This is a genomic window from Virgibacillus sp. M23 (genome assembly GCF_034190895.1).
Taxonomy (GTDB): domain Bacteria; phylum Bacillota; class Bacilli; order Bacillales; family Amphibacillaceae; genus Virgibacillus; species Virgibacillus salarius.
On sequence record NZ_JAWDHA010000006.1, the window covers coordinates 1 to 57671 of the forward strand.

Below are 57671 nucleotides of genomic sequence, written 5' to 3' on the forward strand. Positions count from 1 at the left end.
AAACCCCACGGAAAGGGAAGTGGGCAGCCGGAGTGGTGGTCAAGCAAGCAGTAGCTATTATTCCATAATAGCTACTAGAGGAAGCGTAAATCTGAGCATTTAGTGATAAGGACTGAGCGAATTTTGCCCGGTTTTTCTTATCTAGGAAATGATAAAATTAGCTCAAGTGGATAAATAGGGGCGTGTTCAGCTCCAGCGCCTAGAAACTAGGGGACTTCACGAATCGAATAACTGTAAGATATGAAAGTAAAAAAGGCCGACGCGCAAGTTTTTTAACGTATGGGCCAAATACCTGTTTTAACATAATCTTATAGAATATAAAAAATGCTAGCAACAGTTATAAATGATATGAGAAGCGAAGCAAACACATAACAAATCGCTAATTTGTATTCTTTGTTTTGGAGTAGCTTCATTGTTTCATTACCAAATGTTGAAAAGGTGGTATATGCTCCGCAGAATCCTACTCCAAATAGTAGCCACCAGAATTCAGAGATAAACTGGGTTATGTAAAAATGCCATAGTACGGCTAATAACATTGATCCTGTTATATTGGCTATCCATGTACCTATTAAACGTCTCGTAGTAAATAATGAAATCTGGTAACGTGCAATACTTCCTATAAATCCTCCTAGGGCAACTAATAGAAAATTCATACATTTCCCCTCTTTCTTCCAGTCAATGAGCTTTTAAACCCTAGGAAACAAAAGAAAAGACCACCAAGAACACTAATTATACAATAAAGAACAGCTAATAGCTGACTTTTATTCCATAGCTCTATGGTTTCCACTGAAAATGTAGAAAACGTCGTAAAGGAGCCTATTAAACCAACGCTTAATGACGCAAACATTGGAGGAGATAGAATTTTTTTCACTTTATCATTATGTAAGATATAGCTTAATATAAAGCATCCCATTAAATTTACACATAAAGTAGCAAAGGGAAACCCCTCTGCTATTATAATTAATGATATTAAGTAGCGAAACAAAGATCCCACTACGCCACCTAATCCAATTGCTAGGGAGTTCTTTACGTTAACGCTAGCTTGCATCCTGGACACCTTCCATAAATTTCAAACTTATGTCCTTCGATTGCATAGTCGGCTAAAGCTTGTTCCACTTCATCCATTGGACAAACTTTGATTTCCTTTGTTTTACCACAATCTTTACAAATAAAATGATGGTGGTGATGATGTGTGCAATTTATACGAAAATGTTTTTCACCATTTAATTCCGTCGTTTCTAGTATACCTATTTCATTATATAAATGGAGATTTCGATAAACTGTATCAAAGCTAATACCGTCATAGCTTGATTCTAAATACTGAATTAGATCTTTTGCTGTACGGTAGCCGTCTGCATCAGCGAAAAAGGATAGTATTTCTTTTCGTTTACCGGTTGTTTTATATCCTTTTTCCTTTAAAAGTTCGATAGCTTCATTAATATCCATTCAGCATCCCTCACTTTTTTATTGTATGTTTGAATCGCTTTATAAATATAGAAAGTAATAAAATAATAATGGAGACCATTACAATGGTTCCACCTGGAGGTATACTTAAATAATATCCAGATATTAATCCTATAATAACAGCTAGTTCACCAAATACAATAGATAAAAGTAACATTTGCTTAAATCCTTTTGCTAAACGCATACTTGCTGCTACTGGTAACGTCATTAGTGCAGAGACGAGTAAAACACCAACAATGCGGATGGATGCTGCAATGACAAGTGCTGTTAAAACAATAAAGAGCAGATGAATAGATTTAGCATGTAGACCTGATATTGTTGCGTGTTCTTCATCAAATGATAGGGTAAACAACTCTTTAAAAAACAAAGCAATTACAATCATTATAAACGCGGATATTCCAGCAATGGTATATAAATCATTTTTACTCACAGCAGAAACAGAACCAAATAAATAATTAAACAACTCGGTGTTAAAGCCGTCAGCAAGAGAAATGAAAATAACACTTAGACCAACACCACCGGAGAGAATAATTGGAATTGCTATTTCTTGATAGGCTTTATAAACACCTCTAAGCTTTTCTATAAAGATTGATCCAAAAACAGAGAAAGCCATCCCACTATACAAAGGACTTAGCATGATAGCAAATTTCTTTTCTAATAAAAGACCAAATGCTATCCCTGCTAGTGTAACATGAGATAATGCATCAGCTATTAAAGAAAGTCGTCTTACTACAATAAAAGTACCTAGTAATGGGGCAATAATGCCTATTAGTAGTCCTGTTAAAAATGTATGTCGTAAAAAATCAAATTCTAAAAAGTCGGCAATCATACTTCTTCCTCCAAAGGTTAATGATCGTGTGTAATGATATTTACATGATGGCCATGTAGACGAGATAAATCTGTATCTGTTAAAGCTTGATATTCTTCTGGATTCCCATGGAAATGCAGGGTTTTATTCAAACATACTATTTCAGTGGCATGCTTAGTCATGGTTCCTGTATCATGTGTAACCATTAACATGGTAATCTTTTTCTGACTATTTAATTGATATAATAATTCGTAAAATCGCTGCACATTTTCTTTATCGACGCCAACAGTTGGTTCATCAAGAATTAATAATTCAGGATCATTTACGAGTGCTCTAGCGATAAAAATACGTTGCTGTTGGCCACCGGACAGGTTGCCAATATTTTCATGTGTGTATGCTCCCATGCCAACCTGTGCAATCGCATCGATTATTTTTGCTTTATGCTTTCTAGTAAAGAATTTAAAATACCCGACTTTTGCAGTCAAGCCCATAGATACTACTTCAAACACCGTAGCAGGAAAACCTTTATTAAAGGAATTGGCTTTTTGTGAAACAAAGCCAATTTTATTCCAATCTGAAAAGTGTTCTAGTGATTGACCAAAAAGCTCAACGGAACCTGTATCTGGTTTTTGCAGGCCAAGAATGATCTTGATTAACGTTGTTTTCCCCCCACCATTAGGTCCGATTAGGCCCATAAACGAACCACGCGGAATAGCAAAATTGATATGATCGAGTACTTTTTTATTCTCATATGAAAAGTCAATGTCTTTCATTGTAACAATAGTCTCTGCCATATATTTACTCCTTTCCGAAATTCAACGAATGAGGCGCATGCTAAAAACGGCTCATTTCGTTACTGTATCTAGTGTTTGTAAATTTTGTCTCATTAATGACAGATAATCCTCTTTATTCGCTACATCCTCTTCCGTTAACACAGCTAAGTTATGAATGGTTACCGCTTCTGCTCCGATATGTTCTTGTATAATTTTAGATACTCGGTTGGAGGTATTTTGTTCAAAAATTAAATAATCAAGTTGATACTCATTTGCTTGTTCAATAATTTTTGTTAACTCCTTTTGGGATGGCTCACTGCTCGATGACAAACCATTAATGGAAATTTGTTCAAGGCCATAACGATCCTCCCAATACCCATACGCTGCATGAGAAACTAATATATGCTTATTCTCTTTATTAGTTAGTACCTGTTTAAACGCATTGTCCAATTCATATAGCTGAGATTCGAGGTTTGCAAAGTTCGTTTCATACAATTTTTGTTTATCTGGATTTAATGTAATGAGTTCATCTTTAATTAATTCGGCTAATTGCACCATTCGTAAAGGGTCTAACCAAATGTGAGGATCATGATCACCGTGATCGTGTCCGTCATGTGAGTGATCAGCATGTTTTTCATTATGGCTACTGTGCTCACCATCCACTTCAGTATGAAATAATGATTCCTGTTCTCCTAGTTCAATAAGGGCTACGTCTTCTGCAGAGAGCGCATCGGCTGCACTTTCAGCAAAACCCTCCATACCAGCGCCAAGGTAAATAAATGCGTTACTCTTTGCAATTTCCGTAATATCCTTGGAGGTGGGCTCATACGTGTGGGCATCTACTCCAGCAGGATAAACGGATTGAATATCAGCCGTATCTCCAGCTATTTGTTCAACAGCAAATTGAATGGGGTAGATTGAAGTATAGATGGTCAAATCCCCATTCTTCTTCGTAGATGCTTTATTAGAGGAACATCCAGTAAAGATGATTCCTACTATAATAATAGAAATAAGAACGATGTAAGACTTTTTCACGTTTTTGTTCCTCCCTGTTCAAATGTCTTCCATTATATTACCGTAATCATTACGAAATGTAAATAGGAATGATTACGATTGATTTAGCTGATTAGTAGTCCTTTCGAAATAATTTCGATATGAATGAATTATAGTAGGAAAAAATCATTTAAAAATGCTAAAATAACTTTATAATAAATGAGTAGAAAGAAAAATTAAATTTTTTAAAATATAGGGGGCGTGTAAGTGGAACAGCTAATGCGCAGCTTCTTCTTATTCTTATCAAAAAATAAATCGTTAACGAAATTAGCCAAAAGGTATGGTTTTAAATTTGGAGCTGGAAGATTTGTAGCTGGTGAAACCATTGAGCAGGCATCTCGAAAAATAAAGGGAATGAATGCAGCTGGATTTGTAGTAACGGTGGATCATTTAGGTGAATTTATTGATAATGAACAAGAAGCTAGAGAGTCTGCTAAGGAATGTGTCCACGCCATAACAGTGTTAGCTAAGGAAGAATTAAATGCTGAACTATCACTGAAGCTTACTTCAATTGGATTAGATATATCCAGAGAACTTGTCATGCAGAACATGCGAATGATTTTAGATGTGGCTAAACAGCATCAAGTTAACGTTACTATTGATATGGAGGATTTTGAACGGACTGAACAAACGTTACATATATTTAAAGAGCTTCGAAATGAATATAGTAATATTGGAACTGTACTACAGGCTTATTTATATCGAGTAGAAGCGGATATTGAAGAGTTAAACGCCTTTGATCCATACTTACGACTTGTGAAAGGAGCATATAAGGAGTCACATGAAGTAGCATTTCCAGAGAAAAAAGATGTTGACGAAAATTATAGGAAGATTATTAAATTAAACTTGCTTCAAGGCAATTATACTGCAATAGCAACCCATGACGAAGCTATTATTAACTATGTAAAACAATTAGAGCTAGAGTATCGTATTCCAAAAGAGCGCTTCGAATTCCAAATGCTTTATGGAATTCGGATTGATTTGCAAAAGGAGCTTTTAAACGAAGGATATACGATGCGTGTCTATGTCCCTTATGGAAGGGATTGGTATGGTTATAACATGCGACGACTTGCTGAACGTCCAGCGAATGTGATGTTTGTATTGAAAGGAATCGTAAATAAGAAATAGGATGGATATTGTCTTCATAATATTTACCTAGCATCATTAATTTACTTATATTAAAGCAGTACGGATACAGTTGATAAGTTCCAAACAAGTGAACATAACACTTGCTTTATCGATGCATATAACTGGTAGGAAGTACGTATAGTAGCTAAAGGCTTCCATTTAAGAAACCAAATAAGGAAATGATGAGGAGAGTAGCAACAACCGTGGTACGTGATAAAAATTTTTATAAATGGATTGCGAAAAATCTGTAAATACTTTATAGTTATAGATAAGTAGATAGGAAACTATCTTTTATTTTTCGAAGTAAAATGAATGAGTATTCATTCAAAAGGAGATTGGGGGATAAAGTATGAAGCAATCAATCAGGCGTGCAGCTGTTTTAGGGTCTGGTGTTATGGGATCTGGAATTGCTGCTCACTTGGCTAATGTTGGAATTCCTACATTAATGCTTGATATTGCACCAAAACAATTAACGAAAGATGAAGAACAAAAAGGTCTTACCTTGGATGATCGTGTTGTTCGGAATAGAATTGCAGCACAAAGTAAGCAAGCACTTCTAAAGCAGAAGCCATCACCACTTACTACGAGGCAGAGCCTCGACTTAATTGAAATTGGGAATATGGATGATGATATGGAGAGGCTTGCAGAGGTAGACTGGATTATTGAAGTTGTAGTTGAAAATCTGGACGTTAAGAAGAAAGTATTTGCAAATGTAGATAAATATCGAAAACAAGGTACGATTGTTACTTCGAACACTTCGGGTATATCCATTGAAGCAATGGCAAGTGATTGTTCAGTAGATTTTCGAAAGCGCTTTTTAGGAACACATTTTTTTAATCCACCACGCTATTTAAAGTTATTAGAAGTAATACCTACGAAGGATACCGATCCAGAAGTATTAGCATTTATGAAAGCGTTTGGAGAGAATGTGTTAGGTAAAGGAGTAGTGGAAGCAAAGGATACGCCTAATTTTATCGCTAACCGTATTGGCACCTATGGGTTGTTAGTAACGGTTCGTGAAATGCTAAGAGGAGGCTATAGTGTAGGAGAAGTGGATTCTGTTACAGGGCCAATGATTGGGCGACCGAAAAGTGCAACATTTCGAACCCTTGATGTCGTGGGGCTGGATACCTTCATTCATGTAGCGAAAAATGTGTATGACCAAGTTGAAGGTGAAGAGAAAGAAATATTTGATATACCTAACTTTGTCATGGAAATGAAGGAAAAAGGCTGGCTAGGTGCTAAGTCTGGTCAAGGATTCTTCTTTAAGAAAAAAGATAAAAGTGGCAGTACAATTTATGAATTAAATCCAGAAACACTAGAATATGAGAATCGCAAAAAACTTAAAACAGCTGCTACTGAAATGGCGAAGCAGGAAAAAGGGTCTCGTCGGAAATTGAAAACGCTTATATCGAATAAAGGAGATCGTGCAGGTGATCTCGTATGGTCCATTCTGAAGCCGGTTTTCATTTATTCTGCAGAGCTTACTGGAGAGATTGCAGATGATATTGTAGCAGTCGATGAGGCTATGAGATGGGGATTCGGATGGGAAATAGGACCATTTGAAACATGGGATGCAATTGGTTTGCGAAAATCAGTGGAGCGAATGCAAGCTGAAGGCGAACGTATTCCTGAATGGGTATTACAATTATTAGCAGATGGAAATGAAACATTCTATAAAACAGATAATGGCAATGTTTATTATTATGACGAAGGTACGTATAAACAACAGAAGTTTAATAAAAAGGAAATTAATCTAAAGCGATTTAAAGATGTGAATGGCATCATAAAAAAGAATGTCGGAGCTAGTTTCATAGATCTTGGAGATGGAGTAGCGGGATTAGAGTTCCATTCACAAAGTAATGCTATAGGCCTTGATATTATCCAAATGGTTAATTATGCACTGGAAGAGGTTAGTAAGAATTATGAAGGACTAGTTATTGGGAATCAAGGGAAAAATTTCTGTGTTGGAGCTAACTTAGGAATGATGCTGATGGAAGCACAAGACGATAATTTCTTTGAACTGGATATGGTTATTCGTCAATTTCAAAATATGGCAATGGCCATCAAGTATGCTGATAAACCAGTAGTAACTGCTCCGTTTAATATGACACTTGGTGGCGGTGCAGAAGTATCTCTACCAGCTGCATCCATACAAGCATCAGCTGAAACCTATATGGGGTTAGTTGAGTTTGGAGTTGGGTTAATACCAGGTGGCGGAGGAACAAAGGAGCTATATCTGAAGCAACTTCGAAATATGCCAAAAGGGATTCATTTCGACTTAACAAAAGTGGCAAATGACGTATTTGAAAAAGTTGCTATGGCTAAAGTATCAACTTCGGCTGCCGAAGCTCGTGATAATGGCTACTTGGATCAAAGAGACAAAATTAGTGTTAATCCTGATCATCTTTTATATGATGCGAAGGAAAATGTGTTAGCTCTTGCGAAGTCTGGTTACCGAGCACCAATACGTGAAAAGATTCCGGTTGTAGGTGATCCTGGCTATGCAGCAATGCTTTTGGGAGTTAAGTCATTACAGCTCAGTGGGTATGCATCAGAACATGATGTTAAGATTGCAGAAAAGCTAGCATATGTTTTATCTGGTGGAAGGATCAAAGAAGGAACAAAGATTGATGAGCAGGTCATGCTTGATCTAGAAAGAGAAGCATTTTTAAGTTTAATCGGAGAGCCCAAAACACAACAACGGATGCAGCACATGCTAGTAAAAGGGAAACCATTACGTAATTAATGAAAAAGGGGGAAACATTGTGAAGGAAGCAGTCATTGTTGCAGGTGCAAGGACCCCTGTAGGAAAAGCAAAAAAAGGATCGCTTGCCAATTCTAGACCGGATGATTTGGCAGCGATAACAATAAAGGAAACCTTAAAACGAGCAGGGGATTACGATGGAAATATCGATGATGTCATAATTGGCTGTGCAATGCCTGAAGCAGAACAGGGAATGAATATGGCGCGTAATATCGCTGGGCTTGCAGGCCTGAAGCATGACGTACCAGGGATTACAATTAATCGCTACTGTTCCTCGGGATTACAAAGTATAGCGTATGCAGCTGAACGAATTATGGTAGGTGCTAGTGACACGATAATAGCTGGTGGAGCAGAATCAATGAGTCTAATCCCGATGGCTGGCCATGTCATTAAGCCTAATACAAAGCTTGTTCAGGATGCACCGGGTTACTATATGGGAATGGGCCATACAGCCGAAGAAGTAGCAAATCGTTTCAACATCTCCAGAGAAGATCAGGATGCGCTTGCTGTTCGTAGTCATGAGCATGCAGGGAAAGCGCTAAAAGAAGGAAAGTTTAAGGATGAAATTGTTCCAGTAGAAGTTATTCACCGTTTTATTAACGCCAAGCATAAGCCAGAAGAAAAGCAAATAACGTTTTCGATGGATGAAGGTGTGCGTGAAGGAACTTCAATGGATATTCTAAATAAATTGAAGCCAGCTTTTCATGTGCAGGGAACCGTTACAGCAGGCAATTCATCACAAATGAGTGATGGTGCAGCATCAGTACTTGTAATGGACCGTGAGAAAGCGGAAGCAGAAGGATTAAAACCCATTGTTAAATTTCGATCATTTGCAGTAGCTGGAGTAGAGCCGGAAATTATGGGGGTAGGTCCAGTAAAAGCCATTCCTAAAGCATTAAAAATTGCTGGACTTGAATTATCTGATATTGGTTTATTTGAATTAAATGAAGCATTTGCTTCACAGTCAGTTCGAGTAATTGAAGCATTGGGTTTAGATATCGATAAAGTGAATGTAAACGGTGGAGCGATTGCTTTAGGGCATCCACTAGGAATGACTGGTACAAAGCTAACGTTAAGTTTAATGCATGAAATGAAGAGACAGCAAATACAATATGGAGTTGTAACGATGTGTATAGGTGGCGGAATGGGAGCCGCTGGAGTATTTGAACTAATTTGAACTACTCGATGACTAGGAAACGATTAATTTAAGATAATCACATCGGTATTTCAGAAAAAATAAAGAAGGGATAGATGAAAATGAGTGAAACGAAGGAGAAGGTGTTTAAAGGTGGCGGTTTTTTAGTAGAAGATTTATCGAGTGATGATGTAATAACACCGGAAGATTTTACAGAAGAACATAAGATGATTGCAAAAACGACAGAAGAATTCGTATCCGGTGAAGTCCTTCCGAAATTAGAGAATTTGGAGAATCATGAGTTTGAACATTCCGTAGATTTATTAAAGAAAGCAGGAGAATTAGGATTACTTGGAGCCGATGTTCCGGAAGAGTATGGCGGGTTAGGATTAGATAAAATTAGTTCGTCGCTAATTACAGAGAAATTTTCACGCGCTGGTGGTTTTTCTGTAACACATGGTGCCCATGTCGGCATCGGTTCTTTACCAATTGTTTTCTTTGGAAACGAACAACAAAAACAAACCTATTTACCTAAACTGGCAACTGGAGAATTGTTAGCTGCATATGCATTGACAGAGCCTAGCTCTGGTTCCGATGCGCTCGGTGCAAAAACAACAGCAAAATTAAATGAAGCCGGAACACACTATATACTAAATGGTGAAAAGCAATGGATCACCAATTCAGCCTTTGCAGATGTATTTGTTGTATACGCAAAAATTGATGGTGAGCACTTTTCAGCGTTTATTGTGGAAAGGGACTTTCCAGGTGTATCTACCGGACCGGAAGAAAAGAAAATGGGGATAAAGAGTTCCTCTACGCGTACATTAATCTTGGAAGATGCTGAAGTTCCAGTAGAAAATTTATTAGGAGAAAAGGGACGTGGCCATATTATAGCGTTCAATATTTTAAATGTAGGGCGTTATAAGCTAGCTATTGGCGGAGTTGGTGGTTCAAAGAGAGCGCTGGAATTAGCTGTAAAATATGTGAATGAGCGTAAGCAATTTAATACACCAATCTCCAGCTTCTCTTTAACACAAGAAAAACTAGCTACGATTGCTGCAGAGACGTATGCGAATGAAAGCTCTGTTTACCGAACCGTCGGATTGTTCGAACAGCGTATGGGAGCTTTAACACAAGAACAATTAAATGATGGTAGAGAAGTGGCACGAGCTATAGCAGAGTATCAGATTGAATGTTCCATGAATAAATATACGTGTACGGAATTACTAGATTATGCGGCAGATGAAGCAGTTCAAATGCATGGTGGATATGGATTTATGCAAGAATATGAAGTGGAACGTATCTATCGTGACTCGCGAATAAATCGTATTTTTGAGGGAACTAACGAAATTAATCGTTTACTCGTTCCAGGCACGCTATTGAAAAAGGCGATGAAAGGCGAGCTACCACTTCTTCAAAAAGCACAGGCACTCCAAGAAGAGCTGATGATGCTTATGCCGGAAGAGGTAGGTACTGAAACACTTGAGCAAGAAAAGCATCTACTGAAAAATGCGAAGAAAATTGTCTTACTTGGTGCAGGGCTTGCAGCTCAAAAATATATGCAAAAAATAGAAAAAGAACAAGAAATATTAGTGAATTTAGCAGATATGGTAGCTGAGGTTTACAATATGGAAGCTGCTATTCTACGTACTGAAAAGGCAATTAAAAAAGATGGAGAAGCAAAGCATAAACAAAAGCTACTCTATACGCAAGTATTCGTACAAGAAGCATTTAATCGTATAGAAGCTGATGCAAAAGAAACATTAATTGCTGTAGAAGAAGGAGATACACTAAGAATGATGTTATCTTCATTACGGAAGCTAACTCGCCATACGCCTACAAATGTAATTGCCAAGAAACGAGAAATAGCAAAGCAAATTATTAAAGAAGAAAAATATGTGTTGTAATATATCATGCTGAGACAACAGCCCATTAAATGAACGAAACATCGACACTAAGACAAAAGAATGAAGAAACAATTAAAAACGAACGATGTGGTACCACCCCCCCTGAAGTTAGAGTGAAAAACTAATTTCAGGGGGGTTTTGTGGCTAAATATAGTGAAGAATATAAAGTGAAGGTTGTGAACTACTAAGGCTAGAGAATGCCTACTTAAAAAAGCTAAAAGCTTTTCGGGAGAATCCGAATGCCTTCTACGAAAAGCACAGGCAAAGGTGGCATTCGAACTCAAAGAAGAAGGATTCCGATTAAAAGATATTTTTCTTGTTGTGGGTATTCCTGAAGCTACCTATCACTATCATGTAAAAAACATGTAAGAAGGCACATATACTTCAGAAATCTTCCGGCATTATCTTCTTCAATCGTTGTACAAAACCTGATTCTCGAGCAACATTGCGAAGTTCAGAAATAGATAAAATATCGAGCACACGCTTTACAAACGAGTCAAAATGATATTGCTTAGCCATACGTAATCCCTCCAAATTATTCCATTTATAATGTCAGAATAACGAATAACTTTTTAGGTTTTAAAATATCCTGCTTAACTTGACGGCTATGTGCTATGCCCGCGGAAAGAGCGTATAGTTTCACGGTGCGGCGATGATATCTCTATTGATAACATGATTATTCGCATTTTGAGTAAAGAAGTTGTGTTTTGTCCTTGCCTCAGTGTTTCGTTTGGTTTGTATTAATTTGAAATTCCGCCTTCACCCACTTTATTTTGCATAAGTTAAAGAGTTCGATATCATCTCTAATTTAGTTATAACTTTATCGTAGATCCCTCATAAACAATCAGTTCATTTTTGTTTTTGGTTGGTGAATTACAATATGATGAAAGGGGCGATGTTCTAGTGTCTAATTGCAGAGAGGATGGCGGAGACGCCTGTGGGAATAGCATGAGCGAAAGATCTCGCAGGTAGTAAACATAAGATACGGAAAAAGTTGACTCTGGGACCATGGCAAGCCTTCGACAGGAACCAATTTTTCAATGTTAACCAGAGACATGACTTTCGAATCAGACCATCACTTTTTATAGGTCAACATTTTAGTCGAATTTACATCTGCTATTTTGCTATAATAAATCTATACTAGATTACAAAGGAGTGTCTACATGGCAGTCACCGTTTATTGGTATCCAAATTGTGGTACATGCAAAAAAGCAAAGAAATGGTTGGATGATCATCAGGTTAAATATCAGTTAATTCATATTGTTGAATCTCCACCGAAAAAAGAAGAATTATTAGATCTGTTTGATAAAAGTGAGCTTCCTGCCAAAAAGTTTTTTAATACAAGCGGAAAAAAATATCGAGAACTAAATATCAAGGATAAAATAAAAGATGCATCTGATGAAGAGATGGCAACAATATTAGCCACCGATGGCATGCTAATTAAGCGTCCAATTGTCGCAGATGACTCAAAAGTAACAGTCGGTTTTAAAGAGGAGATGTTTGAAAATACGTGGCTTTAATTTCTCTTTGAACAGAGCATGTTTAGGATAGACTTACGTAAAATAACAGACATAAAGAAACGTCCAAAATAAGACATGTATTTATGGACTTTTGGAAAAAACCGTATGAACAAATAATATGAAAAGTTAAAAAGAAATACTGGATAATTGCGCGTATACCTTGTATAGTAAAAGTGAATTACATATTGGAGGGGATAGTTTGAGCGTACCTAAAGAATTATTATACTCAAAAGAACATGAATGGGTAAAAAAAGAAGATGGAAAAGTTCGTATTGGGATTACTGATTTTGCTCAGGATGAATTAGGAGATATTGTGTTCGTAGAGCTCCCTGAACCTGGTGATGAATTAGAAGTAAATGAACCATTTGGTAGTGTAGAATCAGTGAAAACAGTTTCTGAATTATATGCTCCAATTAGCGGTAAGGTTATTGAAGTGAATGAAGAGCTAGAGGATAGCCCTGAATTCGTAAATGAATCTCCTTACGAGAAAGCTTGGATGGTCGTGATTGAACCATCTGAAGAGACAGAGCTTGATGATTTATTATCTGCTGATGCATATGATGAGATCGTAAATCAAGACTAATTGCATATCAGAAAAATAAATGGCTGATAAACAACCTTTGGTTGGAATCAGCCATGTTTTTACAGCTATACTAATTGCTCAACATTACGAATTGGACGTATCACTAAATAACTACATTTCATCATATAATAAAGGAAACTCACATTTCGAAAAGACAACTACTGATAACATAGTAGAAGTGAGCGATATTAAAACCTTCCGCTTGATTTACTGAGGAGTGCTATGTGATGATAACTGACGAATTAGAAAAAATTATTATCGTAGAAGGCTTAACAGATAAAAAGCAAATTAGAAAGGTTATTACTGACGATGTAACGATTATATGTACGAATGGAACATTAGGTGTTGAACGATTCGATCAAATGTTAGAGGATTACGCATTAGATGATAAAGACGTCTACATTTTAGTAGATGAGGATGAATCAGGCCAAAAACTGCGAAAGCAATTGGCAAGAGAACTACCACATGCAGAACACATCTATGTTAGTAGTGAATATCGAGAAGTGGCAACAACTCCTGAAAATATTTTAGCTCAAGTATTAGTGAGTAAACGAATCGCTGTTAATCCGATTTTCTTAATCTAAACAAGGTGTAAAAGTAATGGGTAGGACTTAGCAAGCACTATGAATTAGTTTAAATAAGGTGATATGTTTGCAACAAATTACAGCCGAACTTTTGAAAAGAGACCACTACCTTCTTTATATATTTACTCCTTTTTGTGGTACGTGCAATTTAGCAAGGTCCATGCTAAAGAAAATTGAGTCTGTACATCAAGAAGACATTTTTTATGAGATGAATGCATCCTTGTATCCAGAATTTATGCAGGATAATCAAATAGAAAGTGTACCGTGTCTTGTTGTTAAGAAGGATAATCGAATTGTAGAAAAAGTGTACGCATTTCATTCCATACCTAATATTTATCGATATTTATTAGATTATAAGCCGGAAATGTTTAAGAATAGTTAGCTGAAAATCGTTGACATTGTTTATACAGCATGCTAATATATCTTTTATCGTAATTAAATAGTTGAAAAACTCTTATCTTGAGCGGTGGAGGGACTGGCCCTATGAAACCGCGGCAACCTTCAAGCTATCATGCTTGAAAGGTGCTAATTCCTGCAAAGCCTAGGCTTTGATAGATGAGGGGACGAAAAGGCAAACAAACGTCTTTCTGTTCTCTTACAGAAAGGCGTTTTTAATTGTATTTAAGGACATAATACAAATGTATGTAAATAAAAGGAGGATTACGTGTGATATCGATACAGGGTTTGAGTAAGGTCTTTACTTCAAACAAAAGCAATACAGCAGCTGTAGATAATTTGACCCTTTCGATTGATCAAGGAGACATCTTTGGTGTTATTGGTTATAGCGGAGCGGGTAAAAGTACGTTCGTTCGATTATTAAATCGCCTTGAAGAACCAACCAGTGGTCGAATTACAATGAATGACAAGGAAATTACGACATTAAATAAACGAGAACTTCGATTAGTAAGGCAAGATATTGGGATGGTATTCCAGCATTTTAATTTGCTCTGGTCGCGAACTGTTGCCGATAATATTGCTTTTCCTTTGGAAATAGCTGGGATTCCTAAAGCGGAAAGGGATAATCGTGTAAAAACATTGATTGAGCTAGTTGGGTTAACGGGAAAAGAAACATCCTACCCCGCCCAGCTAAGTGGTGGTCAGAAGCAGCGAGTCGGTATTGCACGTGCCTTGGCAAATAAGCCAAAGGTTTTATTATGTGATGAAGCAACTTCGGCACTTGACCCAGAAACGACGAACGCAATATTAGATTTACTTGTTAATATTAATAAAAATTTAGGGTTAACTATTATTCTTATTACACATGAAATGCAAGTGATTCGAAAAATATGTAATCAAGTTGCTGTTATGGAAAATGGAAAGATTGTAGAACAAGGGAATGTACTCGATGTGTTTCTACATCCAAAGCAAACTGTTACTAAAAAGTTCGTCAAACAAATTATGGGGTCTGACGAGGAAGATAGTGATATATCACATGTTATGAACCGTTATCAAAATGGAAAGCTAATCAGACTTCATTTTGTTGGAGAAACAACGAACCACGCATTAATTAGTCAAATTATAAAAAAATATGGTGTGGACATTAGCATTTTACAAGGGAAAATAACGCAAACACAGGCTGGTGCCTATGGAACCTTATTTATTCAAATGGACGGTAATGAAAAAGATATGAACAAAGCTATTTCATTTGTTCGTGAAGAAACCTCCGTAGAATTGGAGGTTATCCACGATGCTAACTAATTTATTACCAAATATTAAAGTAGAAGATTTTATAGAAGCAACTTATGAGACTTTTTATATGACGATCATTGCTTTAGTTGGAACGTTTATTATTGGGTTATTGTTAGGATTGCTTCTATTCCTTACACAAAAAGGAGGAATTTGGCAGAATAGGTTATTAAATCTTGTTATAGCGACGGTAGTGAATGTATTTCGAGCTATTCCATTTATTATATTGATTTTATTGCTTTTCCCGTTTACTAACTTTTTAATTGGAACCATCCGTGGTCCAAACGCGGCGTTACCAGCATTAATTATTGGTGCAGCTCCATTTTATGGAAGGCTTGTAGAAATAGCACTGAGAGAGGTTGATAAAGGTGTCGTTGAGGCTGCAAAGGCAATGGGAGCAAAGACCAGTACGATTATTTTTAAAGTATTGTTACCTGAATCAATGCCAGCATTGATCTCAGGTATTACGGTAACAGCTATTGCATTAATTGGTTATACAGCGATGGCAGGTGCAATTGGTGCAGGTGGATTAGGCAGCTACGCCTACTACTCTGGCTTTCAACGTAGGGACTTTGATGTTGTACTTATATGTTCCATCATTATTGTATGCATTGTTTTTCTATTTCAATTTATTGGCGATTATGTATCAAGAAAGTTAGACAAAAGATAAGAACGATATAAAATGAACAAGTTAAGAGGAGCGAATAAAATGAAAAAATTGTGGTTATCCGTGTTAATTATTATAAGTTTAGGATTTGTGTTAGCTGCATGCGGCGGAGATGATGAAGCTTCCTCCGATGCAAATACGATTAAAGTAGGCGCTTCTAGCACACCTCACGCTGAAATTCTTGAAGAGGCTAAGCCATTATTAAAAGAAGAAGGCATTACATTGGAAATAACTGAATATGAGGATTACGTATTACCGAATGATGACTTAGCTAATGGAGAAATAGACGCTAATTATTTTCAACATATTCCGTATTTAGAGCAAACAATAAGTGATACTGGATATAAGTTGGATTATATCGATGGAATTCATATTGAACCCATTGGTGTCTATTCCAAAGGCATTTCGAGTATAGAGGAGATTCCAGAAGGAACAGAAGTAGTCTTAAGTAATTCTGTGTCTGATCGTGGTCGTGTACTAGGTTTATTTGAAAAGAATGGGATAATAAAATTGGCAGATGGAGTAAAGACATCAGAAGCAACGCTTGATGATATTACTGAAAACCCTAAGAATTTAACGTTTTCACCAGATTATGACCCAGCACTTTTACCAGAAATTTATGAAACAGATGAAGAATCATTAGTAGTCATAAACACAAATTATGCTATTGGTGCAGGGTTAATCCCAACTGACGATGCATTATTCATAGAAGATGAGGATTCACCATATGTTAATGTTATCGCAGTAAGAGCAGAGGATAAGGACAATAAAGCATTAAATAAGCTTGTAGACGTACTACATTCTGAAAAAATTCAGAAGTTTATTGAAGAAGAATACGAAGGTGCAGTCGTACCTGTTGGCGACAAAAAACAAGCAGACTAACGTTTTAAAAAAGTTACTTTTAACAAAGTGAATATCAACAATACATTGATCCAGCAGTTTGATGTAATAGCTTTTATGAAGAATAGGGAGTATATGTGCGTTATCAGTAGAAACTGTATGAGGATGTTTATTTGGCTTAAATAACCGTTAAATACTGATCAATAAACTGAATAATACGTTTAAATTCGTTTTGTTTTGGGAATCACCTCTGTGTTAACCTTATTATTGTCATAAAATAAGAAAGGATGATTCCCTATCAATAGCGGAATAGAAATGAATTACACTTCTGAAATGGAGAAGGCTATGCAACAGACGCATCATATCGGATTTGCTGAGTATGAAAGAAAGTTAGAAAAGCGATTGGCAATTGAAAAAAAGCGTCAGCAAGAGCATGAGAAGTGTAAGCATTTTGCTGCTGAGTATGACGGACACATGAAAAAATAATGAAATCGACTGAGAAAGTAAAGCGTTATTTAGAAATATAGATGAGAAAATAAAGGTACGTATGTACAATAAGCATACGTACCTTTTATTTTTGATGATAATTGGGTATGCATGATATCCTATTAAATAAAGGATTTATTATACAATACTGACTCTGTTTAAAAGAGTTGATAATAAATTCTAAATGCTTTAAGATTGTAATGAGAATAAAGTGAGAATGAATCTTGCATTCATTTCAAAGTAACAATAAAACTAATTGTATTTGGAGGTATCGATATGGCAGGATCAACATTAGAAATTAAGAATCTACATGTCTCAATTGAGGATAAAGAAATATTAAAAGGTGTAGACCTTACAATAAAAGGTGGAGAATTCCACGCAGTAATGGGACCAAATGGTACAGGGAAGTCTACATTAGCTTCTGCAATTATGGGACATCCGAAGTATGAGATTACAGAAGGGTCTGTTCTATTAGATGGTGAAGATGTATTAGAAATGGAAGTTGATGAACGTGCTCGTGCTGGGCTATTCCTCGCTATGCAATATCCAAGTGAGATCAGTGGAGTAACTACTTCTGATTTCCTTCGCTCATCTATAAATGCTCGCCGTGGTGAAGGTAATGAAATCTCATTAATGAATTTCATTAAAGAAATGGATAGTGCGCTTGACTATCTTGACATTGATAAAAACATGGCACAACGATACTTAAACGAAGGATTCTCCGGTGGAGAGAAGAAGCGTAATGAAATCCTTCAATTATTACTATTAAAACCAGAAATCGCAATTCTAGACGAAATTGATTCTGGATTGGACATTGATGCGCTTAAGATTGTATCAAAAGGTATTAACAGGCTACGTGATGAGAACTTCGGTTGCTTAATTATTACGCACTATCAGCGTCTATTGAACTATATTACACCTGACAAAGTACATGTAATGATGCAAGGTCGAGTGGTTAAGTCTGGTGGACCAGAGTTAGCGAAACGCCTTGAGGCTGAAGGTTATGAGTGGATTAAAGAAGAGCTTGGTATCGAAGACGAAACTGTTGAGCAAAAAGCGTAAGTAAGGAGGGGTACTACTATGACTGTTGAAACAAAGCTGCCATACGATAAAGAATATATTGATCAGTTTTCCAAGGAAAGAAATGAACCGGAATGGATGCTGGAATTGCGCCTTCAAGCACTAGAACAAGCGGACGCTCTAGAATTACCAAAGCCTGATAAAACTAAAATTGGAAAATGGAATTTTAGCCAGTTTAAACACACGGCTACTGGTGCTGCTATTCAGTCGCTAAAAGAACTTCCAAATGAACTTCAGGAATTCTTGGATCAGGAAAATGCTCCAGAAAACCTCTTAATTCAACGAAACCATTCGGTTGCTTATAATACACTAAGCAAAGAATTGAAAGATAAAGGAGTAATTTTTACAGATATCTTTACAGCGCTGCAGAAGCATGATGATCTAGTGAAACGCTATTATATGAAGGATGCAGTATCAATTGATGAACATCGCTTAACTGCATTACATGCTGCTTTAATGAATGGTGGGGTCTTTGTATACGTTCCGAAAAACGTTGAAGTAGAAGTTCCTCTACAAACTATTTTTTGGCAGGAAGATCCTGAAGTAGCGTTATTTAATCATGTACTTGTCGTAGCTGATGAGGGTAGTTCGTTAACTTATGTAGAGAATTATTTCTCACATAATGAGAAGGAAGCTACAGTTGCTAATGTAGTAACAGAGGTTATTGCACAAGATAATGCGAAAATTTCCTTTGGTGCTGTGGATAACTTTGCTCATGGAACAACGGCATATAATAATCGTCGCGGTGTTGCTTATCGTGATGCAACAGTTGATTGGGCATTAGGACAGATGAATGACGGGAATACCGTTTCTGAGAATATCACACACTTAGTTGGTGAAAATTCACTTTCTAATGCCAAAACGGTATCCGTCGGCCGTGGTGATCAAACACAAAACTTCACTGCGAAAATTGTTCACTTTGGTAAGAATTCCGAGGGCTACATTTTACAGCATGGCGTTATGAAAGATAAATCTACTTCTATTTTTAATGGAATTGGTAAAATTGAGCATGGTGCTTCTAAAGCAAACGCGGAGCAAGAATCTCGTGTACTTATGCTAAGTGAAAAAGCTCGCGGAGATGCGAATCCAATTCTCTTAATAGATGAAGATGACGTTACAGCTGGTCACGCTGCTTCTGTTGGTCGAGTTGACCCAATTCAGCTATATTATCTTATGAGTCGTGGAATTACGCAAGAGGAAGCTGAACGTTTAATTATACATGGCTTCTTGGCTCCAGTTGTAAATCAATTACCAATTGAAGCTGTAAAAAATCAATTAACGCAGGTAATTGAAAGGAAGGTTTACTAATGGATGTAAAGGCCATTCGAGAACAGTTTCCGATACTCAATCAGGAAGTGAATGGTCATCCTTTTGTTTATTTAGATTCTTCAGCAACTTCACAGAAACCAAAAGCTGTTATTGAAGCTGTAGATACCTATTATCGAAACTATAATTCCAATGTACATCGTGGTGTGCATACACTGGGAACAAAAGCAACGGAGGCTTATGAAGGGGCACGCGAAAAAGTTCGACGTTTTATTCATGCGAGTAGTACAGCTGAAGTGATTTTCACACGTGGAACTACTACTTCAATTAACACTGTTGCATACAGTTATGCAAGAGCAAATCTAAAGCCAGGGGATGAGATTGTTATTACGCCAATGGAGCATCATAGTAATATCATTCCTTGGCAACAGGCTGCTAAAGCTACAGGTGCTACATTAAAATATATTCCGTTACAGGAGGATGGCACGATTAGCTTGGATGCTGTTCGGCAAACAGTAACAAATCAAACCAAACTTGTCGCTATAACTCATATCTCTAATGTACTTGGTACTGTGAATCCAATTAAGGAAATTGCAAGAATTGCGCATGATCATGGTGCCGTCATACTGATCGATGGTGCACAGGGTGCCCCGCATATGAAGGTTGATGTTCAAGATTTGGACTGCGATTTTTATACATTTTCTGGTCATAAAATGGGAGCACCAACAGGGATAGGTGTTATGTACGGAAAAAAAGAACTACTTGAAAATATGGAGCCAGTTGAATTTGGTGGGGAAATGATTGACTTTGTAAACCTTTATGATTCCACCTGGAAGGAGCTTCCTTGGAAATTTGAAGGGGGAACACCAATTATCGCTGGTGCTATCGGTTTAGGAGCAGCAATTGACTTTCTTAACCAAGTCGGTATGGAGGAAATTACTGCGCATGAACAAAAATTAGCTGATTATGCCATGCAGCAAATGAAAACAATAGATGGAATAAAGATCTATGGTCCAGAAAAACGGGCTGCATTGGTTACGTTTAATCTAGAGGATGTTCACCCTCATGATACTGCAACGGTTCTAGATGCAGAAGGAATTGCTGTGCGCGCAGGTCATCATTGTGCGCAACCATTAATGCGTTGGCTTGATGTGACAGCAACTGCGAGAGCAAGCTTTTATATGTACAACACAGAGAAGGACATTGATCGGTTAATCGATGGACTTCAGATAACAAAGGAGTATTTTGGTAATGTCTTCTAATAACCTTGATACACTTTACAGACAAGTTATAATGGATCACTATAAAAACCCACGTAACAAAGGAAGTTTGGAAGGAGACATATTAACTGTCGATATGAACAATCCTACTTGTGGGGATCGTATTCAACTTCAAATGCAGGTAAAAGATGGTGTCGTAGAAGATGCGAAGTTTGATGGAGAAGGATGTTCTATAAGCATGGCTTCGGCTTCCATGATGACACAAGCTATTAAAGGTAAAAAAGTAGATGACGCATTGGAAATGTCCAGTCTCTTTTCAAAAATGATGCTGGGAGAAGATGTTGATACGGATAAGTTAGATTTAGGAGATATTCAGGCACTTCAAGGTGTATCGAAATTTCCTGCACGTATTAAATGTGCAACTCTTTCCTGGAAAGCAATGGAAAAGGGTGTAAAAGAGTAATAATAAGGTAATTGCTATTTCTCTATTAGCTTTATACTTATACCTGAAGGAGGGTTTATCAATGGCAAAAAACATGCCGGAAATCGAAGAGTATAAATATGGATTTCATGATCGTGATGTCTCGGTTTTTCGTTCAGGCAAAGGTCTTACTCGCGAAGTAGTTGAAGAAATTTCAAAAATGAAAGAAGAGCCGCAATGGATGCTTGACTATCGTTTAAAAGCACTTGAGCATTTCTACGAGCGCCCAATGCCGCAATGGGGTGGCGATCTATCTGAACTAAATTTCGATGAAATTGTGTACTATGTAAAGCCATCAGAAAGACAAGGAAGAACTTGGGATGAAGTACCAGACGAAATCAAACAGACATTTGATAAATTAGGAATTCCTGAGGCGGAACAAAAATACTTGGCAGGTGTATCTGCACAGTATGAATCTGAGGTTGTATATCACAGTTTAAAAGAAGATCTAGAAGAGCTAGGAATTGTGTTTAAAGATACAGATACTGCTCTTAAAGAAAATGAAGAACTCTTTAAAGAATATTTCGGGAAAGTTATTCCTGCTACGGATAATAAATTTGCAGCGTTAAATTCAGCAGTTTGGTCAGGTGGATCTTTCATTTATGTACCAAAAGGTGTTCAGACTTCAACACCTCTACAAGCGTATTTCCGTATTAACTCGGAAAATATGGGACAATTCGAAAGAACATTGATCATTGTCGATGAAGGTGCATCTGTGCATTATGTTGAAGGATGTACTGCACCAGTGTATACAACGAATTCCTTGCATAGTGCGGTAGTTGAAATTTTCGTTAAGAAAGATGGGTATTGCCGCTATACAACTATCCAAAACTGGGCAAACAATGTATATAATCTAGTTACCAAGCGTGCGACTTGTGATGCGAACGCAACGATGGAATGGATTGATGGTAATATTGGCTCGAAGTTAACAATGAAATATCCAGCAGTTCTACTAAAAGGAGAAGGTGCACGTGGAATGACGTTATCTATCGCACTTGCTGGTAAAGGTCAGCTACAGGATGCTGGTGCAAAAATGCATCACTTAGCACCAAATACGTCATCGTCCATTGTTTCAAAATCTATTTCGAAGCATGGTGGTAAGGTATCTTACCGTGGCCTTGTTCACTTTGGAAGAAAAGCAACAGGTGCCCGCTCTAACATTGAATGTGATACGCTAATTATGGATAACGAATCGACTTCTGATACAATTCCATACAATGAAATTAATAATGACAATATTTCATTGGAGCACGAAGCAAAAGTGTCCAAAGTATCCGAAGAGCAGCTTTTTTACTTGATGAGCCGTGGCTTATCTGAAGAAGAAGCTACAGAAATGATTGTAATGGGCTTCATTGAGCCATTTACAAAAGAACTTCCAATGGAATATGCAGTCGAAATGAACCGTCTTATCAAGTTTGAAATGGAAGGTTCTATCGGTTAACAACTAGGAACCCTTGTCACATCGATGTTTGTGGCAAGGGTTTTTATAATGGATTTTATGTTTGTGCCCAATTTGTGCTCTGATAGTTTTAAACGCTGCTTGTACAGGATTTACTTATGGATTGCATGTAGCCAATGGATTAATCACTTTGAATTTACAAAAAATTCTTGACATTGGAGTAGAAGCTGTATCTAAAGTTACTGATTATAAGATCGATCTGCCTGTATTTTATTTGGTGATGGTGTAGGAGCAGTACCTGTAGAGTTTGAATAAAAAAACAAGTTTTTGTCCTAGTATTTGGCTTCAGACGGTGAATTGGGCAACAACTATATTGTTCAAACTGCAGTTGTGGAACAACAAACACTATGCCTGAATCGGGCCAGATTCTTGAAGAAGAAAAGGGGCATTAAACTTAGAAAGTAGAAATCTTATTTATATTTTGCTACGGGGGTACTTATGAAAATGAAAACTCACTATTATTTAGGTTGGTTTAACGATTTTTTTCCAAAGAACTTGAGTAGGGCTTTACAAGAGGATATAGTAGATAGAAAATCGCTTGTAATGATTAGCTCAAATCCATTTTTATATGAAGGTGATGGTGCTACTGAACGATCGTGGCTTGATCAGGCTGACATTATATTTGATGAATATTATTTAATTAATTATCGCGTACAAAAGGAAGAGGCCCACGTATTAATTCAAAATGCATCAACCATTTTCTTGTTGGGTGGAAACACCCTTAATCAAAATGACTTTTTGATGGAATATGAAATGTCGGATTTGATTAAAAAGAGTAAAGCCGTTGTGATGGGAGCAAGTGCTGGTGCAATCAACATGTCCGCAAAATGGTTATGCTCAAAAAGCCTTGGATATAAAGTTGAAATAAGCTCTGTTTACGACGGGATCGGCCTTGACGACTTTTCCGTCCTGTCACATTTTGATCTTGAAAATAACATTGCGCTGGTTCAAAGTGAACTGTCTCCCTTATCGGAACAAATGAATATTTATGCGTCGAACAAAGACTGCGCTGTCCGTATAAAGGGAGACAAAATCGACATTTTAGGCAATGTGTATTTAATTTCCCAGTCAAAGATTCAGAAATTGGATGAGACGCTTTAGTTGTAATAAATGACTTTGATATACATAGATGTACAGAACGGTATTCTGCAAAAGGGCGCAGTTGTAGAATAAGGGCTGCGCTTCAATAGGGCCATTTAATTGAAGATCAAGGAGTGAATGAGTTGCCTAAAGATATTGTTATCCGAACAGCAAAAGCTGAAGATGCTTCAAGAGTTTTACAAATACAAAAAGAGGTTGTACTAGAATGAACTTTCTTAACAACTGCTTCAGATGAATTTAATAAGACAGTAGAGCAGCAAAGGGATTGGATAGAAAATGTTTTGCATAATGATAAAGAAACTATGTATTTCTTGCTAATTTACCAGATGAAGTTCATATTCATACTCCCTTAAACACTGACGAAGGTATATTAGAATGGAAGTCAATTAATTGGATATTAGATTATGATAATAGGGGTGTAATGAGCAACTTAAAAAGATATCTACCAAGAGTATTGGAAGATGAGAACAATTTAGAGCATCCATTTACTTATGATAATCATACTATAATCGATTACTCAACTATTATACTTAATGAAGATGATACTAATAAACTATGTGGTGAAACGGGCCATTATGTGGAGTAAGGATAAATTACAAAATGCTTTACGAGGGGAGATACAATTGAAAGTTAGGTTATCGGAGTATGATGAAAATTGGAGTAAAATGTTTGAAGATGAGGCTCAATTTTTGGGCGAAGTGTTGGGTGATGAAATAATCAGGTTTGAACATTTTGGGAGTACTTCCGTCTTAGGGATGAATGCAAAGCCTGTTATTGATATGATGTGTCTAGTTAAAGACATTGAAAAAATTGATATGTTCAATGACCAAATGCGCTTACTTGGATATGACGTTGCTGGAGAATGGGGCATACAAGGTAGACGATTATTTCGCAAAGGGGGAGAGAAGAGAACCCATCATATCCATGTTTACCAGTTTGATAATCCCCAAATTAAACGGCATTTAGTTTTTCGGGATTATTTAAGAACCCATCCCAAAGAAGTTGAGCAATACAGATGTTTGAAAGAAGAATTGGCTCAACGATATGACGATACAGCTTACTACAGCAAAGCTAAAAAACTTTTCGTAAAAGAAATGGAACAAAGGGCATTGAAGTGGTTTGAAGAACAGGGAAAGTAGCAACTGTTCCAGAAAAGGGTGCTTTTCCGGAATAAGAGTCAGTGGTCATTTTCATTAAAGGGCCATTTTCTGGAATATGGGGATTGTGGAATTTATAGCACTTTGAAATAATTGTTATTAAAGGGAAATTTCCAAATTAAGAAACTAAAAAAAGGGTGAGATTATATGTTTCCTACATTAGAGACAGATAGACTAGTATTACGAGAATTAACAAATGAAGATGCAGAAGGTATTTTTGCTTGTTTTTCTAACGACGATCTAACACGTTTTTACGGACAGGAAACATTGAAAAGTATTGAAGAGGCAGAAAAATTCGTAGACTTCTTCTCAAAAAACTATAGTGAAAAAAGAGGCATACGATGGGGTATTGAGCGAAAAGGAACCAACGGCATAATTGGAACAATTGGCTTCAATGCTTGGTCTCCAAAACATAAACGAGCTGAAATTGGTTACGAAATTCACCCAGAACAGTGGAGAAAAGGATACATTTCAGAAGCTGTATCTAAAGTTCTTTCATATGGTTTTGATCTTATGGGTTTAAACCGTATAGGTGCTGTTGTATTTATTGAAAATGATGCATCGAATAAATTATTAGAAAAAGTAGGTTTTCAAAAAGAGGGAGTTTTAAGAGACTATATGTACCAAGGTGGAAAAGCATATGATACATATGTTTATTCCCTTCTTAGGAAGTAATCTTCCGGAATCGGGTGCTTTAATGGAAGTAAGAAGCGCCTTGATTTCATTATCGGGCCATTTAATTGAATAATTTATTGTTAATTAGGCTTTGAGAAGGTGAATCGAAAAAAATGAGGTGGGATGAAATATGTTCGATGCTGGTTGGCTTAACATCGGCAGTTTGATACTTGGATTAGTAGCTTGGATAATTCCTATTGTTAGTCTTTTGGGAAATAAAAACCAAAATAATAAGAAATGGGTCACCCTTTCTATCATCAGTTTCAGCGCTTGTGCAATCGCTATATGTTTACAAATTTTTTATAATCTTCATTTGGTGAAAATTGAAGATTGGGCTGCCTTGATGGATACAATAGGCGCTGTGGCCTTTCTTTCAGCAGTACTTGTTGTTGTCACCATTTTACTAAATGTATTTACGTTGATTTTATATCGAGATAAAGCTGCATAGTAAGACAATCGGGCGCTTTTCGGAATAAGGGTCAGCGCTCATTTTCATTATCGGACCAGTTTGTTGGAGAAGTGATTTTCATTTCCCAATTAAAAATCATAAGGAAATATAAACGGAGGAAATAGCATGATTGTAGTTAAAAGAGGATTGCCAGAGCATGTTGAAGGAATTTCTAAAGTTTGTTCCGAAGGTTGGCTGGACACATATGAGGGTATTAGAAGTCCAGAAAATATAAGAAGGAATAAGGAGACATTTTATAATTATGACCGTATACTTCATGAGTTAGATGAAGTGGACGGTTGGGACGGCTATTTTGTAGCACTTGACCTTGACAATAGTGAGATCAATTAAGGTAAAAGGAAATGGGAACTGGAGAATCAATGGCGAGAAGTAGAATTCTATACTAAGGAAGAAGATCATTTCTTTATTTATATAGAAAATAAGAATATGGTGCATCACTTAAAATCAGGTAGTAAAACTGATGAAGTGGAAGATTTCTTAAAGGTTATAGGTTTAAATGAAAAAGTGTAGGTTTAAGTATCGGTTTACAGTTTCCTGCAATCGGGCTATATCTGGAATAAGCACTTAATTAATCGGGCCAGATTACTGAGAAAAGAAAATGAATCGCTTCCATGTTTTCTGAAAATTATGGGAGGATATAAATACTGTGAACACAGTTTATTTAGAATTTAATTGACCTTAAAAAATAGCGCGCTACAAATATATTGAAAGGTGCAAAAACATGATTAAAAATCAACAATTTGTAATCAACAATTTTGAAGAAAAATTAAAAGTATTTACGCATGCAGTTAGTGGGGAACTTACAAGTGAAGAAGATTTCGTCATAGCGAATACAAAAGTCCCCACTGATACATTCAATGTATTATTACCAAAATCTCCAACTATCAAAAATGCAGTTAAGATTAGATATGGAATCGATAATTTTTCTTTTAAAGGATATCCCTTTAGTACTTGGATTGATGCTCAATTTTTAAACGATGAATGGAAAGAACTTATGCAAGAATATGACCTTAAAGAAACAGAACGTAATGTAATGATGAAACTTGAAAATACGCTTAATGTTAGTCAAAGTAATTCCCATCAGCTTATAATTACCCCTGTGAAAAGTAATGAAGAACTTATGAAATATAAAGAGGTTTTTATGAGCCTATTTGGAGGTTCACCAGAAAAAGATGCATTAGAAAGTTATTTTAATAGGTTTTCACAAGAAAAATTAGGTGTAGAAGTTCAAATGTTTATTGGATGCATAGGTGAACTGACTGTAACTACTGGTTTATTAATAGAAAGCAAAGATAGTTACGGTATTTATGATGTGATGACAAAAGAAGCATTTAGAGGTAAAGGTTTTGGCAGCGAAATGTTTCAATTTCTTTTAAATCAAACAAAGGATAAACAAAAACCAGTTGTATTACAGGCTTCAGATGATGGGAAAAGTATCTATAAGCGATTTGGATTTATAGATGTCGGAGAAATGGTAGTATTTGAATAAGGGGGTTTCTTATTAAGTTAAAGGGCGCTTTTCTTAAATAAGGAAAGCGCCTTCTTCATAAAAAGAACCATATTGTAGAATAAAATTGAAGAGTCAGTACAGCCAAGTTCTATTATAGGAAGAATTTCTTGAAAATTACTAAATAAGATTGGCGGAATTAAAAACATGATTAAAATTAAAAGGTTGATAGATTGTACAATAGCTGAAGCTGTAAAATCTTGGAATGAAGGTTTTGCGGGGTATTATATTGATACGACAACGACTCCTGAAAATCTTATAAAAAGGATGGTCAATGAAGATCTTTCACCTTTATTATCTATAGTAGCCTTTAAAGATAACCAACCTATAGGAATTGTAATGAATGGTGTAAGAAAGGTTAAAGGAAAAAAAGTTGCCTGGAATGGAGGAACAGGTGTTGCTAAGGAATATAGAAGCAAAGGAGTTGGAAAAATATTAATAGAGTCAACTCTCTCTATTTTAAAAGAAGAAGGAGTAGATCTAGCAACACTTGAGGCAATAAGTAATAATACTAAAGCCATTTCTCTATATAAAAATATGGGCTATTTAATCTATGACAATTTAGAGTATTTAACACTCAAGGGAAAGTTATTACAAAATCCGATTAAAGATTCAAATAGAAAATATAATGTCGAACGAGTAGCACCTCAGCAAATAGGTCAACTTCTGTTTTATAAAACAATGAATCCTTGGCAAACGCAATGGCAAAGTGCCAAAAATGGTGAAGGGATCATCGTCAAAGATGATAGTGGAAATGAACTTGGCTATGCTTATTATCAAAAAATATTTAATTCTCAAGGGAGACATCTAAGTACTATTTTGTTTCAGTGTGAGTCGAAACCAGACCTGACAGATAGTGAGGAAATTGTCTATTTTATGTTAGGGGAGGTTTTTGGAGATTTTAAGGATGATATCATTCGAACAATTCCTAATTTACCGATTACCAAAAGCGAATTACCTCTTACCATTTTGAAACAGATTGGATTTCAAACAATAGCTCAACAGGTTTACATGACGAAAGAAATGTAATCATTTTTTCTCAGTTTGATGTAGAAGTATGTTAACAAATAATATTAGAAGAGAAAGTAAAAGATACTAGATTAAAATTTTTTTGGGGAGGAAACAAATTATATCTACACCATACATATAGGTAATTATAACATTATTAGTTACGCTTACAGTGCTTTATATGACTGGGCTCATACGAATGGGGATCAATTTGATGGTCCTTTTATTGATTATGGCTAAAATATACAGCTCAGAAGTTCAAGTTTTTTCTGAACGTACTGTTTACATTTTATCCAGTGTAATCGATTTCTTCTTAGCATTATCTTTAATTACAAATAATTGGGGATTCTTTTTATTAAGTTTACTGCCAGTTTTTATAAATGTAATTTTTGCGTTTTTTACTAAGAAAAACAAATATATAAAAAGATTCAATCAAAGTCATTCCGAAAATATAAAGCCACAGTAATTCAGGAAGTGTATCTCGGGAATCATAACATTTACATTATGCCGCAAACGGGCGCAGTTGTTGAATAAGTAGTGTTCTAGAATTGGGCCATTTGATTGAGTAAAACAAGGGGGACGATTAATTTGTATTTCCCATCCAAGAAAGACAATTGGTTAGCTTTAATAATTTGGGGAGTAACACTTTTAATGGGCTGGCAGATGATAACTTATAAAAGCTTAGTAAGCTATATTATAGGTTTGCTAATAATTTGTCTGCTTTTATGGTTGTGGTTTGGAACTGGTTATAAAATTGAAGAAGGACTTATTAAAATCAAATCAGGCCCATTTAGAAGCACAGTGAAGATTAATGAAATAAAAAGATTGAATGCTACAAAAAATCCATTGGCAGGACCTGCACTATCCATTGATAGAATAGAGATTATTCATCGGAAATATGATATAGCGATAGTCTCTCCAAAAAATGTAGCCGAGTTTATTCGAGTTTTATTAACTGAAAATCAATATATTCAGGTCGACAATAATCTTTCCAACGACAAGAATAATTAAGGTAAGACTATTCCAGAAAAGGGCGCGCTTCGCTTCTTGAATATGTGTGTGCTTCAGAGCTGGGTCATATTGTTGTATAATTTCGTGAAATATTGGGGGAACTGATATGAACTTTATTGAATCGATAGACCAGTTTTTAATGCAATTGGTCATAGTCCCTATTGTAGTAATTGGATTAGGTGTTTTGTCAGCAGTTACTACTAAAAGAATCTTTGTCGGACCTTTAGTGACATTAATTCTTAATTTGTTGTATGAAGTATGGTATGCAAAATATTATTATCCTGATTTGGAGATTAGTTTCACATCTTGGAATATATATTTTCCAATTATATCTCTAGTTATTTCTGGAATCTTTATATCAGCAAGGAAAACGAAACCAAAGGAGTCTCATTGAAAAATTAATAACAGGTAACACTTAGGTCACCTATCTGGAATTGCGCCTCAATCGGGCCATATTGTTATAGAAATGCTTATCCACATCTACAATTGTAGAAACCGAGTTTCCTTTTTTTCTTCAGTTAAAAGCCTAGTTAATGATTGTTTCTACTCAGAGATCTTATAACCGTACTCCAGAATCGGTCGCAGTTGTAGAATAAGAGCTGCGCTTCTATAGGTCCCATAATGTTTAATAAAATGAAACCTTTCATAAGAGCAGTCGTATTTCAATTAAATGCTTTATTTCAGGAGGGGTAATTTGAAACTTATATTTTATTTTTTCATCCTAGCTTTGATTGTATTTTTAAATATTGGTCTTTATTTACCATTTTTAAAAGGCGATGAAGAAGATATTTGTAGTAATATAAACCGCTTGAAGAAATATAAGTGGTTTCAAGACCTTTTAAATAATAAAAACTATAAAGAACTAATTGTTTATGATAAAGATGTGCGTAAAGTCATTGGAAAGTTCAGTGGTAATAAAATTGATAGCAAACTTTTTCAGCATATATACCGAAAAAAGTTGCATAACACTTTACATCAAAAATCAAACCGTTTGGCTTAATAATAATGAAACATTCATTAATCGGTCGCGATTCTGGAATAAACAACTGCGTCCTGTGTTTAAGAAAAGGGGCAGATTGCTTAAGAACATGGAACTGTTTAGGAAAGAAAATGTGTTTACAATAAATGTAATTTTTTATGACCAAAGGAGAGGGTTTCTTGAAAGCTAAATGCCTTAAATTCAATGAATTTGGCAACCCCCAAGAAGTACTTAAAGTTGAATATAAAGACATTCAACCCCCAAAAGAAAACGAGGTTCTTGTACGCATGGTAGCTAGACCAATTAACCCATCTGATTTAATACCGATAAGGGGTGCTTACTCTCACAGGATTTCTTTACCAAATATTCCGGGTTATGAGGGAGTTGGAATTGTCGAAAACGTAGGTTCCTTGTTATCTCAAAATCTTATTGGCAAGCGGGTTTTGCCTCTAAGGGGAGAAGGTACTTGGCAGGAGTTTGTTAAAACATCAGCAGAATTTACAGTGGCAATTCCAGATTCTATTGATGACTTTACAGCTGCGCAAATGTACATAAATCCAATTACAGCCTTGGTCATCTGTACTCAGGAGTTAGGATTAAGACCAAATGATATCCTCTTAGTCAATGCCTGTGGTTCATCTATCGGGCATATTTTTGCCCAATTATCTAAAGTGCTGGGCTTCCGGCTAATTGCGATAACTAGGAATGATGAGTATTCAAAGGATCTAATAAGGCTTGGTGCTTCTTATGTAATTAATACCTCTATAGATCCATTACGTGAAACAGTTATGGATCTATCTGGTGGGTTTGGGGCCGATGCAGCTATTGATTCAATTGGGGGATCAGTCGGTAATGATCTAGCTTTTAATGAGGCAAAAGTGAACGCAAAGTTATTTCATTTGCGGCATTGGAATAAAAGAGTCTCAGCCGATGTTTGGCAGGAGACATTTAACCATTTAATAACATTGGTTAATGGTAAAAAATTAAGGCTTATGAGACCTAAATCATATCACAGTTTATCGGAAATACAGGAAGCTGTTCGGATTGTTGAATTATCGAGGGGAAATCAAGGCAAAGTGATTTTAACGAACTGATAGGACTGCTTATTCCGTTAACGGGCGCTTTTCCGAATAAGGGTCAGCGCTCATTTTCATTAAAGGGCTATTTAGTTGAATAAAGACAAAATTGACTTGACAAAAAGACTAATTGAGTAATACTCTTAACCCCATTTAGTCTAATTAGACCATTGCAAACAAAGAAAGAAGGTTTTTCGATGAAATCTATATTATTAATCGGACAATCAAATATGGCAGGCAGAGGATTTATTGAGGATGTACCGCCGATTTATAATGAGCACATACATATGTTGCGAAACGGCAGATGGCAAATGATGGCAGAACCGCTTAATTTTGATCGTCACGTATCTGGTATTGGGCCGGCAGCCTCTTTTGCTCAGGCATGGACAGAGGATCATCAGGGCGAGTCCATTGGGCTAATAACCTGTGCCGAGGGAGGAAGCTCTATTGATGAGTGGTCAATTGATGGACTATTAACAAGACATGCGATTTCTGAAGCAAAATTCGCTATGGAAACAAGTGAAATAGTGGGAATTCTGTGGCATCAAGGAGAAAGCGACAGTTACGGAGAACGTTATCAGACGTATGAAGATAAATTGCTTTCATTATTTAAACACTTGAGAAAAGAATTGAATGCACCAGATATCCCGATTATTATCGGTGAATTGGGCCATTACCTTGGAGAGGTCGGATTTGGAAAAAGCGCTGTAGAATATAAACAAATAAACCAGATATTATCTAAAGTAGCTCATACCGAAAAAAATTGCTATATTGTAACATCAAAAGACTTAACAGCAAATCCAGATGGCATTCATATTGATGCAATCTCCCAAAGAAAATTTGGATTAAGATACTATGAAGCTTTTTCAAAACAAAAGCATGTTTTGGATATTTTGGACATAGAGCATGAATGGATTGAAAAGGAAGCAAAACGAGAACTAACTAAAAATGAACGTATATTTGTTCAAAGTATGAAGTTTGCCTTAGGACAATTAAGTTTTGAGGAGTTTTCTATGAATGTCTCCAATATTAATGAAAGCAAGTAAATTCTCTAATGAAATAATGCTTCACTTCTAAAAATGTCTTATCATGAAGAAATTGCTTAATTTCTATAGGATCGTGTGTACTCAGATATAATTTTGATTCTCATGTAAAACCATTATTTTACATATCATTTAAATGATGGTTCTTTATTTAAATTTATGTTAAAATATTTCTATTGCATTACTTTAATGTAACGTTAATATTACAATTTTGATAGGGCCTTCCCTTTTTTAGAGAGGATATATGATATGTGTGGATTTGTAGGTATGTTATTTGATACTCCAATGGAAAGATCTGAACAAGATATTGCGCAATTTAAGGAACAAAATAATATTATAACCCACCGCGGTCCGGATGAGGAGCAATATTATTTTGACTCCTATGTATCATTTGGGTTCCGCCGATTAAGTATTATTGATATAGAGAGTGGAACACAACCATTAAGCTATAATGATAAGCAAATATGGATGGTTTTTAATGGGGAGATTTATAATTATTTAGAACTTAGACAAGACCTGATTAAAGAGGGGTATCACTTTGACACTGATTCAGACACAGAAGTGATTGCAGCTTTATTTGTTAAGTATAGAGAGGAGGCATTTAAATACTTAAGAGGAATGTTTTCTATTCTAATCTGGGATAAAGAAAGGAAAGAATTTTATGGTGCAAGAGATCCATTTGGAATTAAACCGCTTTTCTATTATGAAAATGATTTAGGGACATGCTTTGCCTCAGAGAAGAAAAGTATCTCATTAATGATGGAAAAGGAGGAAGTAAATCTAGATGCATTACAACACTACTTCAGCTTTCAATACGTCCCAGAACCAATGACATTGTCCCGTGGGATAAAAAAGGTAAAACCTGGTCACTATTTTAAAAAGAAACCAGGTGAATCAATTGTATTTACTCAATATTGGCATGCTACATTTCAGCCAGTAACTAAGGACAAACATGATTGGATAAAACAAATTCAAGATGTAATGTACGATTCGGTGAATAAGCATTTGCGTAGCGATGTGCCGGTAGGATCATTTTTGTCTGGAGGGATTGATTCAACCTTAATTGTTTCTATTGCGAGGGAATTCAATCCAAATATTAAAACATTTTCAGTAGGATTTGAACGAGAAGGATTTTCCGAAATGGATGTAGCTAAAAAAACTGCAGATAAATTAAATGTGGAAAATATAGCTACAATTATTTCTCCTGAAGAATATATAAATAGCCTACCAAAAATAATGTGGCATATGGATGATCCATTGGCTGACCCCTCTTGTGTGCCACTTTATTTTGTGTCAAAGGAAGCAAGTCAACATGTAAAAGTAGTTTTATCCGGAGAAGGGTCTGATGAACTATTTGGTGGCTATAATATATACCGTGAACCGGAATCCCTAAAGGTATTTGATTCCGTTCCAGCACCTGTAAGAGGTTTGCTAGCTAAAGTTTCAGCTGTTTTACCTGAAGGTGTAAAAGGTAAAAGCTTCCTGTATCGTGGTACAACTCCTTTACGTGACCGCTATATTGGAAATGCTAAGATGTTTGAAGAAGAAGAAAAACGCAAACTATTAAAGAAATACAACGACCATGTACAATATCAGCAAATCACTGAATCACTATTTGATAATGTAGAGGAATATCCATTGGTAAATCAAATGCAATATATTGATATTAATACATGGATGCGTGGTGACATACTATTAAAAGCAGATCGAGTAACAATGGCTAATTCCCTTGAATTACGCGTGCCTTTTTTGGATAAAGAAGTCTTTCAGGTTGCTAGGCAACTTCCTGTTGATATGAAAATTGCTAATGGTACAACAAAACAGATTCTCCGAGAAGCTTCTCGTGGGATTATTCCTGATCATGTACTTGATCGTAAGAAGTTAGGCTTCCCAGTACCTATTCGCCATTGGTTGAAAAATGAATTGAACAGTTGGGCTAAACAACTTATTCGAAACAGTGAAACAGATCATTTGCTACACAAGGATTACATTTTACAATTACTTCAAGCGCACTGTCAGGGAAAAGTTGATTATAGCAGGAAAATTTGGACAGTTCTTATGTTTATGGTATGGCATCAGAACTTTATAGAAGGAACATTCAAAAAGGAAGATATTCAAAAAATGGGACAAGAAAAAGAAGTGCTGGTATACAGCTGAAGGTAAGACAACTTGTATCAATATGTAAAACAAGAATCGAAGATTGCTAGCAGTAACCATTTATTTATGGAAAGTATTATGGATAGGTCATCGAAAAAGCAAAGCCCCACTATCTTTTAGGAAGGGGCTTTAACTTTTAACTTAAAAGCAGTCAAACTACTTTGATAATTGGTATGAAACAATAGAGATACCATGTTCCATTAATTTTCTTGGCTCAATTCTGTTCGTAAATCTGAAAGGAGAGATTTGATATGGAAAATAGTACGGAACGCCAAATCTTAGAGGAGTTAAAAAATATAAATAAATCATTACAGCATAGGAGCAACAAAATAGATGACATGGAAAACGGTGGCAAACCACTCTTCATTATAGGAGATATATTAAAATCATTGTTCATTGGAGTTCTTATCGTTGGTCCAGCTATAGCAGTTGCAATAGTAGCTTTTCAAGTTATTAGTGGTTGGCAATTCAATTAACAATCACTTTCTTTATATACAATTAATAAATAGTCGCTGTGACTTTATTTCTTCTAACCATTACAAACGATACTCAAAACTTGACACTATCCTTTGCAGGTCTTGGATTATTGTTCTTTGCATTCTTAGATAATTTAGTAAGGGGACCTTTAGGTGAAGAATTAGGTTGGAGAGGATATGCTTTAAATGAACTTCAAAAAAAGTACTCTCCCTTGAAATCAGCCCTATTAGTAGGCGTTTTATGGGGATTTTGGCATACCCCACTATGGTTTGTCTCAGGCTATACTGCAGTCAATTTAATCAAGTACATCGTACTTTTTATGATTGGAATTATATCTTTTTCAATTATTATGACGCTGTTCTACAACCTAAATAAGAACCTAATGATACCAATTATTTCTCACCAACTATTTAATTTTTCTCTTGTGTTGATAAAAGGAGAATTATTAGATATTTTGGTATATGTTATGCTTGCTTATTTTGCTTTCGCAATTATATTAATTATAATAAATCCGAAGGAAATTCTATACAAGAAAACCTAGGTTAGTGATAAAGCTGAGGCGTGTGGAACACTTTGGAACATTTGCTTCTTTCAATTATTAGCGGTCATAAGAGGCGATGGTATTCTAGCACGAAGTTTATTCTGTTAACGGAGTAGGAGTTGAAAATCACTATTTCTAACAAGGGCATATTATTATCTATCTGAGCTTACAACATTTGCGATTGTTAAAACGTTAAACTTTACCCGAATCCTTTTTTTCCCCAATCAGCCCAATAAGATTTGATCCTTCTCTTTATTTTTCCTATAACGCCAGGATTTTAATAATTCTTCTACATATATCATGCCGAAATTACATAAACGATTCACTACCATTTATTACTTCACAGTATGCTACAAATAGATAGCATCTTATTTTTGAACAAAGAAAGGAATTTTCTAATGAATCGTATAGTAAGAAATGACTTTATCATTATTACCGGAGGACCAGGATCTGGAAAAACGACCCTGTTGCATGAATTAAAGAAACATAATCAATCGTTTGTTCCTGAGGTTGCAAGGGAGATTATTAAAGCACAGCTTGCTTCGAATGGTGATGCTCTGCCTTGGGGAAATGTAACAAAATATCGTGATCTCATGCTAGTTCAATCCATAGAAAGTTATCTTTCAGCATTGACGAATCCCTCTAACCAACCCCTATTTTTCGATCGGGGCATTCCAGATACGCTTACCTATACATATTTAATAAACATTCCTGTTTCGGAACAGCTTGACTACGCCGTCAAAAGCTACAGGTATAATAAAAAGGTATTTATTTTACCACCTTGGAAGGACATATACCAAAATGATGATGAGAGAAAACAAGATTATGAAGAAGCGGTCGTAACTTATCAAGCTATGTTTAGGATTTATGAGCAACTTGATTATGAGCTTATTGAGGTACCAAAAATAGGGGTGAAGCAGAGAGCAAGCTTTGTCCTTAAGAATGTTAAATCATGAAGGTAATTGTTGTAATGATCGTGCTAATTGAGTCGTGTGTCCTTCGAAAGTATTTCGTAGCTAAAATATCTCTTCCTGTATTCTGCTACGACTGTTAATAAGCATGAACCATACTAGAAAAACAAGCTTATTTTGTATGAGAAATTTGATAGGAATTGCTACTTTTGGAAGGGAAAATACGAATCCTGCTAGCTACAATACATTACTTTCCCAATCTTACAAAGTGCCCCATAGGCTTTTTTTTTCGATATTTTCTCTATAACCCCCCCTGAGCCTTTAATTTCAATAGTTGATTTCCTCTGGCCTCTACTTTCCTAATCAGCTACATCTTTATATTCGCTTAAAACTGAATAATTGATTTATGAAAGTATTTTCATTAAATGCTGTAAAATTGATAGTTGAAACAGGTTTCATTGAAAGTATATACATTCAAACAATTTGAACATATAATGAGGTGCAAGAGCTAAAAGGCATTGTAATTATTGTATTCATATAAGTATTCATTAAATGATTAGGCGGTGAGAGGTTATATTTAAGTACCATAGAAAGTGTAAGAGGAAAATAGTTCATAAATAAACGTTGTAAAGGAAGGTGGAATATACATGTCACAGAAAAAGATTGTTGGGGTTACAGCTTGTTCTGCTGGAATAGCTCATACTTACATGGCTGCTGAATCTCTTGAAAAAGCTGGAAAAGAAAAAGGATATCAGATTAAGGTGGAGACGCAAGGGTCAATTGGTATTGAAAACGGTTTGACTGATCAGGAAATTGAAGCAGCTGATGTGGTTATATTAGCTATTGAAATAAATATTGATATGTCTCGGTTTATTGGGAAGCGTGTCATGCGTGTCAGGGCATCTGAAGCAATAAAAAATCCTGATGCATTAATTGAAAGCGCTTTGAATGAAGCGAAACCTTATGGAGAAAAAGGTACAAAGGCTGGTATTGCAAAAATGGGAAAAACGGATGAGGGTGGTTTTTTCCAACATATTATGGCTGGAATTTCATATATGATTCCAATGGTAATTGCTTCTGGTCTTATTTTAGCTATAGCAAATGTTTATGCATTTCAACGCGATGAGGCAGGAAGAATTGTTGAATGGGGATTTGATACATCAACAGCAATGGGCGAATTAATGGCCAATTTATTTAGTGTTGGACAAGTCGGATTCTTATTAATGATTCCACTTTTTGCTGGGTTTGTTGCAAATTCAATTGCAGGCAAACCAGCTATCGCTGCTGCTATGATAGGGACTTATATTGCTAATGATGCAGAAATGCTTGGTTCAGAAGCCGGAGGAGGCTTCTTAGCTGCGATACTTGTTGCTTTTACTGCCGGGTATTTGGTAAAGCTACTTAAAAAAATCCCATATCCTAAATTGATTCAACCAATTGTTCCAATTATGCTGATTCCATTAATAAGTACCCTCTTAATAGCACTATTTGTCTTATATGTGGTCGGAAATCCAATGGCCTCCATGATGAACTTTTTATACGATGGGTTAACGACCTTAAATGAAAACTATGCGGCAGCTCCTGTTATTATCGGTGTCATTATCGGAGCTATGGTTGGATTTGATTTAGGGGGACCGATTAACAAGACAGCTTTAGTGTTTGGTACCGCCGTTTTTACAGATACAGTTGCAAAATATGGAATCGAGGGAGCAAATTTTGTTCCACAAACAGCAACACAGGCTGCTATTTCAGTCGCTCCACTAGGAATTTGGTTAGCATCTTTACTTTTTAAGAAAAAGTTTTCCCAAACAGAAAAGGTGTCTGCAAACAGTGCATTTGGCATGGGAATTGTTGGTGTGACAGAAGGGGCTATCCCATTTGCAGCACAAGATCCTATTCGAATGATACCTGCTTTTGTTGCCGGCTCCGCTGTTGCTGGTGGTCTTGCTGCTGGATTAGGAATTAAGTTTTATGGAGGAATAGGATCACCATTAGGAGCATTTATAGGGTATATTGAACAGCCAATTCCTTTTGTTACGTGGATATTTAGCGTCATGATGGGTGTATTAGTAACCGCCATAATTATTGGACTTACGAAAAGAAAGGTCGAGTAAAAGATGATAAATGAAATGTTTGATGCAAATCATGTTGTATTTAATTCAGATATAGAAACGAAAGATGACGTATTGCGTTTTATTGCTTCATTTGCAGAACGTATTGGAATTGTTAAATCTTCTAAATCCTATTATAAAGGACTGAAAAAGAGAGAAAAAGAAGTGACCACAGGGTTTAAAGATGGAATAGCGATTCCGCATTGTAAACATAAAACGGTATTAAAACCTGCATTGATGCTTGTGAAATTTACTCAACCAATTGAATGGGAATCAATGGATAAAAAAGCTGTCCATATCACATTTGCATTAGCGATTCCTGAGGGAGAAAATCAAGAGCATTTAAAAGCACTAAGTACCATTTCTCGTGCATTAATTGATGAAACATTTATCGATTCGCTTTTATCTGTTACATCTGAAGCGGGGATGTACAAATTGATTAGGAGAAAATTTAGTAATTAAAACAATTAGGATTAGACGAGGTAGGGTGTTAAATGACAAATAAGATTCATGTAATAGCGCATACACATTGGGATTATGAATGGTATTTCACGAGTAGTGAGTCGTTCATCCAACTTTGTTATCATGTAGATGAAGTGATTAAAGCATTAGAAGAAGGTGTCTTGGATTATTATATGCTTGATGGACAAATGAGTATTGTCGAGGATTATCTTGAAGTAAATACAGACAAAAAAGAAAGGCTTATGGCCTTAATTAAAAAAGGAAAATTGAAGGTTGGGCCATGGTACACACAGTCAGATCAAATGATTATACGTGGAGAATCGCTTGTACGTAACCTGCAAATCGGAATGGAGTTGGGAGATTCACTAGGAGGAGCAGATCGATTAGGCTATGTACCTGATGCATTCGGACAATCTATCGATATGCCGAAAATATTTGCACAAATGGGGATAGATAAAGCTGTATTTTGGAGGGGATTATCATCTGATAAAGCTAATCAACGAGAATTATTTTGGGAATCCGAGGATGGTAGCCGGGTCTTAGCTTATAATCTAAAAGACGGGTATTTTGTGGGAGTTCAACTTATTGAAAGCAATAACAGTGAATCTTTAATGAAGCAAATTAAGAAAGGGACAACCTCATCCCATATTGCACTTCCTGTGGGTGGAGATCAACGATATGTAGACTTTAATCTAAAAGAAAGAATTGCTGACTACAATAAAGCTTTGTCATCTGATAGATTAATAGAAAGTAATTATGATGACTTGTTTGAAGGAATAAACAGCGAAAGAAAAGATTTGCCAAAGGTTCAAGGTGAATTATTGAATGCGGAAGTATCGAAAATTCATCGTTCTATATACTCCTCTAGGTATGATCATAAATATATAAATGATAAAGTGGAACGTCGGTTAATATATCAATTAGAACCTTTAATGGCTATTGCAACTCAGATAGGTATTCCTTATAAAAAGGAATTAGTGGATAAAATTTGGAAGCTAACCTTAAAAAATCATGCACATGATAGTGCAGGGGCGTGTAATAGCGATAAAACAAATCAAGCTATTCTACAAAGGCTTATTGATGCTGATCAGTTATCCTATTCTATGGTTGATTACTTAACAAGGAAGATTAGTGAATCTAGGAAAGAGATAAAGGATAATCAAATTACTGTTTTTAATACATTGCCAATGCGCAGGGAACAAGTGTTGAGGCTGAAGATTTCATTATCTCAATCCGACTTTGTAATTTATCATAATGGAAAAGAACTTCCTTATGAAATTATCAGTATGGAAAAACATTCAAATGAACCAATACGAAAGAAAGCAAACACGTCTCCAAAATCATATTATTTTGAGATAGAAATAGCACTTAAACTAGAACTTGCTCCACTAGGATATGAAGTTTTAGATGTTATCGAAGGGAATAAAGGAGATACTCCTCAAATAGTTGAAAATAAGCATAAAAGTTATATAGAAAATGAATATTATAAGATAGACTATGTCAATGGAGAGATTAATGTATATGATAAAGTCTCTGATACATTCTATGAAAATCTCTTCATGATTGAAGACACTGGTGATGATGGAGATAACTATGATTATTCGCCACCATTAGAGGATAAATCGATAATGCTTGGATTTTCGAATAGTTTCATCGAATGTTCTCAAGGGACGTTCGCGTGTTGTCTCAAATTATCTGGAACATTCATTGTTCCTTTATCTCAGGAAGAACGGATTCAGATGAAAAATACTTGCGAAATCCCTTATGAATGTTATATTACATTGAAAACAGGAGAAAGATCCATTGGTATTCAACTAGAGCTAGAAAACAACGCGTTAGATCACCGAATGCGACTACTTATAAATGGAAATGTAAATACGCAACAAAGCATATCAGATACTCCATTTGGAACAATTTCTCGCCCGATAACCGATCCAAATCTACAGTCATGGCAAGAAAAAGCATGGAAAGAAGAGCCAACTGGAATTTACCCAATGTTGAATTTTGTGAACTTACATGACGGGCAAAGAAGTGTTACTGTCTTTTCAAAAGGGGTTAAAGAGTATGAAATAATTGGAAAAGATGACATGAAAATCGCGCTTACCTTATTCCGAGCAGTTGGATATTTAGGGAAGCCAGATCTACTTAGACGACCTGGTGTAGCTTCTGGAAATCAATTTAAATACATTCAAACACCAGATAGTCAGTTACAGAAGAAGCTAAAATATAAGTTTTCGTTAATGCTTGGAAAGTCCTTTTCCGAGTCTGAAGCTTTTAGACACTATCAAGAATATGCTATTTCTGTGCCATATTATCAGCAGCAATCATTAAATCAATTTACAACAACATTAAAATATTTTGTCATGCAACCATTATCTAATGCCGTTCCTAATCATTTGTCTTTGCTTGATACGACTAAAGTGAAAAAGGTTGTTTTTAGCTCATTTAAAAAGTCATGGGATGGGAAAGGGTTTATCATTCGCTTTTTTAATCCTACCTGTAAAAAGATTGAGGACGGTGGGGAAGTGATATCGCATCATGGTTCCATACGATGGTCGTTTACCAACATGGAGGAAACCATAAATGAAAATGATGTCTATCAAGAAAATACGATTCAGCTAGGGATGTTTAAGCCTAAAGAGATTAAAACAATTTATGTTCAGTTTGCATAAGAATTGAGACTTGTTTTGGCAATTACTGAAGCATGTGGGTGATAATAATTGTTGAATAGTGATTTGTTTTTAACTATAGAAAGCTCAAAATTAAAATTCACAGCAGTTGATGAGCAGATAGCTGATTATTTTTTAAGTGGCAAACCGCCACTTAAGCAATCTGTTCTTGCTCGAAAAATTAATGTATCAGCAGCTTCCATTACAAGGTTTTGTAAAAAAATAGGTTTTGAAAATTATAAAGAATTAATGTATTTTTATCGAAAAATGGTAAAAGAACATTCGAATGATAAGAATAAGGTTACAAGGAATTTACAGTATCGATATAAAGAAATGATTAATGAAATTGATGAAAAAATTGATATAGAAGATGTTAAATTGGTATGTAACTATATAAAAAGTCATAAGATTATTCACATCTATGGACTAGGGTTGAGTGCCATTGCTGGTGAAGACTTTAAGTTTCGTTTTACTAGGATAGGGAAATATGTAGAAGTTGTTCAAGATTATGATTCTATTGAGATGATCTCATCCCTTCTAAATAAGGAAAATTTAATTATATACTTATCATTACGTGGTGAAAACAAGCATGTCATTCAATCATTAAGACGTTTAAAAGAAAAAGGGGCTACGATTGTTATTATTACCTCAAATCAATCCTCAGATATAGGTGATCTTGCAAATGTAACCTTACTAACGTCACAGATTAAAAATGCAAATGAAGTGGAACAAATTTCTGGGCAAATTCCTTTATTGATTATTATCGACGTGCTTTATTCGCAATATATTAATATGTTTAGAGAAAATGTAAGTAAATGGATTGAAACGGAGCAAGCCTATTTACAGGGACATTAAAGACCAATCATCTTCATGTCTATTTAAAAAGTATTACTTATATCATTCGTAACGAACTATTATTTGCAAAGATGAGGTGTTACCGATGCATGCAAACGATTATATATTTCCAACAAATTTTAAATGGGGTGCGGCAGCTTCTGCAACTCAAACGGAAGGATCTGCTAATGATGAAAATAAAGCAAAGAATATTTGGGATTACTGGTATCAACTAAACCCGGAACGATTTCATGAAGGCGTAGGAACGATGAAAACATCCGATTTTTACCAGCGTTATACTGAGGATATTAAGCGGATGAAGGCAATTCATTTAAATTCCTTTAGAACTTCTATATCATGGTCTCGATTGCTTCCTGATGGAATAAATGTTAATGGGGAAGCAGTTTCCTTTTATCAAAAAATGTTTGATCAACTTATTGAACATGGTATTGAACCCATTGTTAACCTATTCCATTTTGATATGCCTTTACTTATGCAGGAAAAGGGTGGATGGGAGAGCCTTGAGGTAGTGGAAGCATTCAATTATTATGCTCATACGGCATTTGAACTATTCGGTGAAAAAATTAAGAGGTGGACGACCTTTAATGAACCTATTGTTCCTGTAGAAATGGGATATTTGAATCATTACCATTACCCTTGTGTCGTTGACATGAAGCGAGCAGTGGTGGTTGCTTATTATTCCATGTTAGCAAGTGCAAAAGTAATCCAGACTTATCATGAATCGAACCAAACAGGTAAGATTGGTATTATTTTAAATTTAACACCATCATACCCTCGTAGTGACACAAAAGGGGATGTCAAAGCTGCTCGTATAGCTGACCTATTTTTTAATAGAAGCTTTTTAGACCCTTCTGTTTATGGGTCTTATCCTGAGGAATTGACTGAACTGCTCAGATCATATGATTTATTACCAGAAACAAATCAAGAAGATCTAGCGATTATAAAAAATAATACTGTTGACTTTCTCGGAGTGAATTATTATCAGCCACGAAGGGTGAAGGAGAGAGAGAAGCCATATCAATCGGATCAAATCTTACCTGAAAAGTTCTTTGAATCATATATTTGGCCAGAGCGTCGGATGAATCCTTATCGTGGATGGGAAATATACGAAAAAGGCATTTACGATCTTGCTATTAATATTAGAGATAATTATGGAAATATCCCATGGTATGTAGCTGAAAATGGTATGGGAGTAGAAAATGAGGAGCGTTTTTCAGATGAGTCAGGTATGATTCAAGATGATTATCGAATTGAATTTTATAAAGAACATTTGAAATGGCTGCATAAAGCTATTCGTGAAGGATCAAATTGCTTTGGCTACCATGTTTGGACATTTATGGATAATTGGTCATGGCTCAACGCTTATAAGAATCGTTATGGACTATATCGTGTTGATATAAGGACACAAGAACGTTCCCTTAAAAAGAGTGGACAGTGGTTTGGCGATGTAGCTAGGAAAAATGGCTTTTAAATGAAAAATTATTACACGATAGAGGTGGATCTATATGGCGAATGTTCTCACATTTGATCTCGGTGGGACCTATATAAAATATGGTTTAATAGATACAGAAGGGCATATACTTCATAAGAATTTTATGCAAACACCATCTACACTTGAAGATTTATTAATGTTTATTAAAAGCAAGGTGCTAACCTATACCAATAAAGAGATGAAAGGGATTGCGGTTAGCGCTCCTGGTTCCGTTTCAGAAGATGGTTTCATTTATGGGTCAAGCGCTATTCCGTATATTCATGGTCCCAATATTAAGCATCTTATTGAAAAAGAAACAGGATTAGCAACACAAGTAGAAAATGATGCGAACTGTGTTGGATTAGCTGAAGTATGGAAAGGATCTGCCAAAGGAAAAAAAGATGTATGTGTTGTCGTCATTGGAACGGGTATAGGTGGCGCATTGATAAAAAATGGAATCGTTCATAAAGGGAACACACTGCATGGTGGAGAATTTGGCTATATGATACTTAATCCACATAATCTAAGTAGTGGCATGAATACATTTAGTGAAGTAGCCTCTACCTATTCTATTATTAAGCGTGTCGCCAGTGAAAAACAACTAGAAATATCATCGTTAACAGGTGAAAAGATTTTCACCTTAGCTGACCAGGGAGATAAGGTGTGTGAGAGAGCTATTTCCGAATTTATCACGATGCTTTCGATTGGAATATATAATATTCAATATGCTTTGGATCCGGAGATAATATTAATTGGTGGAGGAATTAGTGCAAGAGATGATTTACTTTTACGATTAAGAAAAGAAATAGATAGGGTTGTCGGTATGGTAGATGTAGCAACAATTGTTCCAAGAGTTGATCGCTGTACATTTCATGCAGATGCTAATATGATAGGAGCGGTGTACCATTTTTTGCAAAGGCAAAAAAATGATTAATAGTATTCCTTTACCAAGAATTTATTTTGATTTTTATCACCATTATTTCTTTCATGGCAAAGATGAATCTGAAAAATAGATGAATAATAAAGACGGATGTGCTTATCTGTAATAAGGTAAGCTTTTTTTATGGTCTAGGAAATTATAACATCGGCCCATGTGAATAAATATGGGGCTCGCGTCCAGCTTCAGCGCCCAGAAGCTAGGTGACTTCACGAATTGCCCTAATCTAAGTCATCATCGGCTCGTAAGCTCACCGTGACTTCTTTATCTCTGTTGTCTTGCTCCAGTAACTACATTTCTAATTGGACTTTTGTTCTGGAATAAATTGGAGCTACATGCTGCATTTTGGGCGAAATAATTGATTGAAAGAATAGGAATTGTATAAGAAGGGATACGTCTTTTTATATTGAAGTATATAATAAAAAGGATAGTGAAGGGAAAACAACGGAAATGAAATTACTTACAACAGAAAATCTAACAGAATTGGAGCTTTTAAATAATGCTTTGAGAAACGAGGGATTAAAAGAGATTTCAAAGGAAACTGAAATTAATAGGTTAGGTGAAGGTGCTTGGCATCATGCATATTTAATCGAAAAGGAACAGCTCGTCCTTCGTATTCCAAAGAGAGTTGCCTATGATAAAGAAGTCGTATTCAATCGAAAAGCGCTAACGTCGGAATATGCTGCTACAAAAGCATTTTACCAACATGCCAACAGAGCGAAAGAGGGAGTTTGTCCGGAGCAATTTAAGTTCTTTGTTGATGAGAAACTGACCTATACGATTGAATCGTATCTAGGCAAATCTATTGGCCTTCAGCGTCAGACAACAGATCTATCGAGAAGGTATGGAAAAGAGTTAGGAGCGTTTTTTCTTGCTCTTGAAAACTTAAATTCTCCTTATAAGGGCATAGGTCATTTGGAAATTGGACAAACAGGTGAGTTAAAAGGTGAACTAGATATGGATTTAAAGGCGTTTGTTTTTGAAGAAACCAAAGAATATCAAGAGGAATTAAATAAATTAATTGATAGTCCTTACGAATTTGATAGGGCAAAAGTTGTAAAAGCTGGGGAAAGTTTCATTTCTCGTCGTTCGATAAACGATGAGAAAATTATTCTGACAAATCAGGATACATCTCCTGAAAATATTATCTATACAAAGCGTGGTGCTAAAATTATAGATCCCTATCCACTGCTATATACAGGAGTATCTTTTGCTGCCAATTATGTGTTTAATTATCAAGCCTTATTCCACTTGTTTCATAACACAAAAAGATATCGCAAAGGGAATTATCATCTTTATATATCCCAATTAATAGCGAGTGCAGAAGGTTTTATTGAAGGGTATACTGGTAGTTCAAAACAGAAGCGTCATGCACTACATATTGAAGTGTTCTTAAAGTTACTTACAATGACGTATACACACTATAAGTTAGTAAATGAAACACCGGTAGACCGTGAACAAATAATTCGCTTTGGAACGAAAGAACAAGTGGAAGAGCGGTTACGAATTTACCTTAAGAAGCTTGAAGAATATCCAAAATAGTAATTATCTGTTACAATTTCACTCGGACTTACCCAATTATTGTTCCATGTTGTATACTTATGAAAGAGTATAGGTAAGATTTTTTCGCAGACAATGAGAAAGCTATAAGTGCTTTCGTAATCATGTAGTTATAGCTAATAATATCTTATTTCTATGTCATCTATTGCAGTATAATAAAAGTAAGGTGATAACCATTAAAAATATTAAAAGTATCCTGTTCTTTCTGCTTGGATCGATCTCGCTAGGAATTGGTGTTGCAGGTATCGTACTTCCTGTACTGCCAGGTGGGCCATTTTTTCTTTTCGCGTCTTTTTGCTTTGCGAAAAGTTCAAAGCGAATCGAAAATTGGTTTAAGGGAACTTCGTTTTATGAAAAATATGTAGAACGATTCCGCCAAAAAAAGGGTATGACACGTAAAGAAAAAATTCGCATCAATTTGATTGCCGATGCTTTTATCCTGTTTTCCGTATTTTATGTGGACATTCTCTTGGTGAAAATTTTATTAGTGATACTTGCTCTTTATAAACATTACTATTTCATCAAGAAAATTAAGACGCTTAAACCGAAACAAGAAGAAATCGCCAAGGATTTTATATAGGAAGCTTTCGTTGTTCAGATTTATAAGAAAATTAGCTATACCCAGTGCTGCGAGACGATGCATTTTTGCATCGTCTTTTGTTGTTATTCATATCGAATGCCTTCTGATAATTGTTGAAGCACCGGCCAATTTTTAATATGTAGCTTTTCTTTATTACGGATAAGGACATGTTGTTCGCTTAACCTTTTCAAAACACGATTTAAGTGACGAGGTGTAGTGCCGATAAGTGAAGCTACTTCATTCGTGTTCGTCGTAAAAAGCTGTTTACCAAATTTTGCATCGGAATAAATGGTACACAGGTATGCAGCGAATCGAGCTTCTACAGGAGCAAGCGCATTAATTCGGGATGCCACAGTACAGGTTTGTAGCTTGTAACTTAACTCCTCTAAAAGCATCTCTGTAAATGGGCTGTAAGTTCTTAAATAGCGCTCATAGATGGTATAAGGTATATAAATAAAAGTAGCTGGATGTATCGTAATAACATCTGATTGGATTGTTTTTTTCTGAAAATATTCGATGTCACCAAGAATTGATACTGGTGAACAAAATCGCAGGAGAAGCGATTTTCCTGTTACTTCATTTGTAGTTACACGATATTTCCCTTCTGTCAATATATAGAAGCCTGAAGCTTTATCTCCTGTATTGACAACCTGCTGACCTGCTTGAAAGGATATCAATTCTATATACGGTTCTAGATGATCAGGAAATGGAAGCTGAAAGGTTTGGATATAATTCATTAATGTAGTCATTTCGTTCTCCTTCGGGACATTGGTCCTTTTTATTATAACAAAACAGGATTATACTGTAAGCGAGGTGAAAGAAATGATTTTTGTATTTGATTTAGATGGTACGATTTGTTTTAAGGGTGAGTCATTAAGTTATGAGATGCGTGAGGCATTAGATGTTTGTATTCAGCATGGACATGAGATCATATTTGCTTCAGCTCGACCGATTCGTGATTTATTACCAGTTTTGCCGAAGAGATATCGCCATTTTCGAATGGTAGGAGGAAATGGAGCTTTCACATTTGAAAATGGAAAAATGCATGTGCGCACGTTTACTCCTAACTTAGTTTTAAAAATAAAGCGATTAATTGAAAAGTATCACTTAACCTATTTAGTAGACAGTGATTGGGATTACAGCTATACAGGTGAGGTGCAGCATTCTATATTTCGTAATCTAGACCCTGAAAAGCAAGCTGAAAATAAGTCATTAGACGAATTAAAGATGATAACCAAAATCGTCTTATTTACGACTACTGATGAAATCAAGCATAATTTGAGTCATTTACCTGTACAGATCTATGAACATGGGAGAGAGAATTTGCTTGATATATCTCCATTAGGAATACATAAAATGAACGGATTAAACCAATTGGGAATACAATCAGGGGAATTTATCGCATTTGGGAATGATCAAAATGATTTAGAGTTATTTAGAAATGCTACATATAGTGTTTGTGTAGGAGAACACGCCATGAAAGAATATGCAACAATTTCCATAAAAAAGGAAAATGTTCCCGCTACGATAAAAAATATTAGTGATTACGCCAAGCATTATAATGAAGCTTTAAAAACTTGATGATTATTAACAAGTTATTCCACCATTTTACCTTGCCTGTTGACCCGAGATTCTGTTATATAGATACCTTTATTTCAATCACTTGGGGTCCCCTTCTTCTGTAAACACATATTTCTTTTTCTCCAATAATAAAAGCATCTCCATAGTAGTCGTTTATTTTAGATATGACTCTCGGGGTGCTTTTTCCTCTAGCTCATTTAATTAGGTATCTTCAGATATACAGGTTTTTCTTTTGTGAATTTTGTTGCCTGCGTCTACTACAGAAATACGATTGGGACTGCGTAATAACATTAAATCTTGATATAGACTTCGTGATTTCGTTTCTAATTAGAAAAAAGTACAAAATTATTCTGGATTTTATGCTTCACAAGCATTATAATGATAATGATAATCAATATCAATTAGATAATCTACTGACTTTCTATTCTGTCTTTTAATGATGTAGGAACAGCAAATGTCGTTTGGTGTTGTAGCCAATCATGTTACAGAAGAAGTAGAAATAAAAAAGGAGGCATGGTTACTAGTTGTTTAACTAATTATTGGGCAGGGCAAGTGTGTTCCTTTTTGTTCTAAGGAGTTCATTGGTCAAGGCGACATAATTTCCAAAACAATGTTACCATTCATAGACTATTATATGGCTGCTGTGCCCATATGTAGAAAATACTTCTGATTAAAGCATTTTCCGGGTACAACTTACTTTGTAGGAAAGGTTTTGGTACATATGACCACAAATAGGCAGCTATGCATCGGTTTGTCCTTGTCAACAACATGGATGAAGGGGAATGGCTGGAGACATACAGACAGTGGTGTAGAAAACTTATATTCAAGCGACTTTTATGTGCAATTAGCGAAGATGGCAGAAGAGGCGAAACTTGATTTTATCTTTAGGCCAGATACATTGTTTCTGAACAAAGAGGTACTGGGGAATTCACCTGGCTTTGGCAGCTTAGATCCGACGCTTCTGCTAACTTCGATTGCTCGTGAGACCAACCGAATTGGACTGGTTACTACTGCTTCTACCACTTTCAACTCACCATATACGGTTGCTAGGCAGCTTCAGTCTTTGCAGTGGATTAGCAATGGGCGTGCAGGGTGGAATATCGTCACTTCCATTGAAGGTGCTGGAAATTTCGGGGATGATCCGATGCCGTCATCACCGGAAAGATATCAGAAAGCAAGTGAATTCACAGACATTGTCCGCAAGCTATGGGATAGTTATCCGAACGAATCGCTGGTTATTAATCGTTCTACAGGACAATATGCGGATAAGGAAATGGTTTCTCCGATCAATCATTCCGGTGATTTTTTTAGTGTTGAAGGACCGCTTAATGTACCGGCACATAAATCAGGGACCATTCCTTTGTTCCAAGCAGGCGCCTCAGAATCGGGACGTAACTTTGCAGCTTCGGTAGCGGACGCTATTTTCGCAGCCACTCCAGATATGGCTTCAGGTATTGAATTACGTGATGACCTAAGGAGACGAGCGAAGAAGCATGGACGCCATCCAAGCGCAATACGAGTTTTGCCTGGATTGTATTTTTTCCTAGCCAATACGCGTGAGGAAGCACTAGAACTACATCGGAAAGCGCATGCACATCTAAGTCAAGAGCATAGATATGCTTCAGTAAAATCCATACTTGGTATGGATATCAGTACACTACCTTTAGATCAATCGATAACAGTCGATATGCTACCCGATCAAAATCAATCAGTTCGCAGTAGGACGCATGCTGATTTGTTGCGCAGGTTAATTACACGACAGCAGCCCACAGTGGAAGAACTGTTGTCAAGGCCGGAGGTAGTCGGTTCTGCACATTGGGTCGTCGTAGGAACAGTTGAGGACGCGCTAAATGAAATTACGGAGTGGTTTGAAACAGGTGCTGCAGATGGGTTTATTGCTTTACCAGGAGGCTCGAAAACATCGATGGAACTGTTCTTTAGCGAGCTGATGCCAATGCTAGTTGAGCGAGGGTTGTTTAGGAGTGAATATACTGGGTCTACCTTACGTGAGCATTTAGGTATCACATAAACTGTCACTGAAATAAGTCTGATTGGATATCAGTTTTTATCAGTGAAACAATTAATTGGAAGATAGCTTAGATTTTAAGTATTACTATTATTATAGCGGGAAGGGGTTTAGGAAAGATGAAAAGATTTATGTTCGTTAGTTTAATCGCATTACTAATGGTTGTATTAGCTGCATGTGGAGGAGATAAAGATAGTGAGTCAAGTTCTTCTAATAATAGTGAAGACACGGCTCAAGCAAATGAGGATACTAGCGAGGAAAGCGAAACAAGAACAATTGAGTATCTTGGTGAAGCGTACACTGTACCAAAAACTGTAGAAAAAGTTGTTGTGACAGGAGCAATGGAAGCAATGGAGGATGCTACAGTACTTGATGTAAACTTAACAGGAGCGATATCTGTGGGAGGAGAGTTCCCAGAGATTTATGCTGCAGCGACCGAGGAAGCTGAATCCATTGGAGAAAAACAACAGCCAAATTTTGAGAAGATACTGGAATTGAAGCCAGATGTAATACTTGGAACAACGAAATTTCCTGAAGAAGTACAAGAGAAATTGCAGAAAATAGCTCCAACTATTTTAGTTTCGCATATTTCAACAAACTGGGAAGCTAATTTGAAGCTAATGGCTGAATTAACTGGAAAGCAAGCAGATGCAGAAACAATCTTGTCTGAATATGAATCAGATATGGCTACTGCAGAAGAATCATTAACAGAGAAGCTCCAAGGTAAAAAAGTAGCAGCTATTCGAGTTCGTGGAGGGCAAGTTTTCGTCTATCCAGAAGGTGTATTCTTTAACCCTGTACTATATGATGAACTGGGATTAGAAGTTCCAGACGAGGTGAAGAAAGCGAAAACACAAGAGGCAATATCTGTTGAACAACTAGCTGATATGAATCCGGATTATTTATTTGTGCAATTCTCTACTAGTGAAAATGAAGAAAATGAAACTGCCTTCGAGGAAATGAAAAAGAATTCGATTGTACAAAATATCAATGCATTTAAAAATGATCACGTGTTTGTGAACGTAGTTGACCCACTAATGGAGGGTGGTCCAGCTTATAGCCGAATTGAATTTTTAAAAAATGTACAAGAACATCTGGAAAAATAATGTTACGTTTTAATTTGTAGTTTTAATAGAGTCTATAGACTTTATAATTAGTAGGATTCATAAGTTAAGGTCTATGTCTAATAGAATCTTCTATTAAATTTATTCCATATAGTATATTTTTATATATAATTATCCATACTATAAATGGAAGGAGGGGACAAGCCCCTCTTCATAGCAGTGCCCATAATTGTTTGATGAGTAGGACTGTCATAATTATGGGCCAAGTTTTTATCAATATAATATTCTCTTTGACTTGAATATATATCATCCACATCCCTCCTTTGCTTTTGTATATATTATCTCCAGAAAGATTATTTTTGATTCAATTATGGGACGAAGTTATTAATTTTTTTGGTATTGATTACGTGAAAAAAAGACTTTATATGTTGACGAGATAGCAGTCTTAAGCCTTTTGGTTTACGGCTGTTTTTCAATATTTCATTAGAGGTTTTGAAGTTTATGTTAAACTGAATGCTTCCATATAGGAATTATTAAAAATCAATGCTAGTATTGAATAAGACAGAAAAAATGGTTGGATGGAAGGGATATTGATTGGTCTTTGTTATTTGTATACTTATAGGAATTTTGACAGCTTTTGTAGGTGGTTTAATGGGGCTAGGCGGTGGAATTATTCTTATTCCAAGCCTATTATTTTTAAACCAGCTTTCCGATGCATTTTCTTGGGCAACCCCTCAAGCTATTGTTGGAATATCATTAGTCTCTATGGTTTTTACCGCCATGTCATCAACTATTGCTTATTACAAGCGTGGACGTGTTGATTATAAAACAGGTCTACTGTTTTTATCTGGTAGTTTACCTGGCGGCATGATAGGGTCTTGGTTAAATCAATTTATTGATGGTGATCAATTTCTACTCTACTTTGGATGTATTACAATTGTCATTTCGCTCCTTTTCTTTATTAAGCGAAAAGAGCCAACAAAGCAGATAAGTAATAACATAAGTGAGATAAGGACATTCGAATTAAATGGAATAACATATCAATATACGGTGTCTAAATGGGTAGCTTTTGTACTATCATTAATAGTAGGAGCTTTGTCTGGGTTATTTGGTATTGGCGGTGGATCCATTATGGTGCCTGCGATGATATTATTATTTGGGATACCGGCGCATATTGCTACTGCTACGTCGATGTTTATGATCTTCTTTATTAGCATTATTGGAGCTGGAACACATATTGCTTTAGGGCATATTGAATGGCAGTATGTTTTCTTGTTTATTCCTGGTGCATGGATTGGTGGAAAATTAGGTGCTTGGGTTAACCAACTTCTAACAGGTAAAACACTAGAATGGATATTACGAATTGTATTAATCATTATTGGGATTCGCATGATTTCTCAAGGGCTATCATAAGGAGCATAACATAATGAAAGAGAATATCTATTTTTATTATACGAATGATTTACATAGCAATTTTGATCAATGGTCTCGTGTTACAGGATATCTTAAAGAGACAAGGGATAGTCGACGTAAATTAGGCTGTTCTTGTTGGGCAGTTGATATTGGTGATCATGTAGACCGAGTTCACCCTATATCAGATGCCTTTATGGGAAAAGCAAATGTTCAACTTATGAATGAAGCAGGGTATGATGTCGTTACGTTAGGTAACAATGAAGGTATTACGTTATCGCATCAGGATCTTTTCCATCTTTATGATGAAGCTGATTTTGAAATAGTATGTGCCAACTTACATAGTAGCGATCAAATAGAACCAGCGTGGCTGCAACAGAGTACGATTCTACAATCCGCTCATGGAGTAAATATAGGAGTTATCGGTTTAACGGCACCATTTAATGCCTTTTATCAGTTACTAGATTGGTATGTATCACCTCCATTTGAACAGTTACAACAGGTGATTGATAATGTGAAAAAACAGGCAGACATTGTCGTTCTGCTATCGCATTTAGGGTATAGTGAGGATCAAGAAATTGCCAAAAACTTCCCTGATATTGATGTTATCATCGGCGGACATACACATCATCTGTTGCGTAATGGCGAGTATGTTAATAATACATTAATAACTGCTGCCGGAAAACATTGTCATTATGTAGGAGAAGTTATTCTAACTTGGGACCATGATGAGCATAAACTGAGTCGTAAAGAGGCATACGCGTTGAATATAACTCATTTACCAAAAGATAAAACTACAGAACGAAGAATAGAGCAATTATATAAACAAGCTACTACCATTCTTGCTAAACCGATTATAGAATTAGCATATCCTTTAGAGGTAAATTGGTTTCAGTCAACGCCAATATTGCAGGCTTTAACAGAATCTATTAAGAAACAAACAGAGGCAGATTGCGCCATGCTAAATGCTGGACTCCTATTAGAAGGTTTACCTGCTGGTAAAGTGACTTATGGTGATGTACATCGCATTTGTCCGCATCCGATAAATACATGTGTCGTAGAGTTGAATGGTGACGAATTACTGGAGGTAATAAGAGCATCACAAACAAAAGAATTTATGCAATTACAATTAAAGGGTTTTGGTTTTCGCGGAAAAGTATTAGGTAAAATGGCGTTTGCTGGACTTGAAATGGATATGGAGGAGTTAAAAAATGGGGAGTACTTTGTAAAACAGGCATTTTTAGGGTCTTATCCATTAGATCCAGAAAAAACGTATACGGTTGCTACTGCGGATACGTTTACATTTGGCAGGCTGTTACCTGAAGTTGCTAAATCAGAAATCAAACAATATTATTTACCAGAATTCTTAAGAGATATATTAGTTTATACATTAAAAGAAGGATTTAAGGATTAAGCGTTTAGGCTTTTGTGACAATAGGCCCTTCATTTGCATATAGATATGAAGAAGAGAATGAAGGAGGCCATACACGTTTATGATTACAGTAAACCCGCTAGAAGTAGATGGAATCTTTTTTACGGCTATCGTTGTAGAATTACCAAAAACGAACTTGTTAATTATTTCGAATGAAGTCGGTTATATCATGTGTGCAGCTCTAGATGTGGATATATTAAATGAAAAATTAGCAGATCGAAAGGTAGTAGCTGGTCGTGCGGTAGGTGTTCGGACAATTGATGAGCTTTTGCATGCACCGTTACAAAAAATAACAGATGCATCCAAGCAATATGGTTGGGAAGAAGGAATGATAGGGAAAGATGCATTGATCCGAATCTCTTAGCTGTCGAGACAGGGAAAAAATTATTACTTTATTCACATCGTAATCCGAACGAATCAGTTCAGATTATTTGTTTACTCGTGCTCACCGCTCCAGCAAAATATTACGCTTTTTGCGGACATGGCTTCAGCTTCCTTGGGTAGCAAAGAGCGTTTTGCTGCGCGGGGTCTTTAGCTTGCGCTGTTCCCACAGGATATGGAAGACTTCGGTAGCGATACATCGTACACAGAAAAAACGCTCTGTTTTCAAAGCGCCTTCGGATTTTGATTGCGCCATGTAGTAACATTTTGTTTTATCGTTCGGCTTTTGGACTAACTATTTTCGTTTCGTACCAGACACTTTTTTACATCCTACGACCTACCATATAATGATGAATACGTTTCTTAAGAATCATAGATTTATAAAGGAATAGGTATAGATATTTCACGTATGTTCTGGTACTATTTGATTAGATTTATGTTAAAATAAGTGGATTTATGTAATTGAATGGGTGTAAATAACTATATATGTGTATTAGGAGAACATAATGAGACTTGCTAATACAAGATCAATAGAACCAGGCGCTATTCTAGCAAAAACAATATATAATGAAAGTGGCGTCATTCTGGTAAATAAAGGTGTTGCCTTAACAAAGCAGTTTCTTGATAGACTAGTAAAGCACGGGATTACATACATTTATATTGAGGATGAAGAAATGAAGGATATAGCGGCAATGCCGACCATTTCAAAATCACTCAGACGAGAGGCTTCAGAAACGATTAAGGAAGTATTTCTTTCCCTACAGCATAATGGATTGACAAACCGATCTTATATCCTTGATCAAAAAGGATCGGAACTTTCAGTGATTGTTCAGCAAATCACGAATGAGCTGCAACAAAACGAACAGTCATTATCATTATTAACCGATATGATTGTATCGGATAATTATATATTTCAACACTCTTTAAATGTAGCCATTTATGCACTGGCTATTGGTGTTAAGTTAAAGCTATCTAATAAGCAATTAGAAGAAATAGGGATGGCAGCAATGCTGCACGATGTTGGAAAGCTGTTTATTAGCCCAGATATATTACAAAAACCAGGAAAATTAACAGAAGAAGAATTTAAAATTATTCAAAACCATACAAGAACGGGATACCGTTTTCTTGTAGGTCAGGATAGTGTACCTTTTGTTGTATCACTTTGTGCCTTACAGCATCATGAACGGTTGGATGGATCAGGCTATCCACTTGGAATAACTTCTGAATCGATACATAAATATGCAAAATTAATAGGGATTGCAGATGTGTTCGACGCAGTTACAAGTAATCGTGTATATCGTGATGCCATGCTTCCTCACGAAGGTTTAGAAATCTTATATGCCGGATCTGGACAATTATATGATAGAGAAATGATTGAAGCGTTAAAGAGTTCTATTGTTGTTTATCCAAATGGTATTATGGTTGATCTAAATGATGGGAGACAAGGTATTGTTGTAAAACAAAATCCGCATGTTTGCGACAGACCAATTATTCGAATTAACAAGGAGCAAGGGAGAAAATTAGCTAAACCATATGATGTTAATTTAGCTAACGTACTAAATGTGGTGGTTTTCTCATGCAAAATAGATTGAGATTTTTTACATTCTAACCTTCTTGGAACAAGCATATGTTTGTTCCAAGGGGGTTTTTAGATGGGTAGACGATCAGGATTAAAGATAAAAGCAACTTCTCCAGCTAAGGCGATTTTTTTAATGACTTCAATTACATTTGTCATATTAACCTCCCTTAGTATTCTAATAGTAGATAAAGGGATAACTCCTCCACTGATGGAGATAGCCAAAAGGAAGACAGTTGAATTCGCGACTAGAACGATTAATGAAGCTGTGAAGTCAACGGAAAACATAAGCTTTGAAGACTTAATGGACGTTAGTAAAGATGAAAATGGATATCCTACCATTGTTGGTTGGAATGCTTCAGCAGTGAGCAGAGCATTGCGAGCTGCTACCATTAGAGCGGAATACTTTTTATACGGAATGAACAAAGGAGAAATGTTAAATACGGATGATCCAGATATGGAACCAAAGGATTACGGAGATTCAGCAAATGAACTTGCTGACAAAGATCCAACGGTAGTCGAGATTCCCATCGGTCA

The 57671-nt window shown here is 36.0% G+C and carries 57 protein-coding genes, 2 pseudogenes and 1 riboswitch (1 of these 60 running past the window's edge); of the genes and pseudogenes, 51 read left to right on the plus strand and 8 right to left on the minus strand.

Features of this window, described 5'->3' with window-relative positions; translation table 11 throughout:
* Nucleotides 1-308: 308 nt before the first annotated feature.
* Genes crcB (RVS70_RS03455) through RVS70_RS03480 form a run of 6 tightly spaced genes read right to left on the minus strand, consistent with a single transcriptional unit; the run spans nucleotide 309 to nucleotide 4080 of the window.
* Nucleotides 309-653, minus strand: a complete 345-nt coding sequence (gene crcB, locus RVS70_RS03455; protein WP_026681611.1) for a fluoride efflux transporter CrcB — start codon at nucleotides 651-653, stop codon at nucleotides 309-311.
* Nucleotides 650-1048 (minus strand): fluoride efflux transporter CrcB, encoded by a 399-nt coding sequence (crcB, locus tag RVS70_RS03460; protein ID WP_051388332.1) that lies wholly within the window; start codon nucleotides 1046-1048, stop codon nucleotides 650-652. The genes crcB (RVS70_RS03455) and crcB (RVS70_RS03460) overlap by 4 nt, the downstream gene beginning before the upstream one ends.
* Nucleotides 1027-1446: a Fur family transcriptional regulator gene (locus RVS70_RS03465; RefSeq protein ID WP_026681609.1), complete on the minus strand. Its 420-nt coding sequence runs from the start codon at nucleotides 1444-1446 to the stop codon at nucleotides 1027-1029. The genes crcB (RVS70_RS03460) and RVS70_RS03465 overlap by 22 nt, the downstream gene beginning before the upstream one ends.
* 10 nt (nucleotides 1447-1456) lie before the next feature.
* A complete protein-coding gene (locus tag RVS70_RS03470) occupies nucleotides 1457-2293 on the minus strand; it encodes a metal ABC transporter permease (RefSeq protein WP_026681608.1) in 837 nt (278 codons plus the stop codon).
* 17 nt (nucleotides 2294-2310) lie between these two features.
* On the minus strand, nucleotides 2311-3066 hold the full coding sequence (locus RVS70_RS03475) for a metal ABC transporter ATP-binding protein (protein ID WP_026681607.1): 756 nt from the start codon (nucleotides 3064-3066) through the stop codon (nucleotides 2311-2313).
* 51 nt (nucleotides 3067-3117) lie between these two features.
* Nucleotides 3118-4080, minus strand: coding sequence for a metal ABC transporter solute-binding protein, Zn/Mn family (locus tag RVS70_RS03480; RefSeq protein WP_205388778.1), 963 nt, complete (start codon nucleotides 4078-4080; stop codon nucleotides 3118-3120).
* Nucleotides 4081-4305: 225 nt separating this feature from the next.
* Here RVS70_RS03480 and RVS70_RS03485 point away from each other — a divergent pair, with 225 nt between their 5' ends.
* From RVS70_RS03485 to RVS70_RS03500, 4 genes are all read left to right on the plus strand, one after another.
* On the plus strand, nucleotides 4306-5226 hold the full coding sequence (locus RVS70_RS03485; RefSeq protein ID WP_026681605.1) for a proline dehydrogenase family protein: 921 nt from the start codon (nucleotides 4306-4308) through the stop codon (nucleotides 5224-5226).
* Between the two features lie 349 nt (nucleotides 5227-5575).
* Entirely contained in the window at nucleotides 5576-7975 is a 2400-nt protein-coding gene (locus RVS70_RS03490) for a 3-hydroxyacyl-CoA dehydrogenase/enoyl-CoA hydratase family protein (RefSeq protein WP_321132524.1), read from the plus strand.
* 19 nt (nucleotides 7976-7994) lie between these two features.
* Nucleotides 7995-9170, plus strand: a complete 1176-nt coding sequence (locus tag RVS70_RS03495; RefSeq protein WP_321132526.1) for an acetyl-CoA C-acetyltransferase — start codon at nucleotides 7995-7997, stop codon at nucleotides 9168-9170.
* A gap of 80 nt (nucleotides 9171-9250) precedes the next feature.
* Nucleotides 9251-11035, plus strand: a complete 1785-nt coding sequence (locus tag RVS70_RS03500; RefSeq protein ID WP_026681602.1) for an acyl-CoA dehydrogenase family protein — start codon at nucleotides 9251-9253, stop codon at nucleotides 11033-11035.
* A 384-nt stretch (nucleotides 11036-11419) separates the two neighbouring features.
* Here RVS70_RS03500 and RVS70_RS03505 read toward each other — a convergent pair whose 3' ends face one another.
* Nucleotides 11420-11554, minus strand: a complete 135-nt coding sequence (locus tag RVS70_RS03505) for a hypothetical protein (protein WP_321132528.1) — start codon at nucleotides 11552-11554, stop codon at nucleotides 11420-11422.
* Between the two features lie 644 nt (nucleotides 11555-12198).
* On the opposite strand from RVS70_RS03505, the gene RVS70_RS03510 reads away from it, so the two are divergent.
* The 39 genes and pseudogenes from RVS70_RS03510 to RVS70_RS03700 all read left to right on the plus strand — a co-directional run bounded on the left by RVS70_RS03510 (nucleotide 12199) and on the right by RVS70_RS03700 (nucleotide 47664).
* Complete coding sequence (locus RVS70_RS03510; protein ID WP_121605612.1) at nucleotides 12199-12555, plus strand: arsenate reductase family protein; 357 nt, start codon at nucleotides 12199-12201, stop codon at nucleotides 12553-12555.
* A gap of 199 nt (nucleotides 12556-12754) precedes the next feature.
* Entirely contained in the window at nucleotides 12755-13138 is a 384-nt protein-coding gene (gcvH, locus tag RVS70_RS03515) for a glycine cleavage system protein GcvH (RefSeq protein ID WP_026681600.1), read from the plus strand.
* Nucleotides 13139-13365: 227 nt separating this feature from the next.
* The gene (locus RVS70_RS03520; RefSeq protein ID WP_026681599.1) at nucleotides 13366-13722 is read left to right on the plus strand and encodes a toprim domain-containing protein; all 357 of its coding nucleotides are present in this window, start codon (nucleotides 13366-13368) and stop codon (nucleotides 13720-13722) included.
* A 58-nt stretch (nucleotides 13723-13780) separates the two neighbouring features.
* Nucleotides 13781-14104, plus strand: a complete 324-nt coding sequence (locus RVS70_RS03525) for a thioredoxin family protein (RefSeq protein ID WP_308035994.1) — start codon at nucleotides 13781-13783, stop codon at nucleotides 14102-14104.
* Between the two features lie 69 nt (nucleotides 14105-14173).
* Nucleotides 14174-14284: riboswitch (SAM riboswitch) on the plus strand.
* Nucleotides 14285-14388: 104 nt separating this feature from the next.
* Nucleotides 14389-15420, plus strand: a complete 1032-nt coding sequence (locus tag RVS70_RS03530) for a methionine ABC transporter ATP-binding protein (RefSeq protein ID WP_321132530.1) — start codon at nucleotides 14389-14391, stop codon at nucleotides 15418-15420.
* Nucleotides 15410-16078, plus strand: coding sequence for a methionine ABC transporter permease (locus RVS70_RS03535; protein WP_321132531.1), 669 nt, complete (start codon nucleotides 15410-15412; stop codon nucleotides 16076-16078). The genes RVS70_RS03530 and RVS70_RS03535 overlap by 11 nt, the downstream gene beginning before the upstream one ends.
* A gap of 39 nt (nucleotides 16079-16117) precedes the next feature.
* Nucleotides 16118-16957, plus strand: coding sequence for a MetQ/NlpA family ABC transporter substrate-binding protein (locus RVS70_RS03540; protein ID WP_205388775.1), 840 nt, complete (start codon nucleotides 16118-16120; stop codon nucleotides 16955-16957).
* A 273-nt stretch (nucleotides 16958-17230) separates the two neighbouring features.
* Nucleotides 17231-17401, plus strand: coding sequence for a hypothetical protein (locus tag RVS70_RS03545; protein ID WP_166529766.1), 171 nt, complete (start codon nucleotides 17231-17233; stop codon nucleotides 17399-17401).
* 276 nt (nucleotides 17402-17677) lie between these two features.
* Nucleotides 17678-18463, plus strand: coding sequence for a Fe-S cluster assembly ATPase SufC (sufC, locus tag RVS70_RS03550; protein WP_026681594.1), 786 nt, complete (start codon nucleotides 17678-17680; stop codon nucleotides 18461-18463).
* An 18-nt stretch (nucleotides 18464-18481) separates the two neighbouring features.
* Nucleotides 18482-19789 carry a Fe-S cluster assembly protein SufD gene (sufD, locus tag RVS70_RS03555; protein WP_026681593.1) on the plus strand — a complete coding sequence of 436 codons (1308 nt, stop codon included), beginning with the start codon at nucleotides 18482-18484 and terminating at the stop codon, nucleotides 19787-19789.
* Nucleotides 19789-21009, plus strand: coding sequence for a cysteine desulfurase (locus tag RVS70_RS03560; RefSeq protein WP_121605609.1), 1221 nt, complete (start codon nucleotides 19789-19791; stop codon nucleotides 21007-21009). The genes sufD and RVS70_RS03560 overlap by 1 nt, the downstream gene beginning before the upstream one ends.
* A complete protein-coding gene (gene sufU, locus RVS70_RS03565; protein ID WP_026681591.1) occupies nucleotides 20999-21430 on the plus strand; it encodes a Fe-S cluster assembly sulfur transfer protein SufU in 432 nt (143 codons plus the stop codon). Before RVS70_RS03560 ends, sufU begins: the two co-directional genes overlap by 11 nt.
* A 61-nt stretch (nucleotides 21431-21491) precedes the next feature.
* Nucleotides 21492-22889: a Fe-S cluster assembly protein SufB gene (sufB, locus tag RVS70_RS03570; protein WP_026681590.1), complete on the plus strand. Its 1398-nt coding sequence runs from the start codon at nucleotides 21492-21494 to the stop codon at nucleotides 22887-22889.
* 82 nt (nucleotides 22890-22971) lie between these two features.
* Nucleotides 22972-23159: pseudogene (locus RVS70_RS03575) on the plus strand (ketoacyl-ACP synthase III); the annotation flags it as partial.
* A 192-nt stretch (nucleotides 23160-23351) separates the two neighbouring features.
* Nucleotides 23352-24008: a Type 1 glutamine amidotransferase-like domain-containing protein gene (locus RVS70_RS03580; protein ID WP_321132548.1), complete on the plus strand. Its 657-nt coding sequence runs from the start codon at nucleotides 23352-23354 to the stop codon at nucleotides 24006-24008.
* Between the two features lie 301 nt (nucleotides 24009-24309).
* Nucleotides 24310-24594: pseudogene (locus tag RVS70_RS03585) on the plus strand (hypothetical protein); the annotation flags it as partial.
* A 37-nt stretch (nucleotides 24595-24631) separates the two neighbouring features.
* Nucleotides 24632-25147 carry a GrpB family protein gene (locus tag RVS70_RS03590; RefSeq protein WP_121605929.1) on the plus strand — a complete coding sequence of 172 codons (516 nt, stop codon included), beginning with the start codon at nucleotides 24632-24634 and terminating at the stop codon, nucleotides 25145-25147.
* 165 nt (nucleotides 25148-25312) lie between these two features.
* Nucleotides 25313-25840, plus strand: a complete 528-nt coding sequence (locus RVS70_RS03595; RefSeq protein ID WP_166529768.1) for a GNAT family N-acetyltransferase — start codon at nucleotides 25313-25315, stop codon at nucleotides 25838-25840.
* 130 nt (nucleotides 25841-25970) lie between these two features.
* On the plus strand, nucleotides 25971-26288 hold the full coding sequence (locus RVS70_RS03600; RefSeq protein ID WP_121605600.1) for a hypothetical protein: 318 nt from the start codon (nucleotides 25971-25973) through the stop codon (nucleotides 26286-26288).
* A 126-nt stretch (nucleotides 26289-26414) separates the two neighbouring features.
* Nucleotides 26415-26639, plus strand: coding sequence for a hypothetical protein (locus RVS70_RS03605; RefSeq protein ID WP_121605599.1), 225 nt, complete (start codon nucleotides 26415-26417; stop codon nucleotides 26637-26639).
* Nucleotides 26640-27030: 391 nt separating this feature from the next.
* Nucleotides 27031-27798 carry a GNAT family N-acetyltransferase gene (locus RVS70_RS03610; protein ID WP_026681584.1) on the plus strand — a complete coding sequence of 256 codons (768 nt, stop codon included), beginning with the start codon at nucleotides 27031-27033 and terminating at the stop codon, nucleotides 27796-27798.
* A 165-nt stretch (nucleotides 27799-27963) separates the two neighbouring features.
* Entirely contained in the window at nucleotides 27964-28845 is an 882-nt protein-coding gene (locus RVS70_RS03615) for a GNAT family N-acetyltransferase (RefSeq protein WP_026681583.1), read from the plus strand.
* Nucleotides 28846-29412: 567 nt separating this feature from the next.
* Nucleotides 29413-29835: a PH domain-containing protein gene (locus RVS70_RS03620; RefSeq protein ID WP_228089198.1), complete on the plus strand. Its 423-nt coding sequence runs from the start codon at nucleotides 29413-29415 to the stop codon at nucleotides 29833-29835.
* Between the two features lie 106 nt (nucleotides 29836-29941).
* A complete protein-coding gene (locus tag RVS70_RS03625) occupies nucleotides 29942-30229 on the plus strand; it encodes a hypothetical protein (RefSeq protein ID WP_026681580.1) in 288 nt (95 codons plus the stop codon).
* Nucleotides 30230-30529: 300 nt separating this feature from the next.
* Complete coding sequence (locus RVS70_RS03630) at nucleotides 30530-30835, plus strand: hypothetical protein (RefSeq protein ID WP_121605595.1); 306 nt, start codon at nucleotides 30530-30532, stop codon at nucleotides 30833-30835.
* A gap of 158 nt (nucleotides 30836-30993) precedes the next feature.
* Entirely contained in the window at nucleotides 30994-31908 is a 915-nt protein-coding gene (locus tag RVS70_RS03635) for a zinc-dependent alcohol dehydrogenase family protein (RefSeq protein WP_321132532.1), read from the plus strand.
* Between the two features lie 179 nt (nucleotides 31909-32087).
* The gene (locus RVS70_RS03640) at nucleotides 32088-32936 is read left to right on the plus strand and encodes a sialate O-acetylesterase (protein WP_121605593.1); all 849 of its coding nucleotides are present in this window, start codon (nucleotides 32088-32090) and stop codon (nucleotides 32934-32936) included.
* 246 nt (nucleotides 32937-33182) lie between these two features.
* Complete coding sequence (asnB, locus tag RVS70_RS03645) at nucleotides 33183-35090, plus strand: asparagine synthase (glutamine-hydrolyzing) (protein WP_121605592.1); 1908 nt, start codon at nucleotides 33183-33185, stop codon at nucleotides 35088-35090.
* 251 nt (nucleotides 35091-35341) lie between these two features.
* A complete protein-coding gene (locus RVS70_RS03650) occupies nucleotides 35342-35566 on the plus strand; it encodes a hypothetical protein (RefSeq protein WP_321132533.1) in 225 nt (74 codons plus the stop codon).
* Nucleotides 35567-35646: 80 nt separating this feature from the next.
* The gene (locus RVS70_RS03655; RefSeq protein ID WP_321132534.1) at nucleotides 35647-36108 is read left to right on the plus strand and encodes a CPBP family intramembrane glutamic endopeptidase; all 462 of its coding nucleotides are present in this window, start codon (nucleotides 35647-35649) and stop codon (nucleotides 36106-36108) included.
* A gap of 398 nt (nucleotides 36109-36506) precedes the next feature.
* Complete coding sequence (locus tag RVS70_RS03660; protein ID WP_121605588.1) at nucleotides 36507-37064, plus strand: AAA family ATPase; 558 nt, start codon at nucleotides 36507-36509, stop codon at nucleotides 37062-37064.
* Between the two features lie 602 nt (nucleotides 37065-37666).
* A complete protein-coding gene (locus RVS70_RS03665; RefSeq protein ID WP_321132535.1) occupies nucleotides 37667-39133 on the plus strand; it encodes a fructose-specific PTS transporter subunit EIIC in 1467 nt (488 codons plus the stop codon).
* A gap of 3 nt (nucleotides 39134-39136) precedes the next feature.
* Nucleotides 39137-39592, plus strand: a complete 456-nt coding sequence (locus tag RVS70_RS03670; RefSeq protein ID WP_321132536.1) for a PTS sugar transporter subunit IIA — start codon at nucleotides 39137-39139, stop codon at nucleotides 39590-39592.
* A 32-nt stretch (nucleotides 39593-39624) separates the two neighbouring features.
* The gene (locus tag RVS70_RS03675) at nucleotides 39625-42264 is read left to right on the plus strand and encodes a glycoside hydrolase family 38 C-terminal domain-containing protein (protein ID WP_321132537.1); all 2640 of its coding nucleotides are present in this window, start codon (nucleotides 39625-39627) and stop codon (nucleotides 42262-42264) included.
* A 48-nt stretch (nucleotides 42265-42312) separates the two neighbouring features.
* Nucleotides 42313-43116, plus strand: a complete 804-nt coding sequence (locus tag RVS70_RS03680) for a MurR/RpiR family transcriptional regulator (protein WP_121605584.1) — start codon at nucleotides 42313-42315, stop codon at nucleotides 43114-43116.
* A gap of 85 nt (nucleotides 43117-43201) precedes the next feature.
* On the plus strand, nucleotides 43202-44587 hold the full coding sequence (locus RVS70_RS03685) for a glycoside hydrolase family 1 protein (RefSeq protein ID WP_321132538.1): 1386 nt from the start codon (nucleotides 43202-43204) through the stop codon (nucleotides 44585-44587).
* 34 nt (nucleotides 44588-44621) lie between these two features.
* Nucleotides 44622-45521: an ROK family protein gene (locus RVS70_RS03690; protein WP_121605582.1), complete on the plus strand. Its 900-nt coding sequence runs from the start codon at nucleotides 44622-44624 to the stop codon at nucleotides 45519-45521.
* Nucleotides 45522-45974: 453 nt separating this feature from the next.
* Nucleotides 45975-47066 carry a hypothetical protein gene (locus RVS70_RS03695; protein WP_321132539.1) on the plus strand — a complete coding sequence of 364 codons (1092 nt, stop codon included), beginning with the start codon at nucleotides 45975-45977 and terminating at the stop codon, nucleotides 47064-47066.
* A 184-nt stretch (nucleotides 47067-47250) separates the two neighbouring features.
* Nucleotides 47251-47664 (plus strand): YbaN family protein, encoded by a 414-nt coding sequence (locus tag RVS70_RS03700; protein WP_258469539.1) that lies wholly within the window; start codon nucleotides 47251-47253, stop codon nucleotides 47662-47664.
* An 83-nt stretch (nucleotides 47665-47747) separates the two neighbouring features.
* Here RVS70_RS03700 and RVS70_RS03705 read toward each other — a convergent pair whose 3' ends face one another.
* Entirely contained in the window at nucleotides 47748-48413 is a 666-nt protein-coding gene (locus RVS70_RS03705; RefSeq protein WP_034679134.1) for a Crp/Fnr family transcriptional regulator, read from the minus strand.
* 73 nt (nucleotides 48414-48486) lie between these two features.
* Here RVS70_RS03705 and RVS70_RS03710 point away from each other — a divergent pair, with 73 nt between their 5' ends.
* The 8 genes from RVS70_RS03710 to yunB all read left to right on the plus strand — a co-directional run.
* Nucleotides 48487-49245, plus strand: coding sequence for an HAD-IIB family hydrolase (locus RVS70_RS03710; RefSeq protein ID WP_026681562.1), 759 nt, complete (start codon nucleotides 48487-48489; stop codon nucleotides 49243-49245).
* Between the two features lie 721 nt (nucleotides 49246-49966).
* Nucleotides 49967-51274 (plus strand): NtaA/DmoA family FMN-dependent monooxygenase, encoded by a 1308-nt coding sequence (locus RVS70_RS03715; protein WP_121605578.1) that lies wholly within the window; start codon nucleotides 49967-49969, stop codon nucleotides 51272-51274.
* A gap of 116 nt (nucleotides 51275-51390) precedes the next feature.
* The gene (locus RVS70_RS03720) at nucleotides 51391-52377 is read left to right on the plus strand and encodes an ABC transporter substrate-binding protein (protein WP_026681560.1); all 987 of its coding nucleotides are present in this window, start codon (nucleotides 51391-51393) and stop codon (nucleotides 52375-52377) included.
* Nucleotides 52378-52929: 552 nt separating this feature from the next.
* Nucleotides 52930-53748, plus strand: coding sequence for a sulfite exporter TauE/SafE family protein (locus RVS70_RS03725; RefSeq protein ID WP_121605577.1), 819 nt, complete (start codon nucleotides 52930-52932; stop codon nucleotides 53746-53748).
* Between the two features lie 13 nt (nucleotides 53749-53761).
* Nucleotides 53762-55159, plus strand: coding sequence for a bifunctional metallophosphatase/5'-nucleotidase (locus RVS70_RS03730; RefSeq protein WP_121605576.1), 1398 nt, complete (start codon nucleotides 53762-53764; stop codon nucleotides 55157-55159).
* 79 nt (nucleotides 55160-55238) lie between these two features.
* Entirely contained in the window at nucleotides 55239-55541 is a 303-nt protein-coding gene (locus RVS70_RS03735; protein WP_026681557.1) for a YunC family protein, read from the plus strand.
* Nucleotides 55542-56064: 523 nt separating this feature from the next.
* Nucleotides 56065-57150, plus strand: coding sequence for an HD-GYP domain-containing protein (locus RVS70_RS03740; RefSeq protein WP_321132540.1), 1086 nt, complete (start codon nucleotides 56065-56067; stop codon nucleotides 57148-57150).
* Between the two features lie 60 nt (nucleotides 57151-57210).
* Nucleotides 57211-57671 carry the 5' portion of a sporulation protein YunB gene (gene yunB / locus RVS70_RS03745; RefSeq protein ID WP_026681555.1) on the plus strand. The gene runs 319 nt beyond the window's last position, so only the first 461 of its 780 coding nucleotides appear in the window; it begins with the start codon at nucleotides 57211-57213; the stop codon falls past the right edge of the window.

Excerpts from the sequence above, each read along its gene's own strand:
- RVS70_RS03610 (WP_026681584.1), top strand. The coding sequence starts at position 27,031 with ATGATTAAAAATCAACAATTTGTAATCAACAATTTTGAAGAAAAATTA.
- RVS70_RS03740 (WP_321132540.1), top strand. The coding sequence starts at position 56,065 with ATGAGACTTGCTAATACAAGATCAATAGAACCAGGCGCTATTCTAGCA.
- sufU (WP_026681591.1), top strand. The coding sequence starts at position 20,999 with ATGTCTTCTAATAACCTTGATACACTTTACAGACAAGTTATAATGGAT.
- crcB (WP_051388332.1), bottom strand. The coding sequence starts at position 1,048 with ATGCAAGCTAGCGTTAACGTAAAGAACTCCCTAGCAATTGGATTAGGT.
- RVS70_RS03470 (WP_026681608.1), bottom strand. The coding sequence starts at position 2,293 with ATGATTGCCGACTTTTTAGAATTTGATTTTTTACGACATACATTTTTA.
- RVS70_RS03705 (WP_034679134.1), bottom strand. The coding sequence starts at position 48,413 with ATGACTACATTAATGAATTATATCCAAACCTTTCAGCTTCCATTTCCT.
- RVS70_RS03540 (WP_205388775.1), top strand. The coding sequence starts at position 16,118 with ATGAAAAAATTGTGGTTATCCGTGTTAATTATTATAAGTTTAGGATTT.
- RVS70_RS03600 (WP_121605600.1), top strand. The coding sequence starts at position 25,971 with ATGTTCGATGCTGGTTGGCTTAACATCGGCAGTTTGATACTTGGATTA.
- RVS70_RS03730 (WP_121605576.1), top strand. The coding sequence starts at position 53,762 with ATGAAAGAGAATATCTATTTTTATTATACGAATGATTTACATAGCAAT.
- sufD (WP_026681593.1), top strand. The coding sequence starts at position 18,482 with ATGACTGTTGAAACAAAGCTGCCATACGATAAAGAATATATTGATCAG.
- asnB (WP_121605592.1), top strand. The coding sequence starts at position 33,183 with ATGTGTGGATTTGTAGGTATGTTATTTGATACTCCAATGGAAAGATCT.
- RVS70_RS03685 (WP_321132538.1), top strand. The coding sequence starts at position 43,202 with ATGCATGCAAACGATTATATATTTCCAACAAATTTTAAATGGGGTGCG.
- RVS70_RS03595 (WP_166529768.1), top strand. The coding sequence starts at position 25,313 with ATGTTTCCTACATTAGAGACAGATAGACTAGTATTACGAGAATTAACA.
- RVS70_RS03500 (WP_026681602.1), top strand. The coding sequence starts at position 9,251 with ATGAGTGAAACGAAGGAGAAGGTGTTTAAAGGTGGCGGTTTTTTAGTA.
- RVS70_RS03720 (WP_026681560.1), top strand. The coding sequence starts at position 51,391 with ATGAAAAGATTTATGTTCGTTAGTTTAATCGCATTACTAATGGTTGTA.
- RVS70_RS03695 (WP_321132539.1), top strand. The coding sequence starts at position 45,975 with ATGAAATTACTTACAACAGAAAATCTAACAGAATTGGAGCTTTTAAAT.
- RVS70_RS03545 (WP_166529766.1), top strand. The coding sequence starts at position 17,231 with ATGAATTACACTTCTGAAATGGAGAAGGCTATGCAACAGACGCATCAT.
- RVS70_RS03475 (WP_026681607.1), bottom strand. The coding sequence starts at position 3,066 with ATGGCAGAGACTATTGTTACAATGAAAGACATTGACTTTTCATATGAG.
- RVS70_RS03650 (WP_321132533.1), top strand. The coding sequence starts at position 35,342 with ATGGAAAATAGTACGGAACGCCAAATCTTAGAGGAGTTAAAAAATATA.
- RVS70_RS03660 (WP_121605588.1), top strand. The coding sequence starts at position 36,507 with ATGAATCGTATAGTAAGAAATGACTTTATCATTATTACCGGAGGACCA.
- RVS70_RS03710 (WP_026681562.1), top strand. The coding sequence starts at position 48,487 with ATGATTTTTGTATTTGATTTAGATGGTACGATTTGTTTTAAGGGTGAG.
- RVS70_RS03615 (WP_026681583.1), top strand. The coding sequence starts at position 27,964 with ATGATTAAAATTAAAAGGTTGATAGATTGTACAATAGCTGAAGCTGTA.
- RVS70_RS03625 (WP_026681580.1), top strand. The coding sequence starts at position 29,942 with ATGAACTTTATTGAATCGATAGACCAGTTTTTAATGCAATTGGTCATA.
- sufC (WP_026681594.1), top strand. The coding sequence starts at position 17,678 with ATGGCAGGATCAACATTAGAAATTAAGAATCTACATGTCTCAATTGAG.
- RVS70_RS03520 (WP_026681599.1), top strand. The coding sequence starts at position 13,366 with ATGATAACTGACGAATTAGAAAAAATTATTATCGTAGAAGGCTTAACA.
- sufB (WP_026681590.1), top strand. The coding sequence starts at position 21,492 with ATGGCAAAAAACATGCCGGAAATCGAAGAGTATAAATATGGATTTCAT.
- RVS70_RS03490 (WP_321132524.1), top strand. The coding sequence starts at position 5,576 with ATGAAGCAATCAATCAGGCGTGCAGCTGTTTTAGGGTCTGGTGTTATG.
- RVS70_RS03605 (WP_121605599.1), top strand. The coding sequence starts at position 26,415 with ATGATTGTAGTTAAAAGAGGATTGCCAGAGCATGTTGAAGGAATTTCT.
- RVS70_RS03580 (WP_321132548.1), top strand. The coding sequence starts at position 23,352 with ATGAAAACTCACTATTATTTAGGTTGGTTTAACGATTTTTTTCCAAAG.
- RVS70_RS03560 (WP_121605609.1), top strand. The coding sequence starts at position 19,789 with ATGGATGTAAAGGCCATTCGAGAACAGTTTCCGATACTCAATCAGGAA.
- RVS70_RS03640 (WP_121605593.1), top strand. The coding sequence starts at position 32,088 with ATGAAATCTATATTATTAATCGGACAATCAAATATGGCAGGCAGAGGA.
- RVS70_RS03505 (WP_321132528.1), bottom strand. The coding sequence starts at position 11,554 with ATGGCTAAGCAATATCATTTTGACTCGTTTGTAAAGCGTGTGCTCGAT.
- RVS70_RS03735 (WP_026681557.1), top strand. The coding sequence starts at position 55,239 with ATGATTACAGTAAACCCGCTAGAAGTAGATGGAATCTTTTTTACGGCT.
- RVS70_RS03670 (WP_321132536.1), top strand. The coding sequence starts at position 39,137 with ATGATAAATGAAATGTTTGATGCAAATCATGTTGTATTTAATTCAGAT.
- RVS70_RS03690 (WP_121605582.1), top strand. The coding sequence starts at position 44,622 with ATGGCGAATGTTCTCACATTTGATCTCGGTGGGACCTATATAAAATAT.
- RVS70_RS03465 (WP_026681609.1), bottom strand. The coding sequence starts at position 1,446 with ATGGATATTAATGAAGCTATCGAACTTTTAAAGGAAAAAGGATATAAA.
- RVS70_RS03510 (WP_121605612.1), top strand. The coding sequence starts at position 12,199 with ATGGCAGTCACCGTTTATTGGTATCCAAATTGTGGTACATGCAAAAAA.
- RVS70_RS03535 (WP_321132531.1), top strand. The coding sequence starts at position 15,410 with ATGCTAACTAATTTATTACCAAATATTAAAGTAGAAGATTTTATAGAA.
- RVS70_RS03665 (WP_321132535.1), top strand. The coding sequence starts at position 37,667 with ATGTCACAGAAAAAGATTGTTGGGGTTACAGCTTGTTCTGCTGGAATA.
- RVS70_RS03675 (WP_321132537.1), top strand. The coding sequence starts at position 39,625 with ATGACAAATAAGATTCATGTAATAGCGCATACACATTGGGATTATGAA.
- crcB (WP_026681611.1), bottom strand. The coding sequence starts at position 653 with ATGAATTTTCTATTAGTTGCCCTAGGAGGATTTATAGGAAGTATTGCA.
- RVS70_RS03715 (WP_121605578.1), top strand. The coding sequence starts at position 49,967 with ATGACCACAAATAGGCAGCTATGCATCGGTTTGTCCTTGTCAACAACA.